The sequence below is a fragment of the Lactobacillus sp. WILCCON 0149 genome (assembly GCF_057197965.1).
Genome location: NZ_JBUBHO010000001.1, coordinates 113072 through 170284, shown reverse-complemented (window position 1 = coordinate 170284; position 57213 = coordinate 113072). Strand labels below are relative to the sequence as shown.

Genomic DNA, 57213 nt, shown 5'->3' with positions numbered 1-57213 from the left:
AAGTGGCCAAGTACGCCAAGAAGGACGGCTTAAAGGTCACTAAGTACACTTTTTCCGACACCAACGACGTCAACTCTGTTACCCAGCAGGCAGCTAGTGCCAGCGACGTCATCTACATCCCAACCGACAACACTGCCGCATCCTGTGCAAAGACCATCAACAACGTGGCTCTGAAGGCCAAGGTGCCGATCATCGCCGGTGAAGAAGGGATCATGAGCAAGTGCGGGGTTGCCACCCTGTCTATCGACTACTACGGCCTGGGCAAGCAAACTGGCAAGATGGCCGTGCAAATCCTCAAGGGCGAAAAGAAGGTCGGTCAAATGCCGGTTCAATACTACAAGAACCCAGTTAAGGAATACAACCCAACCATCTGCAAGAAGCTGGGCATCAAGGTTCCAGCCGGCTACAAGGCTTACAAGAACTAGTTTTTAGTTTCATTTTGTAAAAAGCTGCTTGAGACTGGAGGACATTATGGCAGGATACTTATCATCATTGAGCTTCCTCGACTTGGCTGGCCGTTTGCCAGCGTCAGTCGCGCAAGGGCTCTTCTGGGGCATTATGGCCCTGGGCGTTTACATTACTTTCCGGATCTTGGACATCGCGGACTTGACGGTTGACGGGACCTTCGCTACAGGCGGGGCAGTCTCAGCCGTCTTGATCATGAAGGGCGTCAACCCCTGGCTGACGGTTCTGGTAGCCCTCTTAGCAGGTCTATTGGCCGGCGCGGTAACGGGCTGGCTGCACACCCTCTTTGGGATTCCGGCAATCCTGGCCGGGATTTTGACCCAGTATGCCCTCTACTCCATCAACTTAGCCATCATGGACTTCAAGGCCAACACGGCCATCAGCTCTTTGACCCCTGGCCTGGTTATCTCTGGTTTGACGGTCAACGAATCTATCTTGGTCTGCGGTTTGATCGTCATCGCTTTGGTCGCTTTGATGTACTGGTTCTTCGGGACTGAGCTTGGGTCATCCCTTAGAGCGACCGGTTGCAATCCGGAAATGAGCAAGGCACAAGGCATTAACATCAACCGGATGAAGGTTTTAGGTCTGGCCATCTCCAACGGCTTAGTTGCCGTGGCCGGTGCCCTGTCCTCCCAGTACTCTGGTTTTGCTGACGTCAACGCCGGCCGTGGGTCAATCGTTATCGGCCTGGCTGCTGTCATCATCGGTGAAGTTTTAGGCGAAGCAATTTTGGGCAAGAAGCTCAACTTTGCCGGCCACTTGATTTTCGTCGTAGTCGGGGCGATCATCTACTACGTGGTTTACACTTTGGTTCTGTGGCTGAAGATGAACCCGAACATGATGAAGCTGTTCACGGCTATCATCGTTGCCCTCTTCTTGGCGGTGCCATACCTGAGAAGCCGGGCCAAGAACTCCTTTGCCAAGGCGGGCAAGAATGCTAGAAAAGGGGCTTAAAAATGCTAGAACTGACCAACATTACCAAGACTTTTAACCCCGGGACGATTAATGAAAAGCATGCCTTGAACGGGGTCAACTTGAAGCTGGAAGACGGCGACTTCGTGACGGTTATCGGGGGCAACGGGGCCGGCAAGTCAACCACCTTGAACGCCATCGCGGGCGTTTGGCCGGTTGACACGGGCTCTATCGTTATCGATGGCCAAGACGTAACTGGCCTGCCGGACTTTAAACGGGCGCCTTTGATCGGCCGGGTCTTCCAAGATCCAATGACCGGGACGGCGGCAACCATGCAGATTGATGAAAACTTGGCCTTAGCTGCCCGGCGGGGCAAGCGCAGAGGGCTTAAGTGGGAAGTTACCGCTAAAGAACGGGAAGAATACAAGGAAAAGCTGAAGGTGCTCAACCTGGGCCTGGAAGACCGGTTGACTGCTAAAGTAGGCCTTTTGTCCGGCGGGCAAAGACAGGCTTTGACCTTGCTGATGGCAACTCTGGTCAAGCCAAAGGTTCTACTCTTGGATGAACACACGGCGGCGCTTGACCCGAAGACGGCGGAAAAGGTCTTAAACGCGACCGACCGGATCGTCAAGGAAGGCAAACTGACCACGATTATGGTGACTCACAACATGAGGGATGCCATTGCCCACGGCAACCGCTTGATTATGATGAACGATGGCAAAGTCGTTTTGGACATCAAGGGCGAAGAAAAGAAGAAACTGACAGTGGAGAAATTGCTCCACCAGTTCGAAGTCGTGTCCGGCGAGGAATTCGCCAGCGACAAGGCAATTTTAGGTTAGAAAAGAAGAAAACTGGCGATTTCCAAAGCAAGGAAGTCGTCAGTTTTTTCGTTTATTCGAAAAGCTGCCGGTATTCGCCGTAACCCGCTTCTTCCAGCTGGTCGTAAGGGATGAACTTGAGGGCAGCAGAGTTGATGCAGTAGCGCAGGCCGCCCTTGTCCAAGGGGCCGTCGGTGAAGACGTGGCCCAGGTGGGAGTCAGCCTGGCGGCTGCGGACTTCGGTTCTTTCCATGCCAAAGGACTGGTCCCGGTGCTGGGTAAGTTTAGCGAGGGGCTTGGTAAAGGCTGGCCAACCACAGCCGGAATCGTACTTGTCCAAAGAGGAAAAGAGGGCTTCCCCGCTGACTACGTCGACGTAGATTCCTTTTTCAAAAAAGTCGTCGTACTCACCGGTGTAAGGCGGTTCAGTCGCCGCGTTTTGGGTCACGGCATACTGCATTGGCGTCAGCCGGTCTTTCAAATCTGCTTTTTCGTTCATCTTGATCACCTCATCTATTTAGATAAGGCTATTGTAGCTTGGTTAGATTCGCGAGGCCTTGATCTGGATCAAGAAATTAATTAAGAGATTCCTTATTTTTGGCCTGTACCTCTGTAAAAGGCTTAATTGCTGACAAGTCACGGCTAAGCTTCTTCTTTGCATCCCGCAGATCAATATCACTCTGCAGATTAAGGAAGTAAGTATCTGACACGCCAAAGAACTTGGCTAATCTGAGTGAAGTGTCAGCAGTGATTTTCCGTCTGTCATGCAAGATATCCTGGATTCTAGACGTTGGAACATTAATGTACTGTGCCAGCTTGTAAGCACTAAGGTCTAACGGCTGCATGAATTCTTCATTGAGAATTTCACCAACTGTAGGCGTCTTGATATGTTCAGTCATTTCGGTCACCTCTAAGCTCTAGTGATAGTCCACTATTTCGACATTTTCAGCATCTCCGTCTTCGAAATTGAAGCAAATCCGGTATTGCGAATTAATTCGGATGCTGTATTGTCCTTCTCTATTTCCTTGCAGCTTTTCCAACCTGTTTGCAGGTGGCATCAGCAAGTCATTTAATGATTGTGCCGCATCGATCATAATCAATTTCATCAAAGCTTTTCTTTGAATTTCTTTCGGAATACGCTTTGAAAAAATTTGATTGAAGACTTTCTCAGTCTCTTTATCTGCTATGCTAGTAATCATGATTTTATTATACCTGCCTTACGTGTACATGTCAAACAGATGCACTGCCGACAACTTAGTTATTCTAAAAAAACAGTCATGTACATGGTCTCTCAACTTCAGCGCAGACTTTTTAGGACTCTCTCCTGTCCAGCAGTTAAGATCCGTAGCATTTCTTCAACGAAGAAAGTCAGCTCTGCCCTGTTTTCTGCTCTATCAGCTTCTTTGGAGATGCGGTAGTAGCTAGGCAGCTGAGCATGAATTGCCGTAGAAACAGAAAAGCCAGTAAAACGATCATACTTGCCAGACAGATAGGCAGACAAAAGATACCGGCCCATCCGGCCATTGCCGTCCAAGAAGGGATGCGTGTTTTCAAAGAAGAAGTGAGTTATTAGAGCTTTGAAAATTGCTGGCAAATCGGCTTTGTTCATAAAGGTAATCAAGCTGCTTAAGGCCTTAGAGATAGCAAGTTCAGATACCGGCGGAACATGGACGATTTTGGTAGCTGAGCCAATTACGATGGTGCCATAGGGCAGTTCATCCCGGAAAAGCTGGCCGTTTGGCTGCTTGTCTGCTGGAATTTCACCTCTAAGAAGTTCGTCGTAGATATCACGGAAATCGTGTAAGCAATTGATTTTTGGAAGGCTACCTTGGTACATGCGAACCATTGACCCAAGCCGCTTCCCCTGCTCTTCTGGATGATCACCGATACTTTTGATGATTGCGCTAAGTTCGGCTGCATCGGTTTCGACGCCCTCTATACTGTTGGTGTTAATGATTTCGTCAAGAAGGAGGTCATCCAGAAAGTGACTGACAGCTGCCTCGGGCAAATCTTGACTTACTTGAACGAGCTCCCAAGAGTTGCGGTTAAACTTGCTGAACAGCTTAACCATCTCAGTCGTGTAAATGAAGAAGAGCGGATACTGTGCGGTCTGCCGGCCGTCCTTTTTGTAGTCAAGCAAGGGATGCATCTGAGTCACAACTGCTGAAACATTGTTTAAACGCCACAGATATTCCGTTTCAACGGAGAAATCTGTGTCATACTCATGCTGGTATTTTGTAATCTCCAAAGGCTGATACAGCTTCATCTTCCTGCCTCCTTCTTTCCCTTAAAGCAGCAAGCTTTAGCTCTTACTACCTAATCTAAATTTATAAAGAAGTATACGCCTCTCTTTTCCCGTCTCATAATTCCAAGGTCACAACATTTTCGTATAATCCTTGTTGCCGCATCAGGCCTAATATTAAAAAAGATGGCCAATGCGTCTCTATTGAATGAATAATCTGATTTATATTTCATATAAAAATCAGCTAGTTTCTCTAATGTTCGAGCTTGAAAGGGACCTTGTCTATTCTTTTGCTTGCCAATTTTTTCAATTGCGTCAATTATATTGTCTACTGCAGGCGGGTCTAATCTGATCGGTAAATCTTCTGCTTTTATCTCATACTCTAAAAAGCTCTTTTCAATATTTTGTGCTCCAAGTTTATTCGCTAACGCACTTTTTTCAACGATTTGACCGCTAAGTTTATTCGCTAACGCACTTTTTTCGACGGTTTGGCCGACAAGTTTATTCGCTAACGCACTCTTCTCGACGGTTTGGCCGACAAGTTTATTCGCTAACGCTACTTTATCATCGATTTTGCCGACAACTTCCTTCGTTAGCGAATCTTTCTCAGCCATTTGCCCCTTAGATTTGTTCGCTAACGTGGATTTCTCATCGGCTTGGCCGACAACTTCCTTCGTTAGCGAACCTTTCTCAGCCATTTGCCCCTTAGATTTGTTCGCTAACGTAGATTTCTCATCGGTTCGGCCGACAACTTTCTTCGTTAGCGAACTTTTCTCAGCCGTTTGACCCTTAGATTTGTTCGCTAACGTGGATTTCTCATCGGCTTGGCCGACAACTTTCTTCGTTAGCGAACCTTTCTCAACCGTTTGGCCCTTAGATTTGTTCGCTAACGTGACTTTCTCATCGGTTTGTGGCCCAACTTCCTTCGTTAGCGAACCTTTCTCAGCCATTTGCTCCTTAGATTTGTTCGCTAACATGGTTTTCTCATCGGCTTGGCCGACAACTTTCTTCGTTAGCGAACTTTTCTCAACCGTTTGACCCTTAGATTTGTTCGCTAACGTGGATTTCTTATCGGTTTGGCCGACAACTTTCTTCGTTAGCGAACTTTTCTCAACCGTTTGACCCTTAGATTTGTTCGCTAACGTGACTTTTCCAGTATACTGTGGCGGGATTTTTTGTACTCTCTTAGTGCCCGTAAAGCTTCTGTTGGGCATAGTAACAAGGAAGATGTTTTCATCAGAATAGAAAGTCGGCTCTTTGCTATAGTTCTTGTACGAATTCAGTATGCGCTGAATACCGCTACCTCTACGATCCATAAAACCCAGCCGCCCAAAGATATCTGAAATCTTTTCATTTCTTCTCATTGAGGGAATATGTTCTTTATTCATATTCTGTATACGACTGCCGCTCATCATTCCACCAGGGGACATTATCTCCATGCGGTCATCAAAGATATCCACATGAATTTCAGTTCCTAAAATCTGATAGTTCCGGTGGATTAAAGCGTTCACGAGAACTTCTCTAACTGCTTTGAATGGATAATCGCTTTTCTCTTCTCTTACCATTCCCCTAATCGTCCACCTATTTTTAGAATTAGTGCGGATGAAATCCTCAGCATTTGACAGCAGCGTTATTAAACTCGCATCTCTATACTCTTTATCATCCAGAGCATCCCGAATTCAAAAACATATCCATTAATATTCAAGTGAACACTAATGAACATATTCTTGTCCTCTAGCTTCAGCTAGAGGATTTTTTTAGGCTTTTTCACAGGGAAATGCCTTGTGCGCTCAGTTGTATGTACCTCCACTAAAGTTTCCCTTAGCTTCTGATACTTTTATCATACGCACAGTCAAAGAGTTCGCCATATTTTGCTTAACAAAGCCCGAAGACTCAGTCTCACAAAACGGGCAGGAATATATCCTAAGTTTCCCTAGTGCCGAGGCTCTAGGGCAGCGCCCAGTCCATGACTTGAAGCAGGGACGAACCCACGCTTGTGACGCTTTGATTGATAGACTATGCCATCACCAACTGTTTGTTTGCGTAACGGTCTTCAAGAATCAACTTAACATTCTTGTATGGCATATATTTCGTTATTTCTTTGTCATCCGCTCTTTGCAAAATATTTACCGCTGCTGCTGTATTTGCGTTCATTTCTCCACAGTTTGGGCAGACGGCTGTTTCATGATGTGCACCTTTTCTTTCACTGAAATGCGCACCACATCTTGGACAGAACTGAGACGTATATGCTGGATTAACGTCAATGGTTTGAATTCCCAGACTGCCACATAAATACCCGATACGTTTATCAAGTCTTCCTTTAGTCCATGACGATAACTTTCGTCTCACTTTTGCTTCATAGCGGTTTGACGTTTTAGGCAACTTTTCCTTAGCAAAAGTCAGATCTTCCTTGACAAGAACATCTGGATCTTCTGCCACAAGCATCTGTCTAATGCTTGTGTTTATCACCCGCTCCATATTGCGTTGCTTTCTTTCGTGTTGGCGGTGGTAGAGCTTGTTGCCAAGATGGTGTTCTTCAAGACGAGCAATTTGGCGCTCAAGACTTTCAATGCGGTGTTTGATACGTTTCTTTGTCTTAGCTGAATAATCCTTGGCTAACTTTTCTTGCAAAGCAGACTTTTCTTCTCTTAATTCCTTAGCTGACTGTATGTACTCATTACGATTTGTATTGCGGTTATCGATCCGCTCAACTTCAGCACCTACCAGCTTGCTGAAATCTGCTCCATATTCTTGATCACTGCTGCATGAGATGAGAGTTGCCAATCCCTTGTCCATACCCAGTTTCTTCCGTGGCTTGCGGATCTCATGAGCAACAGCTTTAATAGCACGATGAACTTCCAGCCGCTTCTTGTCTCGATCAAGAATGAGCTGGATGTCGCCACGTTTCTTCTTGTTGGCATAGCAGTATGGCCCTGTCAGCTTAAACTGCTTTTTCTTTCTGCATTTTGCCGTCATGATTTCTAGGTAGCTTGAGCCGTCTTTTTCAACAACTCTCCACATCATTTCGTCACAGAGCATGCATCGTGCAGCGGTTGAATGAGGGTAGGGCTTATGTTTTCTGGTGAGTCGTCTGATATATCCAAAGCAGTGACGAAGCTGCTCCTCGGATAAAGCGGCTCTTAGTGCAGGATACTGGCTCATTTCTTCATTTGGCTGTGCTTCATTCTCACGTCTCTGCAGAATGAGTTGCCAGTAATATGGAGAAGTGAAGATATAATTGAGATACTGGCGCTCAGCATTAGACAATGCATCGTTAGCTTGAACCATCCTTTTCAGTTTCAAGCCAAGATTTGACCACATGGAGTTGAGATTCATGCACACGTCTTTAACCGCTTCTGTTACATGCCGGCCTTGAATTCCAAATTGCTCGCTCAGAAGCTTTTGCTTTGAGAGTCTGACGGTTCTTGAATCGGGAGATTTCAATCCTTGAGCTTTGTTCTCCTTGTAGGCCTTTTTCCAGTCTTTGACCGCTTTGCGGGCTTTCTTGATTTCACCGTCATGCTCGCGGATTTTATCTCGAGGGCCATACCAGTTAGCAACATCTATCATGTGGTTGATACCGCACAACTGTGAATAAAGGAAGTCTTTGCACTTGCCGTAAGCAGTGAACAGCTCATCCAATTCTTTTAGTTCGTCACCATTTAACTTTACGGTGTAGGCTCTAACTGTCTTAGTTTGAGTTCTTCTCACTTTTCTGGTCATTTTAGGAAACGACTTTCTTTTTACGATCTTATGTTCGCGTCTAGCCGTATTATACCACAGAAGATCGTCCAAATACATTGATAACATGACCTAGAATATAAAAGACTACAAATAAGCATTAGTAGTCTTTAATTGCTATTTTTGACTATATATTTTTACAGCTGTTGACTTCCCATCAACCGAACCTTTTTCTACCCCCTTCCACCTAGTACAAACAACCACTGATTGCCGCAAATATCCTTGATCGCACATTAGCAGTCCGGCATTTGTAACCCTGCCACTTGAATCGACAAGCCCCATCGATTCAAGATCTTTTGTCATGTCAAAGTCATCACCGGTCATCTTTTTAAAGGTCGCCGCTAAGAGCGTAAAACTGACGTCAGACAATTTATAAGAGCTTGGTAAAGCGTCATAGGTCCTGTTTTGTCCTCTTAAAATCAAAGCATTAAGCTCTACATCCGAAGCTTTCTCAGATCTGTCGCCTCTTCTGACAAAGGCTTGCCGGCTTTGGCTATTTACGTAGCGGTAAGGATAATCCGGACCCGCCTCTACTTTAAGATCTATGCAAACCACCCCCTTTGGCAAACCTCCAATTTGTGTAAGCGTGAATAACGGATTAGGCGATACCATAGAGACAATTTTTTCTGAGATCTTTGACGAAGCCTCTTGCGGGTTTTCCAGTCCCACAAATTTATGATCATCAGTCACGCCAAAAACAATATGTCCACCATCCGTATTGGCAAAAGCAACGACCGTCTTCAGCCAGCTTTTAGCTTTGACAAGCTCTACTTTTTCTTTAAAATCGAGACGACTTGCCTCGACTTCTTCTATGTTCTGAATGTCTGTGTAATCCATAGTCCCTATCCTCCTACCATCTGCCCCCATTCTATTCCTGCCAAGCCAGATTTTCTTGGAACATGTATTCGGTAGAGGATTCCCGTCACTACAGCATTCTTACACAGCAAACTATTTGTAAACCAGCCACCGCTAGCGCCTTTCTAGGAGAAGTTCTTGCCACAAAAATTTTTGGCCGATTTTTGGGCAAACGAAAACCCCCTTGGAAATTGAGAGCATATTCCAAGAGGGCGTTTATATCTTTTTGCAGCACCACGCTTGACACATGGTGTGCACGGCGCTATCTACCTTATTACCTATAATATCATATTTTGCTTGTTTAGTCCTACGCCGCGCTCTATTTGCTGCCACTTGGATGATTACCATGAGTATGCAAAAAAGCACCGGATTTCACATCCAGTGCTTTAAAAAATTGCTTAGTCTAAGGAAGCCTTTTGCTAAAAAACGCTACTTTCTTTTAAGAGATCGATTACTTCAATCACGGTTGCCGACGGCCTCTTGCTGTACACGATGCCGAAAGGCACGGTACAATTCCAAGCCACCTTCTTTGCCTTCAAGAAGGGATGCGCGGTTTGCCAGTCCTCCGCGGAACAAAGCAGCCAGTCATTAGAAACGCATTGATTCAGTACGTTCATGTCAAAGCCGGAAATCTCCTGCAGGTCAATTTTCGGATTCTGCTTTAAGAAGTCCCTGGCCTGGTCAAAGCACTGGAATTTCCCCTTGGCTGGCAGAGCAATCTTCTGGTTATCCAAATCTCTTAAAGTAAGCTCATCCTTTTTAGCCAGGGGGTTATTGACAGGGACTGACAGTCTTAACGGGGTGATGTCCAGCCGCAAAGCCTGGATATCGTACTCGCTTAAGAGCTTCTCATCATAAACTGAAGAAACCAAGTCAAAGTCTTTACCGATTCCCGCCAAAAATTCATTAAAGTTGCCCAAGGAGCAGGAACAGGGGATGAACTGAAACCGAAGCTGGGGAAGTCTTTTCCCAACTTCAACCCACAAATTGGTGGTCGCTGTTCCTGTCGCGAGCGGTCCAGCACCGATCTTGATCGACATCTTCTTTCCCGTCGCGTTTCTGGCACGGTCGATCGACTGGTCGTAAGCCGATAACAGCCTGACGGCATCCTTATAGAACGATTTGCCTGCTTCCGTCAACGTAACACCATTATGATTACGGTCAAACAACTTTATTTTTATAGAATCTTCCAAATGGTTAACTTGCTTAATGACTGCCGGGGCTGAAAGATACAATTCATTGGCTGCCTTATTAAAGCTTTGGTTGTCAGCCACCGCAATAAATGTTTTCAGTTGATCGTTCATTTTTTGCTACCTACTTGCAACTTCTGGTTATTAGCTACTAACATTTTAATACTTCTGTCTGATAAGGGAAAAAATTAAGATTTATGTGTAGAGAAAAAATTGAACACAGAGTATAGGAGACAAAACAATGACAAAAAGCAAATTTAACCCCGGCACTTACACTGGCAAGGGCAAAGGTATTGGCGACCTAAGCGTCTCACTAACCGTCAACGAAAGCGAGATAACCAAGGCAAGCCTTGACTTGAAAAACGAAAGCAGAAACGTGGGCCAAAGCGCTGATGAAGAACTCGCTAAGCAGATCATCGACAAGCAATCCGCTGATATCGACGGTGTAACCGGCGCCAGCCTGACCACCAAAGGCGTTAAAGCAGCAGTGAAAGATGCCTTGAGACAAGCCGAAGGCAAGGCAAAGTCAACCAGCCTCGCCTTAACTGAAGGCAGCTATATCGGCTATGGATCCGGGCACGGCGGGCAATTAGCCGTTAAGCTTGACGTTTTTGACCACCGCATCGGCGATCTCAAAATTATCTCCAGCCATGAAACGCCAAATGTTGGCGATGAGGCCGTAAAGCTGATTCCCAAGGAAATCGTCAGCCAGCAGACCTTGAACGTTGACGCGGTTTCCGGCGCTACCCTCACTTCAAAGGCAATTATTTCCGCCAGCGAGGATGCAGTGGAAAAAGCCGGCGGTAACTTAGCTGCCTGGACCAGCAAGGCCTACCACCGTCCACTGACCATCAACCATGAAGATTTAACCGCCGACGTCGTTATTGCCGGAGCCGGCTTAAGTGGCTTAATGACTGGTGCCTTCGCTGCCACTAAGGGTCTGGACGTCGTTGTCGTGGCCAAAGGCGAGCAAGTTGGCGGCTCTTCAAGATACGCGGGAGCCGTTTACGCCTTAGCAAACTCCAAGCTCGCTAAAAAGCAAGGCATTGACAACAGTATCGATAGCATCATGACTTATGTTGACAACGTTAACGCCGATGCCCAAAAGGCGCACGACAGAGAGTTCATGAAGAAGCTGATGACTGAATCCGGCAAGACTTTTGACCAACTGGTCAGCATGACCAATACCAAGGGAACATTCATTGGTCAAGGGCCGATCGTTTACGGCAATTTCGCCAACGGGGCCAGAGTCGATGAACTTCTCAGTGACATCATCAAAAAGCATGGTGGCAAGATCATCCTCAACAGCCGGGTTACCCAAATTTTGACAGATGGCGACAAGGCAACCGGCATCAAGGTCGAAAGCAAAGACGGCTCTGACTTTACGATTACTGCTGGCTCCGTCGTTATGGCTACTGGCGGCGCGTCATATGCTCCAGACCTGCTTAAAAAGAACACGCCTGCGGTAGCCAGCGTGCATGTCTTCAACCAGGCCAGCCGGGAAAACACTGCTGACGGCTACCAGCTGCTTCAAGAAATCGGGGCCGCCTTCTCCGACAACGATGTTTACAAAAATGGTAATCTTGACTTCAACCCGCAATTATACATTACCTGGAACAACGTTCCCGACTATTCAACCGGCATGATCATTGACAGTCAGGCCAAGCGCTTTACCAATGAAGCACCTTATGACAGCTTGAAAGTCACCTCAAGAATGTACCGCCACGGCAGTGACAGATACTATTTGCTTTACGATGACGAAAACCTGCCGGAAATTCTGCGCCAGGGAATCCATAAGCTGGATGAAAATGCCAAGCTTTACGTAACGGCTGCTTCTGTTGCTGAATTGGCTGAAAAGCTGAGCCTGGACGAAAAGCAGCTTGAGCGGACCTTTGCCAGCTACAAGCAGGCTGCCGCAGATGGCAATGATGAATTCGGCAAGCCGCAATCCAAGATCAGACCCTTGAATGAAAAGCAGCTCTACGCCTTCTACGTAATGCCTGGTTCCTGGGGCACGATCGGCGGGGTGAAGATCAACCATGATACCTTTGCAGTAAAGAAAGCAGATGGTTCTGACTTCCGCGACCTCTACGCGGTAGGTGAAATGTCAACCAGTGACTTGTTCACCGAATACTACATGGGTGGCTTCTCCTATGCCTGCTACTCCACTGAAGGCCGACTTTTAGCAGAAGAATTATACGAAAAACTTTAAGCAGCTTGAATTAGTGCTGAATGATTGCTTAGCTGAGCAGTCATTCGGCACTTTTTTTCTAGCAAAAAAGCACCGGACAATCGTCCAGTGCTTGCAAAAATTGCTTAGTCAAAGAAGCCGTCAGCCTTCAAGGCTTCCAAGTAGCGGTGCACGGCGTCTGGCCAAGTTGGCAGCGGCTTGAAGCCGTTCTTTTCCAGCTTGCTCTTGTCCAAACGTGAGTTGAACGGCCGTACAGCCTTGGAGAGGCCGTATTCTTCCGTGGTAACCGGGGTTACCTTGGTCTTGTAGCCAGCCTGGCGGTAGATTTCCTTGGTGAAATCGTACCAGCTGATATAACCGGTCTTGGTGCCGTTTTCATCATAGCCGCTGGCAGTTTCCGGCAATTCCGCGTTGGTTGCGTGGTAGTAGCCATACTTGTCGGTTTCGATCATGTCGACCAAAAGACGGGCCAAGTCCAAAGTGTAAGTTGGCGTACCGATTTGGTCGCTGACCACCTTGACTTCATCATGAGTCTTACCCACATTAAGCATGGTCTTGATGAAGTTCTTCCCGTTCAAGCCGAAGACCCAGGCGATGCGGACAATGAAGTACTTGTCCAAAGTTTCAGATACGGCAAGTTCCCCGCCCAGCTTGGTTTCCCCGTAAACGTTCATTGGCTTGTAGCCCTTGAAATCCGGGTCCCATGGCGTAGTGCCCTGGCCATCGAAAACGTAGTCAGTGGAGATGTAAACCATTGGCACGTCTAATTCCTTGGCTACGTTGGCGATGTTTTGGGTACCTTCAGTGTTAACCTTGCGGACAGCTTCAACCTTGTCGTCATCTTCAGCCAGATCAACCGCAGTCCAGGCAGCGCAGTGAACGATCACGTCCGGATTTACTTCCTTGATGGCCTTCTTTACGCCTTCTGCATCAGTAATGTCCAGGGAAACGTAAGGTGCAGTAGTAACAGCTGAGCCGTCAGCGATCCCGCTGTATTCTGGAACCAAGTCGCTGCCTACGCCTTCGTAGCCGCGCTTAGCCAATTCGTTCATCACGTCGTGGCCCAGTTGACCGTTGACGCCAGTTACGAAAACCTTCATGCTTTTTCCTCCCAATTAAAACTTGAAAGTGTCCTTAAGCCCTTGCCACTTTTGGTCCTTGTCGGACAAAGTCAGCTTAGTGCCGTCTTCCAAAGCGTAGCCGCTGGCGTCAGCTGAGCCTGGGTATTCGCCAACAACTTGTGGCCATTCAATCCCGATTTCAGGGTCGTTCCAAGCCATGCCGCCTTCATCGTTTGGGTGCCAGAAGTCGTTAACCTTGTAGCAGAATTCAGCTACATCGCTCAAAACCAGGAAGCCGTGGGCAAAACCTTCTGGAATCAAGAATTGCTTCTTGTTTTCAGCGGTCAGTTCAACCCCGTACCACTTGCCGTAGGTCTTGGAGTCGCTTCTCAGGTCAACGGCAACGTCGAAGACGTCCCCGCGAACGGCCCGGACCAGCTTACATTGCGGGAAGTGCTTTTGGAAGTGCAGGCCCCGCAAAACGCCCTTGGTTGAACTTGATTGGTTGTCTTGGACGAAGTTGATGTCAAAACCAGCTTCCTTCATGTCGTTTTCGTTGTAGGTTTCCATGAAGTAGCCACGGTCGTCCCCGTGAACTGCTGGCGTGATAACTGCCAGACCTTCAATACCGCCGACATTCTTTTCAACTTTGATTTGACCCATTTTTCTGATTCTTCTTTCTAAAAAACTAATACTTCAGCTTGCCTTCAGCCACCGCCTTGAGGTGCTGGCCGTAAGGGCTCTTGCCATAGTGCTTGGCTGCTTCCATCAACTTGTCTTCGTCGATCCAGCCGTGCACGTAGGCAATTTCTTCAGGAGCGGAGATGCTTACCCCAGTCCGTTCTTCCACCATCTTAACGAAGTTTGAAGCGTCTACCAGGCTCTTCATCGTCCCGGTGTCCAGCCAAGCATAGCCCCGGCCCAAAAGCTGGACGTCCAGGATGCCGTCGTTTAAGTACATCTCGTTCAAAGAAGTGATTTCCACTTCCCCGCGGGCACTTGGCTTAACCTGGGCAGCTCTTTCGCTCACGCCAGCCGGGTAGAAGTACAAACCAGTTACGGCGTAATTGCTCTTTGGCTGAGCCGGCTTTTCTTCGATGGAGATAGCGTGACCGTCCTTGTCAAATTCGACAACGCCAAAGCGTTCCGGGTCGTTGACGTAGTAGCCAAAAACCGTTGCCCGGCCGTTTTGCGCGTCTTTTGCGGCGTTTTCCAGCATGTCAGTAAAGCCGTTGCCGTAGAAGATGTTGTCACCCAAGACCATGGCGCAAGGTTCGCCGTTAATGAAGTCCTCGCCCAAGGTAAAGGCTTGAGCAAGGCCGTCTGGACTTGGCTGAACCTTGTAAGAGAGCTTGATGCCGAATTGTGACCCGTCGCCCAAAAGTTCCTTAAAGCGCGGCGTGTCAGCTGGCGTGGAAATGACCAAGATGTCCTTGATCCCGGCCAGCATCAAGGTTGACAACGGGTAGTAGATCATTGGCTTGTCGTAAACAGGCAAAAGCTGCTTACTGGTGACCAGGGTTAATGGATACAGACGAGTGCCTGAACCACCTGCTAAGATAATTCCCTTCATTTTTCTTCCTTGCCTCTTACTTTTCGTCTAAAACCTGCTTCTTGCCGTACATTTCCTGGTAGTAGTTCTGGTAGTCACCGGAGATGATGTTTTCCCACCATTCCTTGTTGTCCAGGTACCATTGGATGGTCTTCTTGATACCGTCCTTGAACATGGTTTCCGGCAGCCAGCCAAGTTCTTCGTGGATCTTGGTTGGGTCGATCGCGTAGCGTTGGTCGTGGCCCTTGCGGTCAGTAACGTGTTCGATCAAGGAGTAAGGCTTGCCCAGGTAGTCGCAGATCAGCTTGACAATGTCGATGTTGTGCATTTCGTTGTGGCCGCCGATGTTGTAGACTTCGCCAACCGTGCCCTTTTCCAAGATCAAGTCGATGGCCTTGCAGTGGTCTTCAACGTAGAGCCAGTCGCGGACGTTTTGGCCTTCACCGTAAACTGGCAAAGGCTTGTCGTCCAAGGCTCTTTGGATCATCAATGGGATCAGCTTTTCCGGGAATTGGTAAGGGCCGTAGTTGTTTGAGCAACGGGAAATAGTTACAGGCAGGCCGTAAGTTCTGCCGTAAGCCCCGACCAAAAGGTCAGCGCTGGCCTTTGATGATGAGTATGGGCTGGAAGTGTGCAGCGGCGTGTCTTCGTGGAAGAAGAGGTCTGGCCGGTCCAGCGGCAGGTCGCCGTAAACTTCGTCAGTTGATACTTGGTGGTAACGCTTGATGCCGTACTTGCGGCAGGCGTCCATCAAAACTGAGGTACCGATGATGTTGGTTTGCAGGAAGATTTCCGGGTTTTCGATTGACCGGTCAACGTGGCTTTCAGCAGCGAAGTTGACAACAACGTCCGGGTGTTCTTCTTCAAAAAGCTTGTAGACGCCTTCGCGGTCGCAGATGTCCAGCTTGACGAAGCGGAAGTTTGGCTTGTCCATGACATCTTTCAAGGTTGACAGGTTGCCCGCGTAAGTCAGCTTGTCCAGGCAGATGATCTTATAGTCTGGGTGCTTCTTCATCATGTAGAAGACAAAGTTGGAGCCGATAAAGCCGGCACCACCGGTAACGATAATTTTCATGTAATGAACCTCCGAGTTCAAACTAAGCAATTTTTTCTCTTGACTGACTCAAAGTATAAAACATGACGTTACGTAAGCTTCAATAGGCAAAATAAAATAACTGCCGTTTTTTAAAAATGGCAGTTATTTGCGGCAGATAAAGGTCCCGGCGTCTTTAGTAATGTGGAAGCCCCCGGCGACTTCATCTTCAACGAATTGCTTAAACTCCTGGTAGCGGTCGAGCAGAAGCGCGTTCTGGTTGCCGTGGCAGGACAAGATATAAGAAATAACTGGTTCTGCTTCGTCTAAGTCGATGGCGTCAGCGTAGCGCCGGCAGGTTACTTGGGCAAAAAATGGAGCCAGGATCTCTTCCCCGTTGTCTAAGCCGAAGCGGTCGTAGAGGTTGACGGAAGAGAGGACGATTTGGGAGTTGAACTCCTGGACCAGGTCAGTGATTTCGTGCATGTGGCGCTTGCTGTAAGTTGACGCGCAGAAGCGGCCACCTTTTTTCAAAACTCGGCGGACTTCTTTAAGGACCTGGGGGATGTCATCGCAGTAAAAAAGCATGTGGTTGGCGACGACCAGGTCAAACTCTTCATCGGCAAAAGGCAAGTGAGCCGCGTCGCAACGGTCATAGGAAAAGCGGCTGTCTTCCCCGATTTCTTTTTTGGCATCGGCCAGCATCCCTTCTGAAATGTCGGTCAAGATGACCTGGCAGTCCTCCGGCAGGCGGTCGTGGCTAGTGGCCCAGAGTTCGCCATTGCCGCAGCCGATCTCTAAGATTTTTAAACCAGGGACCAAGTCCAGCTGGCGGAAAAGCCAGGGGAACCAACCCTCCTTGTTCATGGAGTAGTCCCGGTGCAGGCGGATCCGGGCAGAGATGTTGGTGGCGTTCTGGTACTGGGTCTTGAGGCTCTGGGTCATGGTTGACCGGTGGAGCAGTTCCAGCATCCGGCTCCAATCAACCGGCTTGCCGGCCTCCAGGGTTTGGGTGGTTGAGTCGATGGCGGCTTCAACGGCAGTCATTTCTTCAATCCGCTCTTCCACCAGGCGCCGCTGGATCTGCAGGGAATCCAGGAGGCGGCGCCTGTCGCTGGTCCCCAAAGTCAGGCCGCGGATTTCCCCTAAGGAAAAGCCCAGGTATTTTAACAGCAGGATCTGCTGGAGCTTGGCGAAGTCAGCGTCGCTGTAACGTCTGGCCCCGCCCTTGCTTCTGGCTGAAGGCTTGAGGAGGTTCTGCTGGTCATAGTAGCGGATCGTTCTAACGGACACATGGGCCCGCTTGGCGAATTCGCCGGATGTGTAGTAGTCGGTCATGGCGGCTCCTTTCTGCCTTTGATTATAACCGATTTTTTCCAGACAAAAATACCCTTGAGCTCAAGCTGGAGTTCAAGGGTAAAGTTTTGGCTAGTTCATGGTGAAGTGGAGGGCGTTGTCGACCTTGCTGGCGATAACGTCGTATTCCAGGGGATGCGGCCGGAAAAGATTGTCAATCATCGTATAGGTCAAGCCTAGGCAGAAGGTTTCCACGAAATCCTTGGCCTGCTGGTTATAATCTGCTCCTTCTTCTTCAATGATCTGCTTGAGCAAGACGGCAATGTGGCTGGAAATTTCTCCAACCACATCAACCTCCGTCTGGCTTGCATATACGCTCTTGTAGAAATCCTTGTTCAATTCGATCCCGTAAAAGACCAAAAAGATGATTCCTTCCCAATCCAGGTAGCCGATATTGCTCTCGATATCGTTTTCCATCATCGACTTGATAGTATAATCCAAAAGATCGAACTTGTCCTTGAAGTTCTCGTAAAAAGTCTGCCGCCTAATCCCGCTCTTCTTCATGACCTTGGCAACACTGACATGGTTAAAGCCGTTTTTGGCCACCTCATCTTTAAAAACTTGCGAGATGTGCAGCTTTAAACTTTCTGACATAGCGCACTCTTTATTTTAACAGAGCCTGCAGGCCGCTGGCTAAAAGACCGCCAGCGATTGGCCCCAAAACAGGAACCCAGGCATAAGCCCAGTTAGCTCCGCCCTTGTTTGGCACTGGCAAAATTGCGTAAGCCAGACGAGGTGAGAAGTCACGGGCCGGGTTCAAGGCAAAGCCAGTCGTTGAGCCCAAAGCCTGGCCGACCACCATGATCAAGAAACCGACGATCAACGGCTTCAAGCCTTGGGTGAAGTTGCCCAGGTTGAGCAGGGTAAAGACAAAGACAAAAGTCGCGATCGTTTCACTCAAGAAGTTGAAGAAAGGATTGTTGATGGCTGGGCCAGTCGCAAAAATCCCTACGCTGTTGCCTTCGTCAGCCTTGGTCGCCTTGAAGTGCGGGTAGTAGTGCAGGATTACCAGTGCTGCCCCGACAAAAGCACCCGCGAATTGTCCCAGCAAATACGGCATTACCTGGCTCCATGGGAAGAAGCCGAAGGCCGCGAAGCCAATTGTTACCGCTGGATTGAGGTGGCCTTGTGAGCCAAATTGGCCAGCCACGTAAACGCCGAAAGTTACTGCCATGCCCCAGGCCAGGGTGACAAACAGCCAGCCCTGCCCCTTGGCATAAGCCTTATTCAAGCTGATGCCGGCCCCACAACCAACACCCAGCACGATCAAAATCATCGTTCCTAAGAACTCTCCTAAAAAGCCGCTCATTTTAGTCATCTCCTTTAATTTTCAAAGGCGCCAGCTGGCTTTCAAGTTCAGCCAAGCCAACGCCGGCCTGCAAGAGCGAAGCCGCCACATAAGAGCCTTCGATCAAGGCCACGTCATAAACGCGGACCTTTTTTTCGGCAAACTCCCCGGCCATGTCCAGATTCATTCTAGCACTGCCCAGGTCGTAAAAAGCCAGCAGCTCGTCAGCAGCATTTTCTTCAATTGCCTGCCCAATTTTTTCCATACTTGTCCCAATATCGCCGTCATCAGTACCACCAGCAAAGGTGATCGGCACGTCAGCCGCTACCTGCTTGAGCAGTTTTGGCAAACCAGCCGCGATTTCTGGCACATGGGACACGATCAAAATACCATAAGTCATCTTAAGCCTCCGCTTCCAGCAAGGCCGTAAAGAGGTAGCCGCTAGACACTGAACCTGGGTCCAAGTGGCCAATTGACCGCTCACCTAAGTAAGATGCCCGCCCCTTTTTGGCTTGCATCGGCTTAGTGCTTTCAACTGCCTCTTGAATGAGGTCGTCAGTTAAGTTGCCCTTGGCTAAAGCCGGTACGACCGCTGACCAAACATCGACCATGGTCTTATCGCCAGGTTCAGCACCGCCCCGCTTCTTGATTCCCAAAAGGGCTGCTTCTGTCAATTTCGCCAGGTCAGTTTCACTGGCGCTCAGCTTGGCCATTTCCAAGAAGGCAGTCCCGTAGAGGGGGCCTGAAGCCCCGCCGACCTTGCTGATAAGAGACATCGCTACCAGCTTTAAGGCAGAGGTCAAATCAGCCGGCTTTTTAGTCTGCAAGGCTTCTTCAACCGCGGCCATCCCTCTGGCCATGTTATTGCCGTGGTCCCCGTCGCCAATCGGAGTGTCCAGGTCACTTAAGTAAGCCTTGTTGGCTTCGATTTTTTCCGCAAAAATTGCCATCCACTTGTCTAAAAGTTCTGTCGTCAGTTCCATTTTTTGCTCCCCCTTACCAAGCGATCGTCTCAACTGGGTAGTTCAAGTAGTCCAGCCACTTGTCATCGGCGATTTCCATCACCGTCAAGGAAATCCCGGCCATATCGATAGAGGTCATGTAGTTGCCAGCCTTGGTGAAGACAGGTTTAATGCCCTTAGTGTCCAGCCAGTCCAAGACATCCTTGCTGAAAATGTATTGTTCCATGAGTGGAGTTGCCCCCATCCCGTTAACCAAAACGGCGTACTTCTTGTCAGCAGACAATTTCAAGCTTTCATCGATCTTGCTGAGCAGTTCTTGGGCCAGGTCTTTGGATGGCTTGATCTTTTCTCTGCGGTAGCCTGGTTCGCTGTGAATCCCGACCCCGTATTCAATCTCGTCGTCAGCTAAAACGAAGCCTGGCTTGCCAACTTCTGGAACCGTAGCTGCTGACAAGGCAACACCAATCGTGTTGATGTGTGGCAATACTGCCTTGGCTAATTCTTCAATCTCATCCAGGCTGGCACCTTGATCAGCAGCCGCACCTAAGATCTTGTGCATAAAGACGGTCCCGGCCACCCCGCGCCGGCCTTGAGTGTAAAGGCTGTTTTCCACGGCGATGTCGTCGTCAACCACGATAGAGCGGACTTCGATGTCGTCCATAGCGGCCAAATCCTTGGCCATGTCAAAGTTCATCACGTCACCAGAATAGTTCTTGACGATCAAGAAGACGCCCTTGCCTTGGTCAGCTGCCTTAATGGCTTCGTAGATCTGGTCTGGAGTCGGGGAAGTAAAGACTTGCCCGCAAACAGCCGCAGTCAGCATCCCTTTGCCAACATAACCAGCGTGAGCTGGTTCATGGCCGCTGCCACCGCCGCTGACCAGACCAACCTTGCCGGTCATTGAGTCCTTGTCGCTGCGGACTAAGGCAGTTGTGCCAGGAATCCGTTCAACGTATTGCGGGTACATTCCGGCTAAGCCAGTTACCATTTCTTCAACAACATTGCTTGGGTCATTAATGATCTTTTTCATCGGAAAAACCTCCTTACTTCTTCCAACTTGTTTAATCACATCATATATTGTAAGCGTTATCTTTTCAACGGACAATTTTCAGAACTTGTCCGGTCAAGCGGCTTAATCACTACTCCCGTCTACTTCCGTGCTTAAATTCCAGCAAGACCCGGTTGCCAAGCAGATATAAAATCACAAAGTAACCGGGGATGGCCCAGAGGGCTGACCAAAAGACCGTCGCTCCTGGCCCTAGTCCCTTAGCTAAAGCAGCTTGGCAAACCAAGTAAACATAGAGGCAGCCGAGCAGGCTGCTGGCCAGCTTTTTCCCGCTGGGCAAGAGGCGGGCTGACTTTTTCGCCAAAAAGTAACAAGCCAGACAAGTCACCAGGTCGGCAAGTAAGGTTGCTAGCGCCGCCCCCGCCTCCTTAAAGGCCGGGATCAGCAGGAAGTTCAAGCAAATATTGACTACAGAAGCGATGCTGATTGCCAGCAAAGCCGCCTTCTCCTGCCTAGCCGGAACTAAAACCGCCGCCATGTAAAACCAAGCCAAAAGTGAGAAGACCAAGGCCAATCCCAGAAGCTTCATGGCCCCCGCGGCTGGCGCGAAATCTAAGTCCGCGGTTAAAATGACAACCTCCTCGCCTAAGGCAAACAAGGCGCAGGCAGCCGGCAAGGCCAGCGTCACTAACAAATCCGCAATCTGCCGGGCCAATTTTTGAAAAAGCACTCCGCCCTTTTGCCCATATAAGCAAGCCAGACGCGGCACGGTAACAATGATGACAGCACCTAACAATTGCTTAAGCAGGGCCGTGACCTTGCTGGCCACTGAGTAAAGGCCCACATAATAGTCGCTGGTCATCACACCCATCTGGGCTACATCCGCGCTTACATAAAGCAGGTTGACCAGAGCGTTGGCGAATAAGACGAGGATAGGCAGGAGGTGCTTTTGCCAAGAAAAATGCCAGGTCAAAGACCAGGTGCAGTACTTGCCCAGCCGCATAAAGTTGATCAAGTTGGCCCCCGCACTGCCCGCCACCGTAGTCCAAGCATATAACAATAGATCGCTTTCATCCTTGACATATGTCAAGAGCAGAATCAGAGACAAAACTTGAAAGCAAATGTTACGCAGAGCCAGGTAGCCGTATTCCTCATGAATCGCGTAGAGCCACTCGCAGCCCAAGGTCGTAAAAATAATGTTGGAACTTAGTGTCCAAATCAGCGGTCCATATTCTCTTAGCTTACTGGAAAAAAGCAGACAGGCCGCCAGACCCAAGTAAGCCAGCAAGGTCGAGGCCAGGTTGATGACCAGGACTTCCGAAGCAAAACGGGACAGCTCTTCCGGGTCATCCCGCTTTTTTGCCCCTTCCCTAACCCCATAGGCGTAGATGCCCAGGCCCGCCACTAGCGCCGCCCAGCTGACAATCGTGGCCGCGAAGTCGTACTGACCCAGTTGGTCAACCCGCAAGATCCTGGCCAAATAAGGGTAGGTCACCAGGGCACAGACTAAGCGGGTCCCCGTCTGCAGGCCGCTGGCCAAGGCGTTGCGGGACAGCGATTTCTTAGCTTTTTCCATCTGTCACCTCTCTCTATTTCTCTTGTTTTCTTTAGCTTTCCTTGTTACTTTTGCAAAAAATCACTGGTCAAGCCCAAAGCCACCGCCAGAAAGACTCCCGAGGCGCTGGTAAAAATCGGGTTGCCCAAAGAACTAATCAGGAAAAAGGCAATAATCCCCAAGGCTCCTGCCCGCGCTTGCCCTGGCGGCACCTTTTTCAAGCAGTAGGCAAACTGGGCAACTAGCCAGTACACATACAGGCAAGCACCAAAGAGGCCAAACTGGGCTAAGAGCATGGGCCAGAAGTTGTCGTTCATGGCAAAGCCCGTCTCCGGGGCCAAAGCATAGTCATGGTGAAAACCAAAGCGGACGTAAAGGGGGGAGTAGTGCTTAAAGGCCTGGTCTGACCCGTAAGTCGCCAAACCGCTGCCTAAAGGAAAGCAGTCCCGCAAAACAATCAAGGAATGCCGGAGCAATTTCGACCTGACCGTCTCGCTGAAAAAGTACTCCTTGACCTGGGGATAGCCCAGGCAAAAAGCCATGAAGGCCGCACTGACGCCTTTTCTCCAGGTCAGCTGGATTCCCTTTTTCTCAAAGTGCAGGCATAAAAGCAAGATCCCGCTGGCCCCGATTCCCCCAGCCCGCAAGGTCATGGCCACAGTTGCCAGGTACAAAAGGAGCCAGACCTTGCCACAGCTAAGTCCGCACTTATTTTCCCTGCCCTTTTTTCCGCTTTTTTCACCCAGCATGATCAGCACTAAAGAGACTAGCAGGACCTCGTTTAAGGCCGCCGGGTTCTCATAGATAAACTTATAAGACCGGATCCCATAGCGAAGGTCGTAGCTAAAGCCCAGGTCAACCGCCAGATTGACAATACCTCCTAGGAAAGCAATTAAAATAAAGCATTTGCTGGAAAAAAGCAGGTTGCTCACAATCGTCCTTTTTTCCCAAGGCCGGAGGACGCAGCTGACATAAAAGAGGACCGAGGGCAGCTTGACCAGTTTAAAGGCGTCGGTTAAAACCGGCATCCCGCTGATTAGCCCCGACATCCCGTTCGAGATTATCCCCAGGCTTTCCACAAGGGCCAGGGCAAAGCCGGCTTTTAACAAAAGCCCCGCTTTTCCCTTGCTCAGACTTTTGGTCATTAGCGCACAAACGATCCCGATCAGGCAAAAAACGGCCAAAATTTCATCCTGGCTGTCGACCAAAGGGATGGGAAAAAGTTGATTCAAGCAGGCAAAACACAGCATCTGCCCGCTTAAGTAGAGGGTGACCAGGTTCTGCCGGCGCAAGCGGACTACCATACTAGCGCTTAAGGACGTACTTACGATACCGCCGGCTCCAAATGAAGGTCCAATAAGCCAGCTTCACCCGGGCTTCGCCCTTTAGGCTGAAGCCGTTATAGCGCTTGATCTCCCCCATGGTCACATTAAAGCCCGGCTCTTTAGCATAGAATCCGTCCTTACCAATAAAGTAAGAATCGCTCTGGTAAAAATTCTGCCGCATCCGCCTTTTCGGAAAATGCAGGTAGGCCAGCTCCTCATAGTTCATTTTCCCGCCGGCAAAGTAGGCTCGGTAAACCCGGCCTTTTTCATAAAAGAAGACCTGGCGGGCGCTGTTCAGCTTTTTCTTCTCCCGCCCCTGCAAGTACGACTTGGTCCGCCGCATCTGCTCGCGCCAAGAGTAGATGTCGGCGAAGTCCCGCTTTAAACAGCACTTGGCGCCGAGTTTTGTAAACTTTTTCTGAATCCCTTCCACCTCGTCAAAAACGCAGGGCAGGTCTGTCTGGAAAACTTCCCGGTAATTCAGCCCGCCCTTGGCCACGAAGCGGAGGTTGTTGGCCAAAGTATTGCGGAAGACCGTCAGATGGCCATGTTGGTAGACCTTGTCGTATTTTTCCAGCAATTTCTCCGGCAAAAATTTCTCCAAGTCCCCCATAACCTGGTCCAAATCGCAGTGGCCCCAATAGCGGTAGTCCTTGAGCCAGTCGGACAGAAGCCAGCCAAAGGCCGGCCGGTAGTCGCAGATTTTGTAGGGCGAGTGCAGCCGGATCTGAAAGCCCAGCTTCTTTTGGAACTTTTCCCGCAAGTCCGCCAAAGTCAGGTACTTGACCTGGAGATTGGCCGGGGGATTTTTGACCAGCTGGTCGGTGGCCAGAATAAAGTCAGTTGCCGGATTTTCCTTAACCGATCTGAAGAACAAATCCGCGTAGGCCGGCAAAGGCCCAAAGTAACAAATCACTAAGGCCAGTTTCTTCTTTTTAGCCATTTTTGCCTCCTTTCACGACTTGGGCATAATAGGTCCCTTTTTGCAAAAACATCCCCGGCGGAAACTTGTAAGACAGCTTATGGATGCTAGTTTGGTCTTTAATCGCCTGCCAAAAATCCGGTTCATACTGGTCAAACAAGCGCAGGCCTAACAAATGCGGGGCCCCGCTGTCCACAGGGATTACCTTCGCGAAGTCTTTTGGACAGGCCTCAGCCGCCAGCTGGAAAAAGATGTGGAAAATATAGTAGTCAAGCAACTTGTCATGCCTTCTCCAGTAAGCATAGAGCAGGTCCCGGGTGATCAAAAGCAGCCTGTTTCTTTTCGGGGCAACCAAGAGCCAGTTGGACATGGGGATGGCTTGCCCGTCCCTGCCCGGCTTGACGATCTGGTAGGCAAAGAGGCGGTTTTTAAACAGAAAATCCGGCAAATCCCCGCTGTAAAAAACGGTCGCGTCCGTCCAGATGCCCCCGTAATTGATCAAGAGCTCCAGCCGGATCAAGTCGGCCAAATGCGCGCCATCTATAATTCCGCGCTTAATTTTCGCCTGGATTTCCTGGGGAAAAGTCACATAGTCCCGGTAGTTGTCTTCCGTGATCAAGGTCAGCTTCCCCCTCCCCGCGTAAGCCGCCAAAGCTGATTTATAGCAGTGTCTGACAACTTGCGGGGCTTCCGCCAAGCCTTGCAGCCAGCAGAACCAGACATAGGGCTGGTCATTTTCAGATTTACTTTTATCCTTCTCTTTTTCCCCAGCATCTTTGTGCAGCTTAACCAAATGGTCAAGCTCCTTCCGGTACCGCCTGGCCAGCTTCTCCTTGACCCGGTACTGGGCGCTGAGGCGGAGGATCTCCAGGGCCTTTTCTTTCGTTCCAAGCAGAAGCAGCTGCCCTGCCGCCAGGGGCAGGTTGCCGGCCGCGGCGTACTGGCGGACCAGGTCCCAGCCTCCTTGCTGTTTAATGAGCTTGCGCAGGTCGCGTGTTTTCATTGGTCATCTCCTTCGCGTGAAATTTTGTAAGCAATAAATTAGCACACAAGTGCAGGATTGTACAAGACCATTTCCCGTTCTTCCGGATTCCGTGCTTATTTTTTACTGACTTTGTGAAAAAATCCCCCGCCTTTTTGCGGCTGTCGCCTAATAGGAAAAAATCTTCTTTTCAGAAATTTCCAGCAACTTTTTGCACGAGGAGGAAAGAATTTCTTAAGTTTTCCAGACTTGACGGGCCATATTTTGGCCTGCTAAATTATTTGACTACAAAGCAAAAAACGAATTTTGAAGGAGGCAGACATGCGAAAACTCACAATTAGCGAGATACAAGCGGTCGAACTGGACAATCTCCAGATAATTGACCGGATTTGCCAAGAGCAGGACCTGACCTACTACCTGGCCTACGGGACCCTCTTAGGCGCCGTCCGCAACCAGGACTTTATCCCCTGGGACGATGACACCGACATCTGGATGCCCCGGCGGGATTACGAGGCCTTCATCGCTTACTGCGAAAAAGACCTTCCTGCTCCCTACCGGATCGCGACCCGGGAAAACAGCCCGGGCTATCCCTATGGCCTGGCCCGCTTTAGCAACCAGGACTACGAGTTCGTTTCCACCAAGCCCGCCGAGCAGTTTTCTGCCGGCATCTTCACCGACATCTACCCCTTGGACGAAAACGGCTCTTCCTACCCGGTGGCCCGCCAGCTCTACCGCCGCTGCAAGCTGGTCAACATGGCCTACTACGCCTACGCGGCGACCTGGCCCCAGAACTTTTTGACCAAAAGTGCCCACCAAATTTACAAAAAGGCGGTTGACCGGATCTGGGGCGAGGGCTTTGCCCAGGCCGTTGATGAAAAAATCCAGCGGATCATTTTTACCAAAACGAAAGAGGGCCGGCAGAAGGTCGGCGTCCCGGCCTGGCCGGATGGCGGGGTCCACATGCTGGAGAAAAAACACTTCGGGGAGGGCAAGTACGCCCCTTTTGCCGGGTCCAGCTTCCGCGTTCCGGCTGATCCTGCTCCCATCTTGCGGGAATACTACGGGGACTATGAGAAATTGCCCCCGGCTAAGGACCGCGCTCCCCACCACGACTACAAGATCTATCCCAAATAGTCTTTTAACCATAAGCAGAATTTTTGGTGCAATTAAAAGATGTCATTTTATCTTATCCATCAGCCATGCTAAGCTGTTAGGACAAGATATATCACGAGTTTTTTAGAAAAAGAAGGTGACCACATGTCCTACTTAAGTCAGCGGGCAGTCACGGCGATTGCCGTCTTTTTCCAAGCTGACCCTGATGAACTGAATTTCGTGCCTTTACACAAGGGCATGACCAACCACTCCTTCCGCCTGGATTATGGCGGAAAAAGCTACCACTTCCGCCAGCCCAGGCGGGGCCGGCAAATTATCGACCGAAAGCAGGAAGCCGCGGTCTACCAGGCCATCGCCCCCTACAATTTCTGCGACTCCCCCCTGTACCTGGACCCGGAAACGGGCTTTAAGCTCAGCCCCTTTTTGCCCCAGGCCCGCTCTTGTAACCCGAAAAAAGAAGGTGACCTAGTCCGCTGGGTGCAAAAAGCCAAGTGCCTGCACCAGGCCAAGATCGAAGTCCCGCATAGCTTCGACCTCTTTGCCCAGATCAAGCAATACGAGCAAATCCGGGGATCCCGGCCCTCCCTTTTTCCCGACTACCAGGAAATTAAGAAGCAGATTTTTAGCTTAAAGCCCTACTTAGACACAGTGCCAAAGGAAAGTTGCCTGACCCACCTGGATCCGGTGGCCGATAACTGCCTTTTTTACCAAGAAGGCGGACAAAGCAAACTGCAATTAACCGACTGGGAGTACGCGGGGATGCAGGACCCGCACGTGGACCTGGCCATGTTTGCCATCTACGCCGGCTATGAAAAAGCGGAACTTGACCATTTGCTAGATTTGTATTTTGACCAAAAGTGCCCGGAAGGCATCAAGAGCAAGATCTACTGCTATATGGCCATCTGCGGCCTGCTCTGGTCCAACTGGTGCGAGGCCTTCCAGCCTAAGCAGGCCCTGGGGCCTTACGGCCGGCGGCAGTACCGCTATGCCAAGGAGTATGCGGCAATAGCCTTGAAAAGAACGGGGGTGGCCTGATGACGCGCGCCGACAACGCGGTAATCTTGGCCGGCGGGACCGGGGCCCGTTTTGCTCCCCTGTCTTATGAAAAGCCCAAGGGGCTGATCGAGGTCAAAGGGGAAGTCCTGCTTGAGCGGCAAATCCGCCAGCTACAAGCGGCCGGAGTTAACGACATCTACATCGTTACCGGCTACAAGAAGGAGCAGCTTTTTTACTTAAAGGGCAAGTACGGAGTGAAATTAATCGACAATCCTGCCTATGCCCGGCAAAACAGCGCGGCCAGTCTCTGGCTGGCCCGGGGCGTGATCAGAAACAGCTTCATCTGCTCAGCAGACAACTACTTTTTGTCCAACCCCTTCCGCCTGGGCCTGGAAAAGGCCGGCAGCTACTATGCCGGTCAGTACAGCCAAGGAGAAACTGATGAATGGGGCATCGCGACTGACCGGGAGGGCTATATTGACCGCGTGACCAAGTCAGCGAAAAATTCCTGGTACATGCTGGGCCATGCCTTTTGGCGGGAAGACTTTTCCCGGCGCTTTTTTCAAATCATGGAGAAAAAGGTGGACGCGGCCAGCGGCAAGTATTGGGAGGAGATTTTTGCCGAGAACTTAGACCTGCTCAAGATGCGGCTGGCCAGGTTCCCGGCCGGCAATATCCAGGAATTCGACAGCCTGGAAGACTTGCGCCAGTTCGACAAGTCCTACCAAGAGGATTCCCGGTCCTATATCTTGAAAAAATGCGCCAAAATTCTAGCTACCAAAGAAAGCGAATTAGACCGGATCAAGCCCATCAAGGGCCGGGGCAACGAGGCGATTGGCTTTCACTTCCGCCATGACGGGCGCCTGTATTGCTACCTCTACCAGCTGGGCCGGGTCATCCGCTGCCAGCGGCTGGGGCATCCCTATTAAATAGGAAGGAAGGCGATCATGTTAGCGGGAATTTTAGCTGGTATTACTTGGGCCATCGAAACCCTGCTCTTAGGCGGGGCGGTGGCTCTGCCGGTTTTCAGCCGGGATTTAGAGGCCGCCTTTTTAGCCCCTTTCGTCTGCGCCTTTTTCCATGACAGCCTCTCTTGCTTCTGGCTGTGGGGGCAGAGATTAGCGTCCGGGGAAAGGTCTGCCTGGAAGAATTGGCAGAAAGGAGCCGGCTGGATTGTGTTAGCCGCGGCGGTTGGCGGCCCGGTCGGGATGACGGGCTATGTTTTAGCGGTCAAATTCATGGGGCCAGCTTTAGGGGCCGTAGCCTGCGCCCTTTTTCCAGCGGTTGGAGCCCTCCTGGCCCAGCTGCTATTGGGAGAAAGGCTCCCCCTCTCCCGCTGGGTCTGCCTTTTGGCGAGTTTAGCCGGAGTATATGGCTTGACTACTAGCGGGCAAGTGACTGAAGACAATATAGTCTTGGGCCTGGCCAGCGCTATTATGTGCGCCGGCGGCTGGGGCTTGGAGGCAGTGATTTTGGCCAAGTGCTTTAAGGGCGGGATCAAGACCGGGCAGGCCTTGCAGATTAGGCAGACTACGGCAGCCGTAATTTCGGGGATGCTGTTGCTTACGGCCTTACAGGCAGGAGACTTTGTGGGCGAGCTAATGGCCAAGGGGCCGGGGAAGCTGGGCCTGCTGCTCTTAGGCGCCAGCGCTATGGCTACGGCCTCTTACTTCTGTTACTACAGGGCTATTAAGCAAGTTGGGCCAAGCAAGGCGATGGCTTTGAACGTGACCTACGCGGCCTGGGCCTTTCTCTTTACGGTTCTGGCGGGCGGCCGGGATTTGGTCAACTGGCAGATTATCTTTTTCGCCGGCCTGGTCTTTGCCGGCAGCATCTTGACGGCGGCGGACTGGCGGGCATTGTTTAAGCGAGGTGATGACTGATGGAAAAAATCGACTACCGGAAAGTAAAGGGGCGGCTGGTCTACCGGACGGCCAGCCGCTTGCTGGATTTGGGCTTGAGCAGCTTAGGCCTTGCCCTCTTCTCTCCCCTGCTTTTATATTTGGCGGTAAAGATCAAATTAGAAGACGGCGGGCCGGTTTTATATTCGCAAACCCGCCTGGGTCAAGACGGGCAGGCTTTTAAAATCTGGAAGTTCCGCTCCATGATCGAGGGGGCGGACCAACTGAAAAAAGATTTACTGGAGAAAAATGAGATTGCGGGTGCCATGTTTAAGATCAAAGACGACCCAAGAGTGACCAAAATCGGGAAGATGATGCGGCGGCATAGCTTGGATGAACTGCCGCAGCTGGTCAATGTGCTTAAGGGCGAGATGGCCTTGATCGGTCCCCGGCCGCCCCTGCCGGAAGAGGCCAGGCAGTACAGCGCATATGACTGGCAAAGGCTCTTGGTCAAGCCGGGATGCTCGGGCCTGTGGCAGGTGGAGTGCCGGAACGAGGGTGATTTTGACCAGATGGTGCAATTAGATATCAAGTACATCAACCAGCGGTCCCTGTGGCTGGATTTGCGGTTGATTTTTAAAACCCTTGGCCTGCTCTTTAAGCCAACGGGGATGTGAGGAGGGATTTTTCTGAAAGAGAGACATGTATTTATTATCGGTTCTAAGGGCCTGGGCTCTTATGGCGGCTATGAGACCTTCGTCAAGCAGCTCCTCAACCAGCACGCGGATCATGAAAAGATCCAGTACCATGTGGCCTGCAAGGAAAACGGGGATGGCGCCATGGAAGGCAGCCGCATCCGCTTTAAGTACCGGGGCGCGAATTGCTATAAGATCCGGGTACCGGAAAAGCTGGGTCCGGCGCAGGCGATCTATTATGACCTGGCGGCCTTAGACTATGGGATCGATTATTGCAAGCAGCATGAGATTGAGGGGCCGATTTTTTACATCCTAGCCTGCCGGATCGGGCCTTTTATAAAGAAGTACGTGAAGCAGATCCACCGCTTAGGCGGACAGGTCTTCATCAACCCGGACGGGCATGAATGGCGGCGGGGCAAGTGGCCCTGGCTGATCCGGAGATACTGGCAAGTGTCAGAAAGATTGATGGTCAAAAATTGCGACCAGGTGATCTGCGATTCGATTGCGATTGAGCGCTATATTTTAAAGAACTACGGCAAGTACCGGCCGGAGACTGCCTTCATCGCTTATGGCAGCCAGCTGGCGGCCAGTCCATTAAGCGATAGCGACCAGCTTTTTAACAATTGGCTGAAGGAGAAAAAATTACGGACAGGACAGTACCACTTGATCGTGGGCCGGTTTGTGCCGGAGAATAATTTTGAGACGATGATCAGGGAATTTATGGCGAGCAAGAGCCGGAAGGATTTGGCCATTATCACCACGGCTAACGAGCGTTTTTTGGCAAAACTAGAAGAGAAATTGCACTTCAAGCAAGACCCGCGGATCAAGTTCGTGGGCACGGTTTACGACCAGGATTTGCTTAGAAAAATCCGGGAAAATGCCTACGCCTACCTGCACGGGCACTCAGTCGGCGGGACTAATCCGTCGCTTCTGGAGAGCCTTAGCAGCACCAAGCTAAACCTGCTCTATGACGTTGCCTTCAACCAGGAAGTTGCCAGAAAAGCTGGTCTTTACTGGAATAAGGAGCCGGGAAGTTTGCGGCGGTTAATCGAGAAGGTTGAAGGCTTCAGCCAGCAGGCGGTTGAAGACTTTGGCCAGGCGGCCCGGGGGCGGGTCGCGCATGCCTACAGCTGGCCCACGATTGCCGGGGAATACGAAGAATTGTGGCTGAAATGAAGAAGGCCCGCATCCATGATTGGGTGCGGGCCTTACTGATTCTATTTAGTGTAAGGCAAATCGTTTACTCTTTCGGAATAGTGTTAAGTGGCCGAATGCGTTCCCTTGCTCTTTTGAACCCAAGGTAATAACATAATGTATACCAAGAGAAAGGAGCGATTAACATGGACAAGGGATTTGACGTCTTTAGGGTTTCAAACTTTGTAATCGATACTGCTAAGGAAAACAATATCGAATTAACCAATTTAAAGCTTCAGAAGATTTTGTTCTTCTTGCAGGGATTCTACCTGCACAAGTACAAAACTCGCTTGATAAATGGAGAATTTGCCAAGTGGCAGTATGGCCCCATAGAAAGAGAGGTTTACGACTGCTTTAAATCAAATGGGTCTTCACCGATTCATGATGAAGCCTTTGACTTTTCACTCGATACTTTGACGATTATACCTATTCCTCCTATTTCTGTAGCTGACGTTGGCCGCGATATTTTTCCTAAGCTTAAATCGGAACTACTGAAGTTGCTTGAGATCCCGACTTGGAGACTGATGGAATTGACTCATAACGATTCTAGTTGGTCAAACTATCAGGATGAAATAAAGAACTATTCAGCTGCTGACTATACCAATCAGGAGATCGAAAGCTGCTATATCAACAACTTCGATTCACAATACTGCGAGGCTTAAGCCCATGGCTTCACGAATCTCTGATCAGCAAATCATAAATCACTCTATTGACACTTTTGTAGAATATATAAGCAGCAAAAGAGCTAACCAAGACAAGGTAATAAATGCCCTCACTACGTTTTGCAAAACGGAAAACCTTGCTAGAGCATATCCTGAAATAAGCAAGAAAATATATGCTCTATCCCCAACTAGCTTTACCAATCTTGAAAAATTCATGGGAATTACTACTGGCAACAAGAGCAATGAAAGCCATTTCGATAGTCTTTCACAAGGAATTAAAGAATTTGTTGATATCAGTAAGACGGACAATCTTAGACGGCTTGAACGTCATATAAAGCTAAGCTGCTACCAGCGTGACTACATCAACAGTACTGCCCAAAGCGCAAACGATGCAGCTGAGAAGGCTGTCAAGAACTCCAAGAAGGCACAACAGAAAGTAAAAAGCATCTACTCAGAGTTTGTCGGGATCTTAGGAATCTTTACAGCAATGTCCTTCGCCATGATGGGCTCCGTCGAGATTCTTGGAAATCTGTTTAGCGACTTAAAGAATCTGTCTAGCGCTTCTCTGGGATATGCCTTCATAGTTGGTGGCGTGTACCTAATCGTCATCTACTTGATAATTTTGATGCTGTTTATCGGCATTAAGAAGCTTTTTGCCGATGGGGAATATCAAATTGATCTTAAATTTTGCATATCGCTTTCGATAGTTTCCATTGTATTTTTCACCGTGGGAATTGTGCTGCTCAATACACTGCACTTGACGTAATGGGTTAAAGTCCATAAAAGATAAAAGTTCTCTGCTCCGTTAGAAGTGAAGTCTAACAGTTGCAGAGAACTTTTTAATGCTATTTAATTCTGTACCCGGCTGGTACCATCACTGTAGTTCAAAACAACGCCGGGCTGGACATTGAAGACATAGACGTTAAAGGAAACCGCGTTGCTGCCAACAGACTTGGCCTCCATTTGAACGCCACGGGCCAGAAGCTCATCGCCTTTAAAGATTGGCTTAACCCGGTAGCGGACATAGTTATTTGAAGATTCCTTCAAATAGTCAGCTACTTCATTTTCGTATGGCAGCATCCCCGATACGTTCATTTCTTCCGTACCAGTGATTAGGTTCTTCGGGTTGTTATTCTGCCCAGTCAACTGGTAGCCGATCAAGTGACTCCGGTTATAGAGCCAGCCGCTGGAAATACGCTTATTGTGCCAGCCAGTTGGATCCCAGTGCAAGGGTTCTCTTTTAGCAGTCGGCATCAAGGACTGATTCAGCATTGCATTGGCCGTAGTAGCCCGGTTCAAGCTGTCCAGATTGCCGTAGATCTGCCAGGCACCGCGGCTGGTTGACAGATCACTTTGACTAAAGTCAGGTTGGTTGTTATTTACTTCAGTAGACAGTTGCCCGCTATAAGTCAGGGATGCCAGGTCAGTTTGCTTCGGCTTAGCAGAAGCAGTTTCTTTCGTGGACGTAGTTTGGCTGGTCTTACTGCCCGGCTTTTTGGCCAGCTTTTCCTTAGCTTCCTCTGTCTCACCTTTAATACGATCAGTCTCAGCTTCTAAAATAAGATTATCAGACTTGTAATCTTCGATCTTATCTTTATACTTATTGACCCGCTTGGTCTTAACGGTAATTTTTGGATAATTCTGTGAATCAACCGGCTTGGTAGAAGTCACGGCAAAAAGCAGAACAACCGCGCCAGCAGCAAAAATCATTCTTTTCTTTTTCATTATCTCTTAGCCCTCCGGTAACCTGCTCTCTGCGCTTCTTCTTCACTGTTAAAGTAGACAGCGTTTGACGAATTCATCCGGTAGCTGGCCTGGCCAGGGACATGATAAATTTTGGAATTGACATTACCAACGATTTTCTGAGAATCAGCCGTGTTCATATCACCGCGCTGGTCACTTGAAGTATCAGTTGGGTCATCAGTGTTTGAATCACTAGCACTAGATGCGGCAGCAGCCTGCTTTTCCGCGGCTTTACGGGCGGCTTCAGCCTCCTTTTTAGCTTCAGCTGCTTGCTTTTCCTGCTCCCGCTTAGCCTTTGCGGCTGCTTCTTTTTCTGCCTTTTCCTGAGCTTCCAGCTTCTTAACCTTCTTAGCCAGAGGCGCGTAGGCCAGTAAGGCGGCCTTTTTGGCAGAAATCAGCGCTGCATTCTTTTCTTTTGCTTGTTGGTATTCCTTAGCGCCAGTATACTTAACCACGACTTTGGTCCGCGGACTGTATTCTTCCGCGGCTACGCTGCCAACACCGACAGTCACAAAAGAAAGGGCCAGCAAGAGCCAGGCGGTAGCCTTTTTTACCTTTAACTTGTGTTCTTTTTTACTATAGGCCAAATACATCAGAACAAAAGCGGCAATAAAGAGGCATCCGCCTATACTTGAAATTCCTAACGGCAGATAGCTCATCATAACGCCCAGCAGAGACATAAAGGCAAAGCTGCCCCACCCTCTAACTGAATAGTAATCTTTATCAGCTTTGCCAGATTTTTTCTTACGATAGCTAATCGTTGCCATAGTAGCAGATGCTACCAGCAATATAGGCCATAATACGGCCATAAATATCCTCATCTCTTCCTCCTCAAAAAACACACGATTAAACAGCTAAGTGCCGAAGCTCCCACTTAGACACTCAGACTTTACATTATAGCACGCGTGTAAAGGGAAAGAGACTTCCTCATAGAGAGAACGAGTAGTTGGTTCAAAAAAGTGCATAAAAAAGAGCGCCTATTAAGCGCCCCAACCGGTTCGGTACAAGTAATCAGCTGGTACCATTTTTTGCAAACTCAATAATAAGATATGCAATTAGGGGAAATCCCCGATGAACCTGGTTCATAATCCTAATACCTACATTATAGCACAGCGGGGCAAGCCGAACTTGTCCGCTTTTTGCTACTTACTTTTTCTTGAGCAGGTTCTTGTACATAGGCCGGTCTGCTGCAGGGATGCCCAGGAGATCCATGGCCCCATCCGGAGTTAAGTTGGTGGTGTTCAGAATGTTGCGCAAGTAGTCTTGCGTCACCTTCTCAGTCGTTTCTTTAGTTACTTCTTTAGTTACTTCCTCAGTCGTTTCCTTCTTGGCCCGGTCAAGCTTGACCTGGATAAATTGTGGCATTACTTCAGTCATGGTGGTCACCTCGTTCTTATCTCTTTTTTCCAATTCCTTGATTAACTCGTCAAAAGCATGCGTGCCCGACAGGGCATTCATCATGTCCAAAAGAAGCATGATATCTTCTACTGAGAGCTTCTTGGCGCTTGGGTGGTATTCTTCCCCGGCATTGGTCTGGATAAAGTATTCCGCCAGGCAGAAGAAGGCACTCTTGAAGCGCTGATCCAGCTCTTGTGCACTTAAGTCGCTGATCCGGTAAAAAGCCTTGATCTTGTAATCACTGATCAGTGGCCGCATTTCTTCGGGCAGCTTCTTCATATTGACACTCCCCAGCAAATTTCGGCTGTAGTTCCAAGCTTCTTTCCCGTAGTATACCACCAGCGTGAGCACGGGGTAGAGCTTTTTGCTCTTAGTGAGCTGGTAGCGATAGGCCGCGGCATCATAGTTCATCACCCGCGCTGGCATGTTCTTGTCCGGCCGGGTCTGGTTCTCAATACCGACCAGCGAGATGACAACCTTCTTCTTGCCGATTGTCAGCAACTTGGCCACGTCCCGGTCCTGGCTGTGAATCTTCCCGTTAGCCTTGTAGTAGCTAAGCGTGTTGGTGTTTGCCAGCATCTTGGGCTTGATGACTTGCTGGCCATTAAAGATGAAGCCGTTCAATACGTCAGCGAACACTTCATTCTTGTCTAGCAAGACTTTCTCGACCAGGTCATTAGTGCCATGAGGCTGGTGTGATTTTCTTTTTGACATGGTTCCTCCTTAACTAGGAGGGCAATTTTTCCCTCCACTTACTAATACAAGAAAAACGCCAAAAATTTTTTATTTCAGCAAAAAATTTGCTTTACTCTAGCTAAAAGCAGAGATGAGCTCAGCAGCTCGAATTTAGTAATTGATGGGGCATGAAAAAACACCTGCAGAAAGATGTCTAAGTGATGCCAAAGTGATGCTAATCTGCCGCATTTCTGACCAGCAACCTGCAGAAAACCTGCAGAAACCATCCGAATACCTGCAGAAAAAACGTTGATTTGACGCCGTTTCTAGCCATTGACCTGCAGAAAACCTGCAGAAAACGTCCGAATACCGGCTGAAACCTGCAGAAACCCGCAGAAAGATGCCGATTTGATGCCAAAGTGATGCTAATTTGACACATTTCTGACCAGCAACCTGCAGAAAACCTGCAGAAAAAACGTTGATTTGACGCTGTTTCTAGCCATTGACCTGCAGAAAACCTGCAGAAAACGTCCAAATACCGGCTGAAACCTGCAGAAAGATGTCTAAGTGATGCCAAAGTGATGTTAATTTGACGCATTTCTGACTAGCAATCTGCAGAATTACCAAGACAAGCAGTAAAGGCAGAAAGCCCCGCATCCTTAAATTGGGTGCGGGGCTTTTGGGTATAAAAAAAGAGCGCCTATTAAGCGCCCCAACCGGTTCGGCACAAGTAATCAGCTGGTACCATTTTTTGCACATCAGATGTGAACTCCGGTTCATTATCTTAGTACCTACATTATAGCACACAAAGAACCCCCTTGAAACAAAGAGAGCACGTTTCAAGGGGGCGCGGAAAGAACATTTATTCCTCACTAGTGTGATTAGAGAGTGTAAAATGTAAGGCACTATTAACCCGGTCAGCGATTACATCGTAGTCGAGCGGGTGATGGCTGAAAAGGTTGTCAATCATCGTATAGGTCAAGCCAATGCTGAAAACCGTCACGAAGTCGCTGGCCCTGTGGTTATCGGTCATGCCTTCGTCTGTGATGATCTTTCGTAGCAGCACTGCGATATGCCGCGAAATCTCGCCAATTACATCGATTTCTTTTTGACTTGAATATACACTTTTGTAAAAATCCCTATTCTGCTCAGCACTATAGAAGACTTGTGCGATAATTTCCTCCGAATCCAGCCTGTCGATGTTGCTTTCGACATCGGCTTCCATCATTGCCTGGATTGTATAACCGAGCAAATCGTATTTATCTTGGAAGTTATCGTAAAAAGTCTGCCTTCTAATACCGCTCTTCTTCATCAAGTGAACTACACTGACGTGGTTAAAGCCAGTTTCAGCAACTTCAGCCCTAAACACGAGTGCAATGCGCGACTTAAGATCTTCGGACATCGGATCACGCTTTCTTAAGGCTGATTGTCGCCAAAAACTGTTGTCTCATTTTTAAACCATAACCGCTAGCTGCTACAACGTGCAAACAGACCGTCCGGTACTCACGCCAAGCCGGACAGAATAGAACATATCATATTTTGCGTTTTAGGAGAACCCTTAATTACTCCAGCCTGTATTATATATTGCCCATCGTTAATAGCAACTAGCGGCTACCATCAATAATATGCCCGAAAGCGGATTAAATCAACGGACAATTTGTAAGTGTTTGTCCAAAAATGATAAAAATTACGGCGCAGATGGATGAAAAGCATTGCAACACCCCTTGCTAAGAAGAGACCTATATCTCCAGACACTTTCCCAGTGCCCATCACCTTGCCCACTTCCGCGCGCGACAAACACCCCCTTGAAACTAAAGAGAGCAGGTTTCAAGAGGGCGGCAATTAAATAACAGCGTTTATTCTATCCAAGGCTGGCGATGTAGTACTTGGCGTTCATGGCCGCGTGACGGCCGGAGTTGACATTGTGAGCGCAGGCCGAACCACCCAAGGTGATGGTGTAGACATTGCGGTACTGCATGGTTGAATCCATGCCAGCCACGTATAAGCCGGGGATCGTGTTAAAGTCAGGATCAATAGCCTCAAACTTCCGGTTAGAACCAATCCCGCCAACGCCGATCAAGTTGGATGGGTCAAGCCGGGCAATGTAGTATGGCCCTTCTTCCATTGGAATCAAATTGTCACTGTCTTTGGCAAATTCTTCGTCCTTGCCTTGGCGGGCAAACTTGTTGTAGTCATTCAAGGTCTTGGTCAAGACATCCTTTGGCAGGTCGAAGTGCTTGGCCAGGTCTTCCAGGCTGTCTTCCTTGTACAAGGAGTCACCTTCGTTAGTTTCAACAGCTTGGGCCAGGATCTTGTCCGCGTCGGGGATGCCAGCAGTAATCCGGTCATAAATATCCTGATTGAAGACCTCATAGGCATTCTTGACTGACTGCATGGCCATTCTTTGGTAAAGCAGGTTGTACTTTTTAGCATTTTCGTTGACGAAACGACGGCCATCTTAGTCAACAAAAACCGTCGGGCTACCAGACGGCAGGCTCATGAAGCCATTGATTGGATCGATATACAAGTGCACGCCTTCGTGTGGCAAAGCCATAATATAGTTCATCATGAATTCAGGTGATTCAACCAACATGTCCTTAGCCCCGGCAGCCATGGCCATCTTATAGCCGTCACCAGTGTTGGAAGGCATTGAGCAGTAGTGCAGGTTCTTGGTTGACCAGCCTTGCTTTTCGATCAGTTCAGCTGAATGGCCCACCCCACCAGTGCAGAGCAGAGTTGCCTTAGCATTGATCTTGACGATCCCATCTGGTGACTTGGCATAGACGCCCTTGACCACGCCAGCATCTTTGATGATACTGATGGCGCTGGTTGAAGTCATGAATTTAAAGATACCTGTCTTGATTCTGGGACAGAAAAATTCCGTCTTTCCTTATCGAAAGATTGACGACTATAAAGGCGGATACTTAATGGGGCAATACATCTCAACTCTAAAGCCACAGAGACCGCTTTTTCTCTCAATGCCTTTGTACGATTTAGCAGCCGGGACTGAAAGACTGAATGGTTTTGTGGAAGGCGCCGCATCTATCAAAAGCAAGGTTATCGAATGCGGCTACAACCCGGAAAGTGTCTATCAGCATAAAGAGGAAATTATTTCATATAAGCCTGACGTGGTTGTTTGCGCCTCAGATTACCTGATTTTAGGCTTATTGCACATCATCAAAGAGTTGGATCTTTCATTTCCAGCAGACATTCGCATTGCTGGCTTTGGAAATTATGATTTTTCCAACAAATATGCCCTGGATTTAACCAGCATTGATTTTGACTACCCTACCCTGGGAATCAATACTGCCAGAGCTGTCATAAACATGTTGGCAGAAAACGAAAAGGACATGCTAGATGAGAATGACTATAATACCCGTTTAATCGAACGTAACAGTACCGCAAACAGCACAAAATAATTAATTCAGACACAAAAAGGGATGCAATCCGCACTTGGACTGCATCCCTTTGTTGCCATATCGAAGTCTATAGAGGATGGCATCAGCTGCCAATGCAAAGCGGCTAAACCATTTCAAAAATGTCAGTTATATTGGTAACGAAGTACGGTTTCAGAGGATGCTTCTAAATTCATGGCTTTAGGTGAATTCCAACCGATCATGATCACGACTTCATTGCCCTTGCTGGTCGCCCTGCTCTCAAGTCAGCTCAGCCAGCTTAATCTCAGCAACATTCAAGCCCTAGTGATCATTTACCTGTCCAACAATGACGGCGAAGTTTTCCAGCGCGACCTGGAGAAGGAATTCGGCGTCACCAACCCGACCATGACCGTCTCGATCAAGTCAATGCAGAAGAAAGGTTTGATCGACAAGGTCAAAAGCGAAAAAGACGGCCGCTGCTACCGGCTTTTGCTCACGGAAACTGGCAAGAAGCTCTATCCCAGGTGCATGGCAGTCTATACCGAAGTGGAAGCAAGGTGTGACAGCATCCTAACCAACGAAGAAAAGGATCAGTTCATCAAGATGACAAACAAATTGACCGATGGACTGAAGGATTATCAAAACAAGCAATAAAAAATTCCAGCACCGAAGTGCTGGGATTTTTTTGTATGTTATAGAGCTAAAAGGTATTGTACTTCCCCTTTGACGAGATGGAGGTATTCAGACTGTATCCCTTTGGTGCACTTTTTTACTAATTTTTCAATCAATTTGCGTTTTTTGAAATTTAAGAAAATCGCCTACTTGACATTGAACTATTCGCCAACAAGTAGTAATATCGTGGTGACAAAACAGATTGTTCTACGAAAGTGCTAACGCACAGAACACTATTCAAACTTAGAAAGGAATATCTAAAAATGGTTAACTCGTTTGACTCAAAAGTCATGTTTAACAACATATCTTACTTAGCTTCCCAACAAAATAAAAAAATTGGGGAACTTGAAGCTGCTGCTGGAGTTAGCACAGGCTACATTTCCCGGATAAAAGATGGGAGTTTCAAACCAGGTATTGAATTCGTTCTTAACGTAGCCAATGAATTAAATATTAGTGTAGACACACTTTTAAAAACTGATCTGTCAGCATTAACACCTACAGAACAGTACCTAAAGAATCTTCTTAAAAAATTAATAACTGATACAACCAGTGATAAACTTGACTGGAATGTTGATACTGCAGACTCTTTAAACTATATTCAGCCAGATGAAAATGGAAATACTGGTCACCCTTTGTTCTCGATAAAAACATTTATGGTTCCCACCGAAGTAGAATATCCTGAAGAAGTTACAAGACCTGTTTTTGAGTCTAGAACTTTCGGCAATCAAACTTGTATTGCAGATGACTGCTTCTATTTGCAATTAAATAATGATACAACCCTTTATCTCATGAGCATCTGCAAACTCGCACATCGAGTCGGAGATCCAAACGCGTACGCAAAAGAACTCTGGATATCAAACGATGCAGAACAACAAGAACTGTGTAGCAATAATGGAACTGAAACCATTTCTCCTCTTGTGGATCATCTTTACACTTTAGTAGTTGAAAGCTCTAAGCATCCCAAAATCAAGCAAAATTTAAAAGCTGCTCTTGATTCATACCTTGAAAATAGTATCGACGATACTTCGACCGAACTCCCTTTATAATGACAATGGAGGCCATCCTTTTGGAAGAAATATACAAATCAGTAAACGAAAAGGCAAGTAAATTAAGAGAACTTGCGTTAACCAAGCGGTTAAACTTCTTAATAGGTTCCGGAGCATCTCTTCCTGGAATTCCTTTGATGAGTGACGAGCGTTTTAACCCTAAAAATGTCTTTCCGTTTAGCGATAAGGATGAAAAGATCAGAAATGACCTTCTCTTAGATGAAGTTAAAAAAATCAGTAAAACTTTGCTTGAGGAAGAGGATGATGAGTCTCCTACCACAAAGCAAACTCTAGATAATTATAAAGGCTTTCTTAGCATAGTCATTGACATACTAAAAAACTCAAACGCTCGTCAAGTTTGATATGACCCCCGAAATTAGGACACTAATTTCGGGGGTTATTTTCATGACTAAATACACTAAAGAAATCAAACTCGCTATTTACCACGAATGGGTAGACGATCATAGAAGAGGCACCTACCTCAGCCGAAAATATGGGATGGAGCGCGGAGGAATCCAATATTTGGTAGACTTGATCCAAAAGCATGGCGAAGACATTTTGGATCGCCCACAACAGAAATATACTGCTGATTTCAAGCTTGCTGCCATTGATAGAGTTCTGCTAGGTGGTGAAGCTCTTAGGCAGGTTTCCTTAGACTTAGGGCTTACAAATACAGGAATTCTTGCAAATTGGCTTCGCTCTTTCAAAGAAAACGGGTATACTGTCATTACCAAGAAGAAAGGTAGACCACCCAAGAATGCCCAAAAGCAAGGACAAACAACGGATCAAAGAGCTGGAAGAGCAGGTAAAGAGGCTTACAGTCGAGCTTGCATACATAAAAAAATTGGAGGCCTTAATTCAAGAACGGAAGAGCCAAGAAAAGAAGAATTAGCTCGTGCAATCACTGAATTAAGGCAAGAATTGCGGCTTAGCGTTAAGTACATTATCGACGTTATCAATGCCAACCCTGGATTGCCTCATATCTCAAGAAGTAACTACTACTACCAAATCCATAAGCCTGATAAGGATTCTGGTAACCAGAAGCTGATGGATAGAATCAAAGAGATCTTTCTTGAACACAGCCGACGCTATGGGTACCGGCGAATTTACGGACAGCTTCGCCGGGAAGGCTATGAGATCAACCATAAGAAGGTGCAGAGGCTCATGCAAAAGATGGGCTTATTCGCCATCGCAATCCGCAAGAAACGTAAATACAGCAGCTATTACGGCGTTCAAGGCAAGATCAAGCCAGACTTAATCAAGCGCAATTTTTACGCAATTATTCCGGACAGACATTGGTTTACCGACGTGACTGAATTCCATCTTAAAGATCAAAAGCTCTACCTTTCTCCAATTATCGATGGTTGTACCCAAGAAATCATCTCCTACAACATTTCTAGGCACCCAGACCTTAAGCAAGTGATGACTATGCTAGATGACGCATTTGAGAAGCACCCGGCTCTTAACGGGCTTATTTTCCACTCAGACCGTGGCTGGCAATATCAGCACCAAGCATATCAAGCGGCTCTGGCTAACAGAGGGATCGATCAGAGCATGTCCAGGTTGGGTAATTCTCTTGATGACGGCTTAATGGAGGGCTTCTTCGGCATTCTTAAGCGGGAGATGTTCTACGGCCAAGAACATAAATACAAGGACTTAAATGAGCTTGAACAAGCTATTCACAAATACATCGATTACTACAACAACGTAAGAATCAAGACAGGACGAAAAAACATGACCCCGATTGAATATCGGAATCATGTTTTAACAACCTTAACGGCGTAATACTAAATTGTCCCAATTTTGGGGGTCACATCAGTTCCTCGTACTGCCAATATTTTTACTACGAATTACGATCTATTTTTAGAAAAAGCAGCTGATGTTTTAATGCAAAAACGGGCTGTGATTTTTAACGATGGAGCAAAAGGCTACTTTAACAGATATTTAGACAGTGCCAACTTCAATATGACCGTATCTTATCGAGGCTTAAACGACAATCATAGAGATGACCTGCCTACAATTACTTTGATAAAACCTCACGGATCTGTTAATTGGAAAAAAAGTGGTGAAAAGGTTCTTATCAGGAACCATATTGTAGAAGATCCGATGATTGTTAAACCAACTGGATACGAGAACGCTGAAACTTTTCTAAGCAATCATTTTCATGACATGCTACGCGTTTTTCAGTTAGAGCTTGATAAACCTGAATCTGTATTATTCGTCATTGGATTTTCTTTTCAAGACCAACATATTGCAACTATGTTAAACAGGGCTCTTAATAATAATCGGTTGATTGTAATCTGTTTCGGATATAGTGACTCAGATAAGTCGAAGATCTTGAGTAATCTTAAAATGACCTCAGAGGAAGTTCCAAACAACCTTTGGTTTATTACACCAAAAGATTTGTCAGATTATCTAAATGGTTTAGATTTACCTACTGTAACTAAAATACTACGGGGGAATATATCCAATGGATGACATGGATTCTTTGGGCGTAATTGTCAGCGTTGATGGTGATATATCACAAGTAGGGATGTACAACTTTGCCAATGATGTCACCTTTTTGTGGAAAGGCGATATCTTAATCGGGCCTAAAGTTGGTGCCTTTATGACCATTCATCAAAATGACATCAAGATTGTAGCAACTGTCATCTCCGAAAAAGTTATGGATCAACAAAACACAGTTAAGAGTACTCAGTTCGACAATCGCTATAGTAAAGATTCGATTAATAGAATTATCTCTTTAAAGACTCAAGGAATTATTGACCATGGGAAGTTCATGTTGACCAGTGAATATGTTCCAATGGTTGGTAATGAAGTTACAGTAACCAGTCGTACTGACTTGGATTCTATTTATGACGTGGCAGAGGATGAGGTAACAATTTCGATTGGCAAATCCGTGAGAGAAGGACAGAAAATTGATTTGTCAGTAAATAAGTTCTTTGGTTCTCACATCGGTATTTTTGGCAATACCGGTAGCGGCAAATCTAATACTCTTCATAAACTATATATGGAATTGTTTAAATTAAGAAACAGATACAATATTTTTGCTCACTCATCATTCTATATCATCGACTTTAATGGCGAGTACATGCAACCAAGACAGTTTGGACTGGGTAATGAAGAAATCAGAAGATTTGATGTTAATACCCGTCAAGAAGGTACAGGAGATAAGATTCCGGTTGTGCGTAAATATTTCTTTGATCCAGATATTTTAAGTATTTTGTTCAGCGCTCGTCTTGCTACTCAAGTACCATTTTTACGCTCCGCAGTCAAAAGTTTTTTGGATATAGAAACAGCAGACAAATTTGCACAATTAGAAATTGGATTACTAAGCAAACTAATAAAAGACTTTAAAATTGTTGGCTTTGAAAATCTGGATGCATGGTTTAAAGTAGCTGAAAAGTATAATGTGGATACCACTTTTTTTGACTTAATCAAAAATGGGATGAAACGAGAGTTTCAGCAATTAACGGTTATCATTAATGGTGAGACAATCATCAATCAAGGAACTTTTGTTAATACTGATGCTACCAAAATTAAAAGAACTGAAATAAGTTTAAAGACGGTTTATAGCAACAGCGATGAATTTACTAAGTTCATGATGTTTATGGATTTTCAGAGAATTTACTCTACAGCGTGGAATTCATTCAAACCAGAGTATATAAACCCACTTTTTAAGCGAATAGAAACAACATTAACCAATCTCAAAAATGTTATTGAACTTACTTCTGATTTATCGAGCTTTGGTCCCGTTAACATAATTTCACTGGTTCATGCAAATCAAGACATTAAACGATTAATTCCGATGCTAGTCTCTAAAATGGTTTATGATGAACAAAAGCATAAAGTATCTTCAGAAGAGGAAATTACTCAAACAGTACATTTGATCATCGATGAAGCCCATAATATTCTTAACGCAGAGAATCGACATGATGGCGACTCTTGGAAAGACTATCGCTTATCTGTCTTTGAAGAAATCATCAAGGAAGGTCGCAAATTCGGCTTCTTTCTCACTCTTGCAAGCCAACGACCAGCAGATATTTCTCCCACAATTATTTCTCAAATACACAATTTCTTTGTCCATCGGCTCGTCAATGACAATGACTTAAAAATGTTAGCCAATACGATGCCAACTTTAGACAAGAGTAGCTATAGTCAAATTTCCAGTTTAGGCCAAGGTGAGGCCATTATTACGGGAAATGCAATGAAGGTACCAGCCCTGGTCAAAGTTGACAAAGAAAAGATGATCCGTCCTAAGAGTGATGATGTAGTCTTGACTGATCTATGGGAGAAAGATAGTCGTGAATTGTACGAATAAAGCTAAGAGTTTCTCCCATGGTGGACAGGAAACATGGTTAAAATTATAGAAAAAAGTCCATACATATCAGAACGGGGATACAATCCTCAACAGGGTTGCATCCCTGTTTTCTCGTTAATTGCAAAGTTAAACAGTGTTTTAGTTTAGAAATAGACACAAAGAAACGTAAGCACCCAATAGCGCGGTATCTATTACCCGACGGTCAATAGTCATATACTGTTCTTAACAATTGAATACCGAGGAACACGATATTATGACTGAACATCCAATCGTACCGCTCGAGCTGCCGAAGGGCAAACTCAGACCTAGGAATAAGCTTCCAAAGAACTGGCTCGTTCTCAATTTGAAGTCCAATGGAGTTGAGCTGTCATTTTACAGTGATGCCACTAACGAGCTTATGCTCGAAGTCGTAGACAGGGTCTTGAGCCATGATTAATCTGACTGAATTAGGTCGAGTGTTCATTGTTTGCGGTAAGACCGACATGCGCCGGGGAATTGATTCGCTCGCTTACATAGTTAAGAAGAGCTTCAATCTCGATCCCTTCTCTGGATGCGTCTTTCTCTTCTGCGGCAGCCGAAGAGATCGCTTCAAGGCACTATATTGGGACGGCCAGGGATTCTGGCTGCTCTATAAACGCTTTGAGAACGGGAAGCTGGCATGGCCGAACAATGAAGACGAAGTTCGAGAGTTGTCCGATGAGCAAGTCATGCGCTTGATGCAGGGCTTTACCATTGATCCTAAAATTAATACCGCAAGAGCTCGTGAATTCTATTGATTTCACGAGCTTTTCTGGTATTCTTATGATTATGAATCAAGGAGGGACAACGACCATGACTGACAAAGAAACTTCAGCTTTAATCGAAACGCTCAAAGCAAATAACGAAGAGCTGCTCAAGCAGGTTGCCCTTCTTACTGAACAAGTTACTTATTTGACTAATAAGCTTTACGGCAAGTTTTCCGAAAAGAGAGCTGTCAACCCAGATCAACTGAGCCTTTTCGAAGAAGACAACGCCTCCCAAGATGACGAGGACTTGCCCTCGCGTTACCGAAACTATTACCTATAAGAGACGCAAGCAAGTCGGCAGAAAACAAGACATCTTAGATTCTCTGCCGGGCGAGGAGGTTCATCGTCGTTTGGATGACCTTACCTGTCCAGACTGCCAGCACGAGCTGAAAGAGATCGGCAGCTTCTGTGCTAGAAAAGAGCTGCTCTACATTCCAGCCCAGGTTAAGAGAATCGATCACATCCAACACTCTTACAAGTGCCAGCACTGCAGTGATGAGGCCACCGGCTGACAAGATTATCAAAGCACCTGTACCCAAGGCTCCGTTAACCAACAGTCTTGGCTCAGCTTCTTTGATCGCTGATACGATCTATCAGAAGTATGTTCTCAAGGTTCCTGCCTACCGACAGGAGAAGGACTTGCGGCGTATGGGCCTTCCACTTGATCACAAGACGGTTTCGAATTGGCACATCAAGGTTTGCGAGTACTACCTCTCCAGCCTGTACGAGCTCTTGAGAAAAGAGCTGTTAAAGCTGGATGTCATTCACGCAGATGAGACGCCATATCGAGTCTTAGACAGCGAAAGAGCTAAAGACTATGTCTGGACGTTCTTGTCAGGCAAGCAAGTAGAGAGGGCCGATTGTCCTGTATCACCATGTATCACGAAAAGAAGCCGTAGCATGGGATTTCCTCACAGACTTCAGCGGATACCTTCATTGTGATCAACATCCTGGCTATTTGCGATTGAGCCAGCAAGATGTGACTCTTGTAGGTTGTATGGCTCATGCAAGACGGAAATTCCATGATTCCTTGCCTAAAGATAAGGCTATAGAATCCGACGCGACTTCAGTGGCTAATCAAGGGATCCACTACTGTAATCAAATGTTTAGCCTTGAGCGCGCTTGGAGAGACCTTTCGGCTGAAGAAAGATACGAAAAGCGTCAGTACGAATTAAAGCCTCTTCTTGAGAAGATTTCGGACTGGGCTCTAAGAAATCAATCTCCGTGTTGCCTTTCGGCAATCTGGGGACGGCCTTCCAGTATTGCATGAAGCACATGGACAAGTTCATGAACGTTCTAAAAGATGGTCGCCTTGAACTGTCAAACAACAGAGCAGAACGAGCAGTCAAAGAGATCGTCATGGGACGCAAAAACTGGCTCTTTTCACAGAGCAGTACCGGCGCCAAGTCCATAGCTATCATTATGAGCATACTCGAAACCGCTAAGCAAAATGGCTTGGATCAATTCAAATATATCAACTATCTTCTAGACAAGCTGCCCAATGAGCTGTCATTATTAGACAATCAGCGTCTGGAAGCCTATTTACCATGGGCTGAGAATGTTCAGCTCTACTGTAAGTAAAGTCCCATAAACTGATTAATCCCATCTTAGCATTGCTAGGATGGGATTTTAATATACCGCACTATTGGGCGCTTACGATGTATTTAATTAATGGGCTAACTACAAATGGTAAATACAGAATCTGCCAAGAAAGATACAGCATTCCTAAACGCTTAAGATATGAGTTTAGATAGCGAGTCTTTGATTCTTCATCCAAGAAATCATATTTCCTAAAGAAAAAGATTCCAGAAATCAAAAGAAAACAAGGTACTGCAAGCCGTCCAATTAATGGACTATAATGTGCATCAACATGAATTCCTACAACACCAATTGCTGCTAATAACTTTAAAACATCGACACCTTTATACGTTGTCTGTCTATTCGCCACTATAGTAAACCTTTGCTTTCTTATTATCTTAACTTAAGTCTGCTTTTTACTTCATTGAACAGAGAAATGAAAGTTGAATTCTTTAAAGCAAACAATGCAATACAATAAATTACCGCTGCAATCGGGATTATTATGATCAAACGTAAAATCATATTTCCAATAAAATTCTTGCCTATTAGACAAACTACGCACATCAAGGTAACAGCACCTATCACTGAAACAATGTTTTGTATAAATGCTTTTTCTTTAATAATATCTCCCACAATATCTCTACTAAAATAAAGGTTCATAGCCATAGATACAAATTCTGCTAAGAGCGTGGTTAATGCAGCACCATTTTCCGCAAGAATGGGGATCAATATAAAATTAAGTAAAATATTAACAACTGCTGCTGCTACATAACTAATGAGTAGCTTATTTTCTCTTTTAGCCGGAATTAAAACACAATCATTGAAAACCGTACCTAGTAGTTTAAAAATCAATGCTAAACACAGTATTCTTAATGAACTAGTAGCCCTCAAATATTTTTGATCCCCTACAATCACCACCGCCTCATTACTGAAAATGAAAAGGCCAGCCATAATTGGAAAAACAATCAAGATTAGCGTATTTATTACTCTTCGCAAAAGTACAAAGTATTCACGATAGTGTTTCTTCCCCATTAACATTGCCAAACGTGGAACTGTAACTAGTAGAACACTCCAAAGAAGGTTAGCAATTATAGTATATATTTTTACAGATACGCCATAAATCCCTACAACGTAATTTGTTTGCATAAATCCAAGCATTGTTGTATCAGAATTTACATATATTTGTACTGCAACCGTGGAAATAAAGATAATAAAGATAGGTTGCAAGTATTCTTTCCTGTTGAAATTGAAGTTCAACTTTAAATCTACAAAGCGTTTAGCGTAAAGATAATTTAGAATGTATGAACCTGCCGAAGCAAACACCGTAATCGCTACATAATTCAAATAATCTCCTGAATGCCGCACAAATGCAAAAAGCAAAATGACTGAGATGATCTTAAATATAATATTTCTAATCGTGATGTATGCATATTCTTCAAAAATAGTAAATATCCAATTAACACCTATAGTAGTACAAAAGATCTGGATGCTATACATCAAAATTGCAATGATATATTTCTTTAAATTCGAAATTACTAATAATGTTAATCCTAACAGAATATAAGCAATTAAAGTCGATATCAAGTTAATAGTAAAAACTTTACTAGCAAAAGCACTAATTTTTTCTCTATCGTCTCTGAACTTAGCACCTTCTCTTATAGCAAAAGTGTTGATTCCTAAAGCTGCTATCAAAAGAAAATAACCGTTAATTGATCCAGCAAAATTATATTTCCCCATCCCTGACACACTCAGTACCCTCGAAGCGTATGGGAATGTAATAAGGGGAAATATTAAATTAAGCAGACTTTGTAAGCCACTTAATACAGCATTAAGTCCCAAAGATTTCTTCAAATTTATCTCCTTATACAATAGTTAGCTAACTAGAAATTACAATTAAAACTAAGAATATCGTTTTGAGTGTATAGCTATTTTTTTCTCTTTTTCAGAATACTATGATATAGTTCATAAATTTTATCTGCATTGTGATTTGCTGTATAGTTTTGCATTGCATTATCTTGACCTTTTTTGGCGAGAAAACATGCCTGTTCTTTGTTAGCCATAACCTTTTCTAATTTATTAGCCAAGTCATGCTCATCTTCAAATAAGAGTCCACACTCCCCATTCTTAAGAATTTCAGCAGTAGCTGCTGAATTCTTCCCAATTACCAGAAGCCCATTCATCATAGCCTCTACTGTAACCCTACCAAAGGCTTCGGATGCTGATGCCATAACAAATATATCTGACTTTTGATAAAATTGCTCCGGATTTTCAGAAAAGCCATAGAATTTAACTCGATCTGAAATTCCTTCTTTTTGCGCGATCTTTTCAAGAGTTGCTTGTTCTCCACCTTTACCAACAAGTTTATATTTAAAATCCGTTATCCCTTTTTTATTCAAACTGCCTAAAGCTTTTAATACTTTTGCTTGCCCTTTACCTGGATAAAGACCTCCAACTGTCAAAATCTGAGTAGTATCATTAAACAGCTCATGATTACTGTAGTAAATGGAATCATCAAGGCCATCATAAATAGTTTCGATCTTATCACCAAAAATCGGCTGATATTTTTCCTTAATTGCTTGTGAAATGGCAATAATTCCCGCAGACTTAGAAATAAGATTGTAAGCTTTTTTCTTATCCCAGAATCTGCAAAATTGATCTTCTTCAAGAAATTCCCTAATATGCCACACTATTGGAATACGTAAATCACAGGCAGCAGTAGCTCCCACGTAGTCCCAAGAAGTATTAATATGTACAAGGTCGGGATCAAATTCCTTTAATACCTTTTTAATTTTGAAAATAGCTTCTAAATTTGTAGCCTTTTCCGCAATCCATTTAGCCCTTTCTTTGGGTAAATTATACAGATTGATTGGTGTAATCCAATCATGAGAATGTATACATACGTAATCAATTTTCTCTTGGTCCAAAAGTTGTTCCCCGTCTCCATGCCTTGGAACAATAACCTTTGGTATTACACCGTAGTCGTCCCTCAACAGCTTAACCATTGTTACCAAGCATTTAAAAGCACCTGACCTCTGAGAATTATCAGAAGCAAAAAAAGCTACTTTCATCTTACTCTCCGAATTCTTCGCTAACTGCTTGCAAAGCACTAGCAATAACTTGATCCATATTGTAATACTTATATTGACCAAGACGACCACCGAAAATCACCTTAGCATTTTCATTAGCAGCTAATTCTTTATATTTAGTGTACAAGTTATTATTCTTCTCATCATTGATTGGATAGTACGGCTCATCGCCACGCTTCCATTTAGCTGGATACTCACGAGTAATAATTGATCTGTTAGGATCACCCTTGCCAAACTCAAAATGCTTGTGCTCAATCAAACGCGTATATGGCGTTTCAGCATCAGTATAATTGATTACCGCGTTTCCTTGATAGTTACCAACGTTAACCTCCTCAGTTTCAAAACGCAGTGATCGATATTCGAGTTCCCCTAACTTATAATCAAAGAATTCATCGATGGGACCAGTGTAAACAATCCTGTCAAAGCTCTTCAAGTATTCGCTTTTGTTTTTAAAGAAGTTCTTACCTGTTTCAACTTTGATATTATTATCCTTCATCATATTTTCAATCATCTTTGTATAACCACCTTTGGGAATTCCCTGATAGTCATCACTAAAATAATTATTATCATAAATTAAGCGCACCGGAACACGCTTAATAATGAACGGAGGTAATTCTGTCGCTTTTCGTCCCCATTGCTTTTCAGTGTAACCTTTAATCAACCTTTCGTAGATATCACGACCGATCAATGAAATAGCTTGTTCTTCAAGATTCTGAGGTTCCTTACCAAACATTTCTGCGCGCTGCTCATTTATTTTTTCCATTGCTTCTTGTGGGGTTCGAATACCCCACATTTCTGTAAAGGTATTCATATTAAATGGTAAGTTGTATATCTTCCCTTTATAATTTGCAACAGGAGAATTAGTGTAGCGGTTAAAATCAGCAAATTTTTGTACATAGTCCCATACTTCTTTGTTAGAGGTATGGAAAATATGAGCACCATACTGGTGGACTTGGATGCCATCTACTTCCTTAGTATAGGCGTTCCCACCAATGTGGTCACGTTTGTCAATAACTTTAACCTGATTCCCGCGAATAGCTGCTTCATGGGCAAAAACTGCACCAAAAAGACCTGCACCAACTACTAAATAATTTGGCATTTTTGCACTCCTAACGTTTTTTTAAAATTCTAAATTTCTTTACAATAACCACTTATTTACAAATAGAATTTCTGCTAAAAATATTAGCTTGAATACTCTTAACTAACATTAAGAGTATTCCTAAGCGAAATAATACTTGGAACGATTAACATGATAAAAGGATTATTTCTAATATCTACTAATTGCGGATCTGTCACACTATGCAGAGCTAATACAAATAATGCAATAAGCAAAAAGTAATTTTCGCTTGTTATTGCTTGCTTACTAACTTTATTTAAGAGCCAACATATACTTACCAATGCAATTATGCCACCAGTAAAAAGAATATATATATATGATGAGTCAAGATAAAAATAATTGCGACCAGTTTGATTAAATACTATTTTTTGTCCGAATATGGTTATTCTATAGTTGCTAAACGCTAACGCATTTAGGCCGAGTCTGTAATTTAAGGCCAAGTTTGCTTCTTTCATTATGCTCAAATTTGGATGAGAGTTATAAAATAATTGAAAAATAATAGTAAAAGCACATACTATTGAAAAAATATGAGTAGCAAGTTTCTGTACCACCCTATTCTTTAAAATTATTGATCTTACTGTGTTACTTTTACCGATAAGATCTAATATCAACGCCAAGTTTACGGTTAGATAAACAGCTGTAGTATTAGTTTTCAAATTAAACCAATAATTTATTGCAAAAAGAGTCAATAATTCCCACGCTTTTATGTTTTTATCTTTAATAACTATAAAAGCCATAATTGCACCAAAAAGCATATTTGGTCCAAACGTTGTCCAATTGAATCCTAAATATTCCCTTGTTTCTCCAGTTAAAATATTATGATAAACTATGTTCTGCAATATTCCTATCTTACAAAGAAAAATTATTAGAAAAATCGCACAAAACATAGATAAACAATACCTTCTCAAGATTTCTTTCTGATTATATCTATGTGTAACAAAGCTAAACGGAATCATTAAATAGAAACCGTTATCCCATCCATCTTTAAGGACTAAATACGATATAATCAAAAACATTCCAATCCATATTGATATTGCTACTTTCTTTATTTTTACCTTTTTAAGTACTTCCATAAGTACTGCCAAAAAAGATAGTGAAAATAAAGTAGTCATTATTATCGTTTTCACCGTCGGATATTGAATTGAAATTTCAGATTGAACAATTGCGTATAGAAAAACACATATCATGTATATATCTATTGATTTTATTGTTTTCACTCTCGGAGCTACAGCTGCTTCCATTTTTCTCCACTAATTCTTTACACTAAGTAGCTAATTAAATCGTTTCTTCTCACTTTTTAATATTGATTTCAATTTAGTATCCAATACAAAATATATTGGTAACTCTCTAACCTCTGAATTATATTCATTGTGCTTTAGCCAGACGTCCTCCAGTCTTTCTGACATAAACCCATACATACGTTGCTGATACTTACTTCTATCAGACAAGTCAGTTTCTTTTTCTAACTTGAATAAAATGTTAAACAGCCACTCACAATATTCATCAAAGATTGCCTTAGGCAAAACCATCATATTCAATCCATGCTGATCTCTACCGTTCATCACTTGATTAAAATCTGCCACATATTCAGGTTGCTCTTTAGCAATAATATTTGCCACATTATCTAAATCTTTACCAACGTGCCTTTCTCGATAAATATCACCTACAGACATGTGCCATTTTGTAATTGAGGGTAGGACTATTTTGCCTTTTTCTAGATACCCTTCAATTTTTTCTTTTGGGCATACCTTAGGAACCAATGCATTAGGATCCATAAAAAAGCGGCGATAGTGCTCAATAGAAATATACTTAGATGAACTATCATTTTTCCAGATCCAATACATAGCAGTCAATTCACAATAATATGGATTTTTCTCTGAGATGTTGTCACCAGTATTATCTCGTAGATAATCATGTATGTTGTCGCCATTTCCTACAAATATAGGCGTCCTACCTTCTGGTATAAAATCAACTGGTTTATGAGTTACCATATACATAGTTAAGTTATTTGAATTCATCGGATATCAAACCTCGGCGCATAATCACTTTAAATATTTTTTAAATAAAAATTTTGCAAGTAAGTGGCAATATTTTGGATATCATAACCACTTTCACGAACCTTGTTTGCGTATTTGAGACTTCTCGAAATACACTGCTTTTCCTTAATCATATGTTCAACCCATAGATTATCACTTGTCAATGATAATCTAGTAACTAAATCCACAACGTCTTTACGAGTACAGCCATTCAGGTCATTAAACTTAACCAACAGTCTGTCCCAATTAATTCTTTTGATTCTTCTATGCCACTTAGCCATAACTTCTTCTTCACTATGATAGTGTAGAAAGAAAATTTCTACATCTTTCAATTTGCCAACTGGATAATTTCCATAACGTTTATCCACAGAAACTTGACTATACCATTTTGAAGCTTTTGGATCAATAAAAGTTAACTCACTGTCCAAATATTCCTTCAAATCTTTCAAAAACTTGATATAGTCATCAGCCATAATGAACAGGCCGACTGTTGGAGATTCCTTCGGGAGATCATAACTTTCATACAACATTCCTCCCCAACAATTATTTGAAATTATCGTAAATTTCGTATCTATTAAATTTTGTTTGCGTTTAGCAGCAAACTTTTCTCTTCGGAACTTAAGAACCTTTAATCTCAATCCTTCATAAGTAGGCATACTGTACTCCTTTTTATTTCAGATATTTTTCAGTAGGCTACATGCACGCCAATGCTGACAATTTTTCAGTCAAACTTTGCCACCAGCTTTGTTTTGATGAATCCAAATAGCACCTCATTTTTGGGATTTTCTTGCTCTATATTTCATTGCCCATGGTATTAATCTAGGAAACAGCATCATTACTGTTGCTCGCAACCTATCTTGTTTACCTACAGGTGCATGAAATGCGGCTAATGCTTTAGCATGCACTACATGTTTACATTTCCTGTAATTGTCTGGATATTCTTTTTCAGCACCAGCTAAAGTCATCACATCATAAACATCAGAATAGGTACGCCAGTATGCATAATCCCATGCTTTACGCAATTCCTTAGAATTTCTTGGGTCTTGATCTAAATGTTCCTTCATCAAGTCAATAGCCTTTAACCCGTTAACCCATTTATCCATAGAAAATTTAGTGGTTGCACTAGTAGGATTATCCCGACGATAAAAATAAATTTTTTTATTGGATTCAACTACTTTCCCTGCCTTCATAAACGAGTCAAAATTAAAGTTAAATCCCTCACCAATATACAACTCCGTATTGAATTTTATTTTATTCTTCTTCAAAAATGAACTGGAAAACATTTTGCTGTAAACGCCTATTGGAATTTGGTAAGAAAGGATTCCAACAGCTGCATCTGTTCCTGAGACAATGCGTTCGGTTACTTTGTCTACTTGTTTCCCATCAAATGTACCAAACATACGAGTTGTTAGCGAGATATCAGCATTATTTTTTACGATTAAGTCAAGCAAGTATTCCACATATTCTGGAGTCAGCTTGTCATCGGCATCTGCGAAGCAAATATACTCACCAGTTGCTAATGCAATCCCAACATTTCTGGTATCACTTACTCCGGTATTTTTCTTATGATGAACCTTAATTCGTTTATCTTTGGATTGGTACTGGTCTAATATCTCAGATGTGCCATCAGTGGATCCATCATCTACAATAATGATTTCTATATTTTTATATGTTTGTTTGATTGCCGAATCCAAACACATAGAAATAAAATCCACGTCATTATATGCCGGAATTACCAATGATACCAATTTGGTTGCGTTGCTCATATATCAAATTCCTTCTCGATCCAAAATCTTTTCGTACGCTTTTTCTAAAAGCTCAACATCGTTTTTTACGTAATAATGCATAATTTCCTTCTGATGATTTTCGTAAAAAGAATTTCTGTCTTCAGGCCTAATGTCCAATAATTTTTGAGCCCAGTGCGCAGGCGTATCTTTTAGTGAACAGAATTCCAAATTATCAGAAAGCTTAACTTCCTCAGTGATAACATCCGATACCAAACATTTTAATCCTGTTATCTGACCTTCTATTAGAGTAACAGGCAGCCCTTCAAATCTAGATGGAAATAAAAATGAGTCCATTGCCATATACAGATCTGAAGGTTTGTTTGTTTCTCCATACAGTATAACTTTATCAGCTGCCGGACTTTCTTTAACCTTCTCCTTAAAATCCTCATAATCAGGGCCATCTCCAACCAAGAGCAATTTACTATCTGGCCTCTTATTCACTACTTCTTCAAAAACCTTTAGAATAAACTCATGGTTTTTTTGGTAGTTAAATCTACCTATATGGCCTACAATGTACTCTTGACTTAATCCCAAATCCTTTCGCACCTTTTCTCTAACTAGCTGATCGAATTTGAAATTTTCTACTTCAACACCATTTGGAATTACAACAAACTTTTTGTTTCCAAAAAGCCATTGTCCTGCTTTTTTTCCACAAGCAAAACCATCAGTATATGACATATTGAAAACTGGCTTCATAAGTTTATGAATTTTCATACTTGTGCTTGTCGTATTATGGCTGTGAGCTATTCGGATTTTAATTCCAGCAATTTTAGCTAAAAATAATTCTAAGCCAATAGACGCATTACTGCCATGGACATGAGCTATATCATATTTTCCTTTGCGAAACGCCTTAAGTAGTCCTAGATAAAAACCTTTTGAATCTTTTTTTCGATGAGGAAGTATTACTACCTTTATCCCCTTTTCATTGCAGATTCTCTGATACTTTGGTGCTACACTTTCACCAACAATAATCGTAATCTTAAAGCGATTTAAATCTAGGTATTGAACGTAGTTCATGATAACTGAACTAATCCCATTAAGTTCGAGGTTTGTTGCAACCATTGCCACGCTTACTACGCTCTTTTTTTTAGAACTATGCATCCATTTGTTCCTTCAAGTATTCTCTAGTTTTTACTCGTTCACTTTTTATGATATTATCAGTCTCTACATAATCAATGGGCTCTTTTAGTGTTGAGCCCAATGTGTTCAAGTTCAAAAGCTTTCTACTATTTAGGTGTAATCTGTCAAGCAAATCAGTTAATTTTTCACTATTACCATATCCACTACTTCTTACCACACTAGCAAACTGTCTATGAGTAATAATGCTCATAATTGTACCATGGAATGTATCAGTCACAACACACTTAGCATGCTCAAAATAAGCAATGACTGTAAACGGGTCGCAATCAATAAATTTATCACAACAATCCTGAACGCCACCAATACAGTAAACTTTCAAGTTATTTGCATCTGCATACGCCCGTATTTTCTGACATTCCGAAGCTGAAAATCTGCCAGAATAGCCATACAAAAGCATATAATCATTCTTTTCGTTTACTTTGCTAGGTATCTTACCACTGTGTTTGAAATCATACATCAAAACAGGATCCAAATTAATTTGCGGTTTTTGTCCTA

Annotated in this window: 59 protein-coding genes and 3 pseudogenes (2 of these 62 only partly in view); 25 read left to right on the top strand and 37 right to left on the bottom strand. The window is 45.3% G+C overall.

The features are described from left to right. The 3 genes in view from ACYVUV_RS00845 to ACYVUV_RS00835 are tightly spaced (at most 46 nt apart) and all read left to right on the top strand, a layout consistent with a single transcriptional unit that may run on beyond the window. Positions 1-425, top strand: partial view of an ABC transporter substrate-binding protein gene (locus tag ACYVUV_RS00845; RefSeq protein ID WP_439774862.1) — the end only. It extends 565 nt beyond the left edge of the window; the window shows 425 of its 990 coding nt (coding positions 566-990); the start codon falls outside the window, past its left edge; it ends in the stop codon at positions 423-425. A 46-nt stretch (positions 426-471) separates the two neighbouring features. Continuing rightward, positions 472-1419, top strand: a complete 948-nt coding sequence (locus ACYVUV_RS00840) for an ABC transporter permease (protein WP_439774863.1) — start codon at positions 472-474, stop codon at positions 1417-1419. 2 nt (positions 1420-1421) lie between these two features. Then, a complete protein-coding gene (locus ACYVUV_RS00835; protein WP_484498906.1) occupies positions 1422-2216 on the top strand; it encodes an ABC transporter ATP-binding protein in 795 nt (264 codons plus the stop codon). Between the two features lie 52 nt (positions 2217-2268). On the opposite strand, the gene msrB is transcribed toward ACYVUV_RS00835, so the two are convergent. The 8 genes from msrB to ACYVUV_RS00795 form a co-directional block, all read right to left on the bottom strand. After that, complete coding sequence (msrB, locus tag ACYVUV_RS00830) at positions 2269-2694, bottom strand: peptide-methionine (R)-S-oxide reductase MsrB (protein ID WP_439774865.1); 426 nt, start codon at positions 2692-2694, stop codon at positions 2269-2271. Positions 2695-2770: 76 nt separating this feature from the next. After that, positions 2771-3094 (bottom strand): HigA family addiction module antitoxin, encoded by a 324-nt coding sequence (locus ACYVUV_RS00825; RefSeq protein WP_439774866.1) that lies wholly within the window; start codon positions 3092-3094, stop codon positions 2771-2773. 18 nt (positions 3095-3112) lie between these two features. Next, on the bottom strand, positions 3113-3394 hold the full coding sequence (locus ACYVUV_RS00820) for a type II toxin-antitoxin system RelE/ParE family toxin (protein WP_439774867.1): 282 nt from the start codon (positions 3392-3394) through the stop codon (positions 3113-3115). Positions 3395-3492: 98 nt separating this feature from the next. Next, positions 3493-4461 carry a Fic family protein gene (locus tag ACYVUV_RS00815; protein WP_439774868.1) on the bottom strand — a complete coding sequence of 323 codons (969 nt, stop codon included), beginning with the start codon at positions 4459-4461 and terminating at the stop codon, positions 3493-3495. 50 nt (positions 4462-4511) lie between these two features. After that, positions 4512-6002 carry an ATP-binding protein gene (locus ACYVUV_RS00810; protein ID WP_439774869.1) on the bottom strand — a complete coding sequence of 497 codons (1491 nt, stop codon included), beginning with the start codon at positions 6000-6002 and terminating at the stop codon, positions 4512-4514. A gap of 451 nt (positions 6003-6453) precedes the next feature. After that, complete coding sequence (locus ACYVUV_RS00805) at positions 6454-8160, bottom strand: RNA-guided endonuclease TnpB family protein (protein ID WP_484499363.1); 1707 nt, start codon at positions 8158-8160, stop codon at positions 6454-6456. A gap of 135 nt (positions 8161-8295) precedes the next feature. Further along, positions 8296-9015, bottom strand: a complete 720-nt coding sequence (locus ACYVUV_RS00800) for an AlbA family DNA-binding domain-containing protein (RefSeq protein WP_484498905.1) — start codon at positions 9013-9015, stop codon at positions 8296-8298. A gap of 437 nt (positions 9016-9452) precedes the next feature. Further along, positions 9453-10337 carry a LysR family transcriptional regulator gene (locus tag ACYVUV_RS00795; protein WP_484498904.1) on the bottom strand — a complete coding sequence of 295 codons (885 nt, stop codon included), beginning with the start codon at positions 10335-10337 and terminating at the stop codon, positions 9453-9455. Between the two features lie 127 nt (positions 10338-10464). Here ACYVUV_RS00795 and ACYVUV_RS00790 point away from each other — a divergent pair, with 127 nt between their 5' ends. Next, entirely contained in the window at positions 10465-12435 is a 1971-nt protein-coding gene (locus ACYVUV_RS00790) for an FAD-dependent oxidoreductase (RefSeq protein WP_439775935.1), read from the top strand. A 104-nt stretch (positions 12436-12539) separates the two neighbouring features. Here ACYVUV_RS00790 and rfbD read toward each other — a convergent pair whose 3' ends face one another. The 14 genes from rfbD to ACYVUV_RS00720 form a co-directional block, all read right to left on the bottom strand. Next, complete coding sequence (gene rfbD / locus ACYVUV_RS00785; protein ID WP_439775936.1) at positions 12540-13514, bottom strand: dTDP-4-dehydrorhamnose reductase; 975 nt, start codon at positions 13512-13514, stop codon at positions 12540-12542. A gap of 15 nt (positions 13515-13529) precedes the next feature. Then, positions 13530-14138: a dTDP-4-dehydrorhamnose 3,5-epimerase gene (gene rfbC / locus ACYVUV_RS00780; RefSeq protein WP_439775937.1), complete on the bottom strand. Its 609-nt coding sequence runs from the start codon at positions 14136-14138 to the stop codon at positions 13530-13532. A 25-nt stretch (positions 14139-14163) separates the two neighbouring features. Further along, a complete protein-coding gene (gene rfbA / locus ACYVUV_RS00775; protein WP_439775938.1) occupies positions 14164-15048 on the bottom strand; it encodes a glucose-1-phosphate thymidylyltransferase RfbA in 885 nt (294 codons plus the stop codon). 16 nt (positions 15049-15064) lie between these two features. Further along, on the bottom strand, positions 15065-16102 hold the full coding sequence (gene rfbB / locus ACYVUV_RS00770) for a dTDP-glucose 4,6-dehydratase (RefSeq protein WP_439775939.1): 1038 nt from the start codon (positions 16100-16102) through the stop codon (positions 15065-15067). 123 nt (positions 16103-16225) lie between these two features. Continuing rightward, complete coding sequence (locus tag ACYVUV_RS00765; RefSeq protein WP_439775940.1) at positions 16226-17398, bottom strand: MerR family transcriptional regulator; 1173 nt, start codon at positions 17396-17398, stop codon at positions 16226-16228. 90 nt (positions 17399-17488) lie between these two features. Next, complete coding sequence (locus ACYVUV_RS00760) at positions 17489-18010, bottom strand: transcriptional regulator (protein WP_439775941.1); 522 nt, start codon at positions 18008-18010, stop codon at positions 17489-17491. A 10-nt stretch (positions 18011-18020) separates the two neighbouring features. Next, positions 18021-18725 carry an MIP/aquaporin family protein gene (locus ACYVUV_RS00755; protein WP_484498903.1) on the bottom strand — a complete coding sequence of 235 codons (705 nt, stop codon included), beginning with the start codon at positions 18723-18725 and terminating at the stop codon, positions 18021-18023. 1 nt (position 18726) lies between these two features. Next, positions 18727-19104, bottom strand: coding sequence for a dihydroxyacetone kinase phosphoryl donor subunit DhaM (gene dhaM / locus ACYVUV_RS00750; protein ID WP_016396231.1), 378 nt, complete (start codon positions 19102-19104; stop codon positions 18727-18729). Position 19105: 1 nt separating this feature from the next. Then, a complete protein-coding gene (gene dhaL, locus ACYVUV_RS00745; RefSeq protein ID WP_439775943.1) occupies positions 19106-19687 on the bottom strand; it encodes a dihydroxyacetone kinase subunit DhaL in 582 nt (193 codons plus the stop codon). A gap of 13 nt (positions 19688-19700) precedes the next feature. Continuing rightward, positions 19701-20696 carry a dihydroxyacetone kinase subunit DhaK gene (dhaK, locus tag ACYVUV_RS00740; RefSeq protein ID WP_439775944.1) on the bottom strand — a complete coding sequence of 332 codons (996 nt, stop codon included), beginning with the start codon at positions 20694-20696 and terminating at the stop codon, positions 19701-19703. A 109-nt stretch (positions 20697-20805) separates the two neighbouring features. Continuing rightward, the gene (locus tag ACYVUV_RS00735; RefSeq protein WP_439775945.1) at positions 20806-22248 is read right to left on the bottom strand and encodes an oligosaccharide flippase family protein; all 1443 of its coding nucleotides are present in this window, start codon (positions 22246-22248) and stop codon (positions 20806-20808) included. A 44-nt stretch (positions 22249-22292) separates the two neighbouring features. Further along, entirely contained in the window at positions 22293-23531 is a 1239-nt protein-coding gene (locus ACYVUV_RS00730; RefSeq protein ID WP_439775946.1) for a polymerase, read from the bottom strand. Position 23532: 1 nt separating this feature from the next. After that, positions 23533-24495, bottom strand: a complete 963-nt coding sequence (locus ACYVUV_RS00725) for a DUF6625 family protein (RefSeq protein ID WP_439775947.1) — start codon at positions 24493-24495, stop codon at positions 23533-23535. Continuing rightward, on the bottom strand, positions 24488-25477 hold the full coding sequence (locus ACYVUV_RS00720; RefSeq protein WP_484498902.1) for a capsular polysaccharide synthesis protein: 990 nt from the start codon (positions 25475-25477) through the stop codon (positions 24488-24490). Before ACYVUV_RS00720 ends, ACYVUV_RS00725 begins: the two co-directional genes overlap by 8 nt. Positions 25478-25777: 300 nt before the next feature. Between ACYVUV_RS00720 and ACYVUV_RS00715 the strand changes: the two genes are divergently transcribed. From ACYVUV_RS00715 to ACYVUV_RS00680, 8 genes are all read left to right on the top strand, one after another. Beyond that, positions 25778-26590, top strand: coding sequence for a LicD family protein (locus tag ACYVUV_RS00715; protein ID WP_439777493.1), 813 nt, complete (start codon positions 25778-25780; stop codon positions 26588-26590). Between the two features lie 123 nt (positions 26591-26713). Beyond that, positions 26714-27604, top strand: a complete 891-nt coding sequence (locus ACYVUV_RS00710; RefSeq protein ID WP_439775950.1) for a phosphotransferase — start codon at positions 26714-26716, stop codon at positions 27602-27604. Beyond that, the gene (locus ACYVUV_RS00705; protein WP_484498901.1) at positions 27604-28494 is read left to right on the top strand and encodes an NTP transferase domain-containing protein; all 891 of its coding nucleotides are present in this window, start codon (positions 27604-27606) and stop codon (positions 28492-28494) included. The genes ACYVUV_RS00710 and ACYVUV_RS00705 overlap by 1 nt, the downstream gene beginning before the upstream one ends. Before the next feature lie 18 nt (positions 28495-28512). Then, positions 28513-29448, top strand: a complete 936-nt coding sequence (locus tag ACYVUV_RS00700) for an EamA family transporter (protein ID WP_439775952.1) — start codon at positions 28513-28515, stop codon at positions 29446-29448. Beyond that, positions 29448-30083, top strand: coding sequence for a sugar transferase (locus ACYVUV_RS00695; RefSeq protein WP_439775953.1), 636 nt, complete (start codon positions 29448-29450; stop codon positions 30081-30083). The genes ACYVUV_RS00700 and ACYVUV_RS00695 overlap by 1 nt, the downstream gene beginning before the upstream one ends. Before the next feature lie 6 nt (positions 30084-30089). Beyond that, positions 30090-31277, top strand: a complete 1188-nt coding sequence (gene cps2T / locus ACYVUV_RS00690; protein WP_484499362.1) for a beta 1-4 rhamnosyltransferase Cps2T — start codon at positions 30090-30092, stop codon at positions 31275-31277. Positions 31278-31441: 164 nt separating this feature from the next. Beyond that, positions 31442-31957, top strand: a complete 516-nt coding sequence (locus tag ACYVUV_RS00685) for a Panacea domain-containing protein (protein ID WP_439775954.1) — start codon at positions 31442-31444, stop codon at positions 31955-31957. Between the two features lie 4 nt (positions 31958-31961). Then, on the top strand, positions 31962-32723 hold the full coding sequence (locus tag ACYVUV_RS00680; protein WP_439775955.1) for a hypothetical protein: 762 nt from the start codon (positions 31962-31964) through the stop codon (positions 32721-32723). 83 nt (positions 32724-32806) lie between these two features. Here the strand turns inward: ACYVUV_RS00680 and ACYVUV_RS00675 are convergent, their stop codons facing one another. The 5 genes and pseudogenes from ACYVUV_RS00675 to ACYVUV_RS00655 form a co-directional block, all read right to left on the bottom strand. Then, positions 32807-33682 (bottom strand): DNA/RNA non-specific endonuclease, encoded by an 876-nt coding sequence (locus tag ACYVUV_RS00675; RefSeq protein ID WP_439775956.1) that lies wholly within the window; start codon positions 33680-33682, stop codon positions 32807-32809. Further along, positions 33682-34509, bottom strand: a complete 828-nt coding sequence (locus tag ACYVUV_RS00670) for a sunset domain-containing protein (RefSeq protein WP_439775959.1) — start codon at positions 34507-34509, stop codon at positions 33682-33684. Before ACYVUV_RS00670 ends, ACYVUV_RS00675 begins: the two co-directional genes overlap by 1 nt. A 337-nt stretch (positions 34510-34846) precedes the next feature. Next, positions 34847-35812 carry an Rpn family recombination-promoting nuclease/putative transposase gene (locus tag ACYVUV_RS00665; protein WP_484498900.1) on the bottom strand — a complete coding sequence of 322 codons (966 nt, stop codon included), beginning with the start codon at positions 35810-35812 and terminating at the stop codon, positions 34847-34849. A gap of 823 nt (positions 35813-36635) precedes the next feature. Continuing rightward, positions 36636-37175 carry a TetR/AcrR family transcriptional regulator C-terminal domain-containing protein gene (locus ACYVUV_RS00660; protein ID WP_484498899.1) on the bottom strand — a complete coding sequence of 180 codons (540 nt, stop codon included), beginning with the start codon at positions 37173-37175 and terminating at the stop codon, positions 36636-36638. A gap of 459 nt (positions 37176-37634) precedes the next feature. Further along, a pseudogene (locus tag ACYVUV_RS00655) lies at positions 37635-38612 on the bottom strand (FAD-binding protein). Between ACYVUV_RS00655 and ACYVUV_RS00650 the strand changes: the two are divergent. From ACYVUV_RS00650 to ACYVUV_RS00590, 13 genes and pseudogenes are all read left to right on the top strand, one after another. Beyond that, positions 38593-39192 carry a substrate-binding domain-containing protein gene (locus ACYVUV_RS00650; RefSeq protein WP_484498898.1) on the top strand — a complete coding sequence of 200 codons (600 nt, stop codon included), beginning with the start codon at positions 38593-38595 and terminating at the stop codon, positions 39190-39192. The pseudogene ACYVUV_RS00655 and the gene ACYVUV_RS00650 sit on opposite strands and share 20 nt — an antisense overlap. Positions 39193-39363: 171 nt before the next feature. Next, positions 39364-39804, top strand: coding sequence for a MarR family winged helix-turn-helix transcriptional regulator (locus ACYVUV_RS00645; RefSeq protein ID WP_484498897.1), 441 nt, complete (start codon positions 39364-39366; stop codon positions 39802-39804). Positions 39805-40085: 281 nt separating this feature from the next. After that, positions 40086-40868 (top strand): helix-turn-helix domain-containing protein, encoded by a 783-nt coding sequence (locus ACYVUV_RS00640; RefSeq protein WP_484498896.1) that lies wholly within the window; start codon positions 40086-40088, stop codon positions 40866-40868. Between the two features lie 20 nt (positions 40869-40888). After that, entirely contained in the window at positions 40889-41230 is a 342-nt protein-coding gene (locus tag ACYVUV_RS00635; RefSeq protein ID WP_484498895.1) for a hypothetical protein, read from the top strand. Between the two features lie 43 nt (positions 41231-41273). Beyond that, entirely contained in the window at positions 41274-42653 is a 1380-nt protein-coding gene (locus ACYVUV_RS00630; RefSeq protein ID WP_484498894.1) for an IS3 family transposase, read from the top strand. Positions 42654-42689: 36 nt separating this feature from the next. After that, positions 42690-43346, top strand: a pseudogene (locus ACYVUV_RS00625) (SIR2 family protein); the annotation flags it as partial. Next, positions 43339-45189 (top strand): ATP-binding protein, encoded by a 1851-nt coding sequence (locus ACYVUV_RS00620; protein WP_484498893.1) that lies wholly within the window; start codon positions 43339-43341, stop codon positions 45187-45189. The pseudogene ACYVUV_RS00625 and the gene ACYVUV_RS00620, both read left to right, overlap by 8 nt. 253 nt (positions 45190-45442) lie before the next feature. Beyond that, on the top strand, positions 45443-45625 hold the full coding sequence (locus tag ACYVUV_RS00615; RefSeq protein ID WP_484498892.1) for a hypothetical protein: 183 nt from the start codon (positions 45443-45445) through the stop codon (positions 45623-45625). Beyond that, complete coding sequence (gene tnpB, locus ACYVUV_RS00610) at positions 45618-45965, top strand: IS66 family insertion sequence element accessory protein TnpB (RefSeq protein WP_484498891.1); 348 nt, start codon at positions 45618-45620, stop codon at positions 45963-45965. Before ACYVUV_RS00615 ends, tnpB begins: the two co-directional genes overlap by 8 nt. Positions 45966-46020: 55 nt before the next feature. Further along, positions 46021-46254: a transposase domain-containing protein gene (locus ACYVUV_RS00605; protein ID WP_484498890.1), complete on the top strand. Its 234-nt coding sequence runs from the start codon at positions 46021-46023 to the stop codon at positions 46252-46254. Continuing rightward, positions 46211-46486, top strand: coding sequence for an IS66 family transposase zinc-finger binding domain-containing protein (locus ACYVUV_RS00600; protein ID WP_484498889.1), 276 nt, complete (start codon positions 46211-46213; stop codon positions 46484-46486). Before ACYVUV_RS00605 ends, ACYVUV_RS00600 begins: the two co-directional genes overlap by 44 nt. After that, positions 46470-47321: pseudogene (tnpC, locus tag ACYVUV_RS00595) on the top strand (IS66 family transposase); the annotation flags it as partial. The gene ACYVUV_RS00600 and the pseudogene tnpC, both read left to right, overlap by 17 nt. Positions 47322-47333: 12 nt before the next feature. Beyond that, on the top strand, positions 47334-47555 hold the full coding sequence (locus ACYVUV_RS00590; RefSeq protein ID WP_484499361.1) for a transposase domain-containing protein: 222 nt from the start codon (positions 47334-47336) through the stop codon (positions 47553-47555). A 61-nt stretch (positions 47556-47616) separates the two neighbouring features. Here the strand turns inward: ACYVUV_RS00590 and ACYVUV_RS00585 are convergent, their stop codons facing one another. The 10 genes from ACYVUV_RS00585 to ACYVUV_RS00540 all read right to left on the bottom strand — a co-directional run. Then, positions 47617-47922 (bottom strand): acyltransferase family protein, encoded by a 306-nt coding sequence (locus tag ACYVUV_RS00585; RefSeq protein ID WP_484498888.1) that lies wholly within the window; start codon positions 47920-47922, stop codon positions 47617-47619. Between the two features lie 23 nt (positions 47923-47945). Continuing rightward, complete coding sequence (locus tag ACYVUV_RS00580) at positions 47946-49403, bottom strand: flippase (RefSeq protein WP_484498887.1); 1458 nt, start codon at positions 49401-49403, stop codon at positions 47946-47948. A 74-nt stretch (positions 49404-49477) separates the two neighbouring features. Beyond that, positions 49478-50620, bottom strand: coding sequence for a glycosyltransferase family 4 protein (locus ACYVUV_RS00575; protein ID WP_484498886.1), 1143 nt, complete (start codon positions 50618-50620; stop codon positions 49478-49480). 1 nt (position 50621) lies between these two features. Next, the gene (gene glf, locus ACYVUV_RS00570) at positions 50622-51737 is read right to left on the bottom strand and encodes a UDP-galactopyranose mutase (RefSeq protein ID WP_439774963.1); all 1116 of its coding nucleotides are present in this window, start codon (positions 51735-51737) and stop codon (positions 50622-50624) included. Positions 51738-51835: 98 nt separating this feature from the next. Next, complete coding sequence (locus ACYVUV_RS00565) at positions 51836-52996, bottom strand: hypothetical protein (RefSeq protein ID WP_439774962.1); 1161 nt, start codon at positions 52994-52996, stop codon at positions 51836-51838. A 30-nt stretch (positions 52997-53026) separates the two neighbouring features. Beyond that, complete coding sequence (locus ACYVUV_RS00560) at positions 53027-53773, bottom strand: DUF4422 domain-containing protein (RefSeq protein ID WP_439774961.1); 747 nt, start codon at positions 53771-53773, stop codon at positions 53027-53029. Between the two features lie 29 nt (positions 53774-53802). Then, a complete protein-coding gene (locus tag ACYVUV_RS00555) occupies positions 53803-54447 on the bottom strand; it encodes a DUF1919 domain-containing protein (protein ID WP_439774960.1) in 645 nt (214 codons plus the stop codon). Positions 54448-54561: 114 nt separating this feature from the next. Beyond that, positions 54562-55557, bottom strand: a complete 996-nt coding sequence (locus ACYVUV_RS00550; RefSeq protein WP_439774959.1) for a glycosyltransferase family 2 protein — start codon at positions 55555-55557, stop codon at positions 54562-54564. Positions 55558-55560: 3 nt separating this feature from the next. Continuing rightward, the gene (locus ACYVUV_RS00545; RefSeq protein WP_439774967.1) at positions 55561-56640 is read right to left on the bottom strand and encodes a glycosyltransferase family 1 protein; all 1080 of its coding nucleotides are present in this window, start codon (positions 56638-56640) and stop codon (positions 55561-55563) included. A gap of 31 nt (positions 56641-56671) precedes the next feature. Next, positions 56672-57213, bottom strand: partial view of a polysaccharide pyruvyl transferase family protein gene (locus ACYVUV_RS00540; protein WP_484498885.1) — the 3' end only. The gene runs 544 nt beyond the window's last position; only the last 542 of its 1086 coding nucleotides appear in the window; its start codon lies beyond the right edge, outside the window; the stop codon is at positions 56672-56674.

Coding starts and splice junctions, on each gene's coding strand:
- ACYVUV_RS00840 (WP_439774863.1), top strand. CDS start 472: ATGGCAGGATACTTATCATCATTGAGCTTCCTCGACTTGGCTGGCCGT.
- ACYVUV_RS00835 (WP_484498906.1), top strand. CDS start 1,422: ATGCTAGAACTGACCAACATTACCAAGACTTTTAACCCCGGGACGATT.
- msrB (WP_439774865.1), bottom strand. CDS start 2,694: ATGAACGAAAAAGCAGATTTGAAAGACCGGCTGACGCCAATGCAGTAT.
- ACYVUV_RS00825 (WP_439774866.1), bottom strand. CDS start 3,094: ATGACTGAACATATCAAGACGCCTACAGTTGGTGAAATTCTCAATGAA.
- ACYVUV_RS00820 (WP_439774867.1), bottom strand. CDS start 3,394: ATGATTACTAGCATAGCAGATAAAGAGACTGAGAAAGTCTTCAATCAA.
- ACYVUV_RS00815 (WP_439774868.1), bottom strand. CDS start 4,461: ATGAAGCTGTATCAGCCTTTGGAGATTACAAAATACCAGCATGAGTAT.
- ACYVUV_RS00810 (WP_439774869.1), bottom strand. CDS start 6,002: ATGGTAAGAGAAGAGAAAAGCGATTATCCATTCAAAGCAGTTAGAGAA.
- ACYVUV_RS00805 (WP_484499363.1), bottom strand. CDS start 8,160: ATGACCAGAAAAGTGAGAAGAACTCAAACTAAGACAGTTAGAGCCTAC.
- ACYVUV_RS00800 (WP_484498905.1), bottom strand. CDS start 9,015: ATGGATTACACAGACATTCAGAACATAGAAGAAGTCGAGGCAAGTCGT.
- ACYVUV_RS00795 (WP_484498904.1), bottom strand. CDS start 10,337: ATGAACGATCAACTGAAAACATTTATTGCGGTGGCTGACAACCAAAGC.
- ACYVUV_RS00790 (WP_439775935.1), top strand. CDS start 10,465: ATGACAAAAAGCAAATTTAACCCCGGCACTTACACTGGCAAGGGCAAA.
- rfbD (WP_439775936.1), bottom strand. CDS start 13,514: ATGAAGGTTTTCGTAACTGGCGTCAACGGTCAACTGGGCCACGACGTG.
- rfbC (WP_439775937.1), bottom strand. CDS start 14,138: ATGGGTCAAATCAAAGTTGAAAAGAATGTCGGCGGTATTGAAGGTCTG.
- rfbA (WP_439775938.1), bottom strand. CDS start 15,048: ATGAAGGGAATTATCTTAGCAGGTGGTTCAGGCACTCGTCTGTATCCA.
- rfbB (WP_439775939.1), bottom strand. CDS start 16,102: ATGAAAATTATCGTTACCGGTGGTGCCGGCTTTATCGGCTCCAACTTT.
- ACYVUV_RS00765 (WP_439775940.1), bottom strand. CDS start 17,398: ATGACCGACTACTACACATCCGGCGAATTCGCCAAGCGGGCCCATGTG.
- ACYVUV_RS00760 (WP_439775941.1), bottom strand. CDS start 18,010: ATGTCAGAAAGTTTAAAGCTGCACATCTCGCAAGTTTTTAAAGATGAG.
- ACYVUV_RS00755 (WP_484498903.1), bottom strand. CDS start 18,725: ATGAGCGGCTTTTTAGGAGAGTTCTTAGGAACGATGATTTTGATCGTG.
- dhaM (WP_016396231.1), bottom strand. CDS start 19,104: ATGACTTATGGTATTTTGATCGTGTCCCATGTGCCAGAAATCGCGGCT.
- dhaL (WP_439775943.1), bottom strand. CDS start 19,687: ATGGAACTGACGACAGAACTTTTAGACAAGTGGATGGCAATTTTTGCG.
- dhaK (WP_439775944.1), bottom strand. CDS start 20,696: ATGAAAAAGATCATTAATGACCCAAGCAATGTTGTTGAAGAAATGGTA.
- ACYVUV_RS00735 (WP_439775945.1), bottom strand. CDS start 22,248: ATGGAAAAAGCTAAGAAATCGCTGTCCCGCAACGCCTTGGCCAGCGGC.
- ACYVUV_RS00730 (WP_439775946.1), bottom strand. CDS start 23,531: ATGGTAGTCCGCTTGCGCCGGCAGAACCTGGTCACCCTCTACTTAAGC.
- ACYVUV_RS00725 (WP_439775947.1), bottom strand. CDS start 24,495: ATGGCTAAAAAGAAGAAACTGGCCTTAGTGATTTGTTACTTTGGGCCT.
- ACYVUV_RS00720 (WP_484498902.1), bottom strand. CDS start 25,477: ATGAAAACACGCGACCTGCGCAAGCTCATTAAACAGCAAGGAGGCTGG.
- ACYVUV_RS00715 (WP_439777493.1), top strand. CDS start 25,778: ATGCGAAAACTCACAATTAGCGAGATACAAGCGGTCGAACTGGACAAT.
- ACYVUV_RS00710 (WP_439775950.1), top strand. CDS start 26,714: ATGTCCTACTTAAGTCAGCGGGCAGTCACGGCGATTGCCGTCTTTTTC.
- ACYVUV_RS00705 (WP_484498901.1), top strand. CDS start 27,604: ATGACGCGCGCCGACAACGCGGTAATCTTGGCCGGCGGGACCGGGGCC.
- ACYVUV_RS00700 (WP_439775952.1), top strand. CDS start 28,513: ATGTTAGCGGGAATTTTAGCTGGTATTACTTGGGCCATCGAAACCCTG.
- ACYVUV_RS00695 (WP_439775953.1), top strand. CDS start 29,448: ATGGAAAAAATCGACTACCGGAAAGTAAAGGGGCGGCTGGTCTACCGG.
- ACYVUV_RS00685 (WP_439775954.1), top strand. CDS start 31,442: ATGGACAAGGGATTTGACGTCTTTAGGGTTTCAAACTTTGTAATCGAT.
- ACYVUV_RS00680 (WP_439775955.1), top strand. CDS start 31,962: ATGGCTTCACGAATCTCTGATCAGCAAATCATAAATCACTCTATTGAC.
- ACYVUV_RS00675 (WP_439775956.1), bottom strand. CDS start 33,682: ATGAAAAAGAAAAGAATGATTTTTGCTGCTGGCGCGGTTGTTCTGCTT.
- ACYVUV_RS00670 (WP_439775959.1), bottom strand. CDS start 34,509: ATGGCCGTATTATGGCCTATATTGCTGGTAGCATCTGCTACTATGGCA.
- ACYVUV_RS00665 (WP_484498900.1), bottom strand. CDS start 35,812: ATGTCAAAAAGAAAATCACACCAGCCTCATGGCACTAATGACCTGGTC.
- ACYVUV_RS00660 (WP_484498899.1), bottom strand. CDS start 37,175: ATGTCCGAAGATCTTAAGTCGCGCATTGCACTCGTGTTTAGGGCTGAA.
- ACYVUV_RS00650 (WP_484498898.1), top strand. CDS start 38,593: ATGGCGCTGGTTGAAGTCATGAATTTAAAGATACCTGTCTTGATTCTG.
- ACYVUV_RS00645 (WP_484498897.1), top strand. CDS start 39,364: ATGGCTTTAGGTGAATTCCAACCGATCATGATCACGACTTCATTGCCC.
- ACYVUV_RS00640 (WP_484498896.1), top strand. CDS start 40,086: ATGGTTAACTCGTTTGACTCAAAAGTCATGTTTAACAACATATCTTAC.
- ACYVUV_RS00630 (WP_484498894.1), top strand. CDS start 41,274: ATGACTAAATACACTAAAGAAATCAAACTCGCTATTTACCACGAATGG.
- ACYVUV_RS00620 (WP_484498893.1), top strand. CDS start 43,339: ATGGATGACATGGATTCTTTGGGCGTAATTGTCAGCGTTGATGGTGAT.
- ACYVUV_RS00615 (WP_484498892.1), top strand. CDS start 45,443: ATGACTGAACATCCAATCGTACCGCTCGAGCTGCCGAAGGGCAAACTC.
- tnpB (WP_484498891.1), top strand. CDS start 45,618: ATGATTAATCTGACTGAATTAGGTCGAGTGTTCATTGTTTGCGGTAAG.
- ACYVUV_RS00605 (WP_484498890.1), top strand. CDS start 46,021: ATGACTGACAAAGAAACTTCAGCTTTAATCGAAACGCTCAAAGCAAAT.
- ACYVUV_RS00600 (WP_484498889.1), top strand. CDS start 46,211: ATGACGAGGACTTGCCCTCGCGTTACCGAAACTATTACCTATAAGAGA.
- ACYVUV_RS00590 (WP_484499361.1), top strand. CDS start 47,334: ATGGGACGCAAAAACTGGCTCTTTTCACAGAGCAGTACCGGCGCCAAG.
- ACYVUV_RS00575 (WP_484498886.1), bottom strand. CDS start 50,620: ATGAAAGTAGCTTTTTTTGCTTCTGATAATTCTCAGAGGTCAGGTGCT.
- glf (WP_439774963.1), bottom strand. CDS start 51,737: ATGCCAAATTATTTAGTAGTTGGTGCAGGTCTTTTTGGTGCAGTTTTT.
- ACYVUV_RS00565 (WP_439774962.1), bottom strand. CDS start 52,996: ATGGAAGCAGCTGTAGCTCCGAGAGTGAAAACAATAAAATCAATAGAT.
- ACYVUV_RS00560 (WP_439774961.1), bottom strand. CDS start 53,773: ATGAATTCAAATAACTTAACTATGTATATGGTAACTCATAAACCAGTT.
- ACYVUV_RS00555 (WP_439774960.1), bottom strand. CDS start 54,447: ATGCCTACTTATGAAGGATTGAGATTAAAGGTTCTTAAGTTCCGAAGA.
- ACYVUV_RS00550 (WP_439774959.1), bottom strand. CDS start 55,557: ATGAGCAACGCAACCAAATTGGTATCATTGGTAATTCCGGCATATAAT.
- ACYVUV_RS00545 (WP_439774967.1), bottom strand. CDS start 56,640: ATGGTTGCAACAAACCTCGAACTTAATGGGATTAGTTCAGTTATCATG.